Origin of the sequence: Novipirellula rosea (assembly GCF_039541335.1) — a bacterium.
Classification (GTDB): Bacteria; Planctomycetota; Planctomycetia; order Pirellulales; family Pirellulaceae; genus Novipirellula; species Novipirellula rosea.
In genome coordinates this window covers 403,701-452,015 of the sequence record NZ_BAABGA010000018.1, presented here as the reverse complement: position 1 = coordinate 452,015, position 48,315 = coordinate 403,701, and the positions used below count along the sequence as shown (strand labels likewise).

The window sequence follows — 48,315 nt, the reverse complement described above, 5'->3', positions numbered from 1 at the left end:
ATATCGACGGCAAGAATCCTCGCCAAGAGAGCCGCATGAGTGCTAGCTTGAAAGGGCTCGGCGTGAGCCACCGGTTAGTGGAGGTGGAAAAGCATAGCCCAGCGGGCGACACACTCTGCCGTCAGTGTGTCGGCCTCCGGCCTTACGGCGACAGGTCGCCCCTAAACCGTTGGCTCACGCCAACGGCAGGTCATGTTTCGGCCTCCGGCTTATGGGATTGCTACTAAATCAGCGTCCTCCGGAGTTTGGGGGGGGCGTGAAACGTGCTAAACGCCGATCTTCGAGCGACTCCGAGAACCGCACCTCCTCCAAAGAGTCGCTAGGGCCCGTTCTGTGACGAGGGGGGGGTAAGTCTATAGCTTGTTAAATGTTGTAATTTGAGGTTCGTTCAGCGGGTGTTAAGTGCCCGTTAAGTCGGTCCAGTGCGTCAGTGAGGCTCCTTCAGTGGAGGGCTGTACATCTTAAGAATTCCTTCATCGTTTCTGCGCTCAATTTCAACATGCGAACGCTTTAATCCCGCTCGTTGTTGTTGAAACATTTTGTCTCTCTCTCGATCAAGGAATTCGTGAATGCGGATTACGCATAACAAGCGTCGTACTACAGTGTCCCCTCAGCGATCAGCTTTTACCCTCGTTGAGCTATTGGTGGTGATCGCCATCATCGGAGTCCTGGTGGGGTTGTTGCTGCCCGCCGTCCAGGCGGCACGTGAAGCGGCTCGCCGGATGCAGTGCCAAAACAACATGAAGCAGTTCGGTTTGGCGATGCATAACCACATGTCGGCGTTTGGGGCGTTCCCGCCAGGGAATGTCAACTATGACGAGTCGGGTAACCGCTTCAAAACAGGCGGCTGGCAGCACGGCCAAAACGAATTGGGCTGGCACTGGTTGCCTATGTTGTTCCCCTACATGGAACAGCCCGCGATGTGGGAAATGGTCCAGCGTTGTGAGGACGACCGCGGTGATGATCATACCTCCAACCCCTGTGATCACTGCGAAGCGATTGACGCCCTGGGGAACCTCGGACGCGAGCAATTGAGTGGCTTTGACAAATGTCCTTCGGCACCCTCGGTGGGCGGTCAGTTCTCGGACGGCAGCTACGGACTCGAAGCACTCGCCAAAGGCAATAACTATGCGGCGTGTTGGGGATCGGGCGACATGTTGTCTTGGGAGCAAAAGGAGACACGTGGCGCGTTCGGTACCTACTACGTCAATCAAGACAAAATCATCACGACGGTCAACGGCACAACGACCGCAGGCGATCGTTTTCAAAATCGCAACGGCATGCAAAGCCGCGACTTTACCGATGGTTTGAGTAACACGATCGCGATGAGCGAGATCATTGCGGCCGAGTCGCAAACCGACATTCGCGGCGTTTGGATGTCACCCGCGATGGGAGCCACCATCTTCTCGGCGTTCCAAAATCCCAACTCCAGTGAAAAGGACATCTTGGCGGCCTGTGGTGAGGATATCGCCGACGTCAGCAAGCCGCGATTGGCGTGTGAAGAAGAGCGTGATACTGCGGCAATCTATGCGGCGGCTCGCAGTTACCACACCGGTGGTGTGAACGTGTTGATGGCCGATGGCGGCGTACGTTTTGTCACTGACTCGGTCGACAACCTGAATATCTGGCGACCGATGAGCACCGCTCAGAATAGCGAAGTCATCACCGAGCCATAATCGAAATCAAAACTGTTGTACCTAAGGAATAAAATCGAATGAAATTGAAGAAATTGGTTGTTGCCGCTCTGTTGCTGTCCGCCTCGACTTGGGGCGGATGTGGTTCCTCGGGCGTGGTTAAACCGACTGACGAACAGAATGCGTTTGCCAGTGTGGAAGGGCTAGGTGACCTTGCCGGTGACGATCAAATGTTCGCCAGTGCGTTTGTTGCCGGAGCGGCACCGAAAAATCGCAAAGACTATGGCGAGCGGGGTTACCAAGTCAACGGCGAGCCTGCCTTTGATGGCGATAGCGTTACCGTCCCCGTGAAAATTTTTGGTGGTGTTCACGCGACCTCCTCCGGCGATACACGTGGCGGCAAAGCGAGTTCGGTTGCCGAAACCGAACAGGTCTGGACGCTGCAACGGATCGATGGTCAGTGGAAGATCAAAGACGCTCCGCTTGGCTAAAACGCCAACAGAAAATTTCTGTCGAATTGTTGTTGAGCTTACGTAGCCTAGGCTTCCAGCCTGGGAATCACAGCAAACCCAGGCTGGAAGCCTAGGCTACGTTAAATTTAAAATGCTTCAGTAATACAGTCGACGTCCCCGCGATCTCATAACCGATTGGAGAACCCTGCGATCAATCCCCTATCCCATTCCTCGAGTCAGAATTGCGCCAAGGGCCTCGCTGTTCGCAGCTTGCTGGGATGGGCCGCGTTGACGTTTTTGATAATCGCTGCGGGCATGCTTTGGATGGTCTGGGATGCGTTTCAGGCAACTCCGATGATGGCGGATGCTGTCCCGAGGATGGCTCTTTCCGCGGCCCCTTCGGGGGCGAGTCCCGCGGATGTTTCGCGACGTTTTGCTGAGAACCTTCCGCCTCGAATCCAACAGGCCGTAGCGGGATGGAATCAGTTGATTTCCGCCAATTTCGCGGGCGACCAAGCGTGTGCCGAGTGTCATGAAAAAGAGTACGAAGCCCATCTTCGCTCGGGGCATTCCCGCACGTTGACTCGCATTGACGAATCGTCATTGGCAAACAAGCTTGCTGAGACTCGCCACTATCAAGACCCGCGGCGTGACCAGGTCTTTGAGTTCTCGCAAACCGCAGGTTCGTTGTGGGTTCGCGATGCCGCGAATGCCTCAGGCGTTGTGGTTCCTGTGACCTGGTTACTCGGTTCGGGAACGCATGCCCAAACGCCGATCGCGATCGACGAGTCGACTCAAAGCGGCGTCGAGTTGCGGTGGTCCTACTTTGCCAATCGCGATCAACTCGGTTTGACACCGGATCACGAGCGATTTGACGAATTCGCCGTCGGAACAATCGAATGTTTCGGGCGTCCGATGGACGCAGCGGACATGCGGGCCTGTTTGGGGTGTCACAGCACGCTGACGCCGCCTCCGTCGTTGCCGCTGATAAACTCATTGGTCGTCGCCAATGTCGGTTGCGAGCGTTGTCACGGTCCACGGAAAAAACATGTCGAACTCGCGCATCTCGGGCATGCCGAAGAGGCCAAGCCGATGTTGCGATATGAGACCGCCGAGACCTACATGGATGCTTGCAGCACTTGTCATCGCGATGAGTCTTCGGTCAAACCCGATGCGACGCCCAACGAATTGGTGCGTTTTCAGCCCTATGGCATCAAACGCAGTCGCTGCTATTTAGAGAGCCCCGACAAGATGACCTGTTCCACTTGTCACGACCCGCACGATACCGTTTCGCACAATCGGGCGGTGTCGATCGATCAATGCAAACAGTGTCATGGCGATGCATCGTCAAGCGAGTGCTCGCACCAGCCCACCGGCGATTGTATTGATTGCCACATGCCTGCGGTCGAGTGGACCTCGGGAATCGCGTTTCACGATCACTGGATTCGGATCCCCGACGCGTTCTCAAGCGACGACTCTGCAGCCGATTTAACCGCGAGCGATTCGCCACACAATAACGGTGGAAAGTGATTAGATGATTGTTTCCGATGCTGAGCCTCAGGCCCGTTCAGCGATACTCGTCGATGCGGATGATCGTGAACACGCCGCGGATTCGTTCGATGTGACGCAGCAGACACGTGGTCGTGAAACGTCGTCCGCGGGACCACCGCCTGCGCCGGTGAGCTCTGGATTCCTGTTCTCGCCCGCACTTGATCTGTTCTTTATTGCCAACGCGTTTTGGCCCCTGTTGTTGCTGGTGGATCGTTTGGGCGGTATTGCAACACATCAGAGTTTGCTGTTTTGGCAAATCTATTTTGTGACCGCACCGCATCGCTGGATCACGTTGATTCTCGTCACGGTCGATCACCACAAGGGCGTCGATCGACGCCGGCAATTTCTTGCGTTTGGCACCGCGATTCTGGTCGCGTGTCTTTGTTTGAAAATGGGGACCGGCTCACTGCTGTGCCTAGGCGTGATCGATTACATTTGGAACGCTTGGCATTTCGCCTCGCAGCACCACGGTGTGTTTCGCATCTATCAACGCAAAAGCAAGTCGGCGAATTCCTCCGAACCAGCCGGACAATCCCAGTCCGTTGCATCCAAGCCATGGGCCGCGTCGCTCGAAAAGGCGGTGTTTCGCTGCTTCATGCTTTATGTGATCGCTCGCGTTGCCGGTTGGGGATGGAGCGAAGGTCCCTTCGATGGTTTTGAGTGGGTTTCGTCGGTGGATTGGTTTGTAGTGTTGGTTCCTATCGCGTTTGTGGGACGCCAGTGTTTTCAGTATGCAGTGACCGGCAAGGCATCGCTGGCGAGTGTGGCTTATTTAACGAGCGTGATGACATTGTTCGCATCGCTTTTGTTGGCCTCGCACTATGAAAACAATCAATGGGTGGTCCAGTTGGCATTGGCCTCGGCGATCTTTCATTCCTTGGAATACATGTCGATTGTGACTTGGTCGATGAGCGGTTCACAGGGCTCAAGCAAATCGAATGCGTTGGCCAGACTTTCCAAAATGTGGTTGTTTTTCTTGATTGTATTCGTGGTCGTGATTGGATTAGGCAATTACCTACTTTCACGTGGCTATTTCGAGCTGTGGGTGTTCGTCAATATTGTGGTCGCGTTTTGGCATTACTGTTTTGACGGCATGATTTGGAAGTCGCGTAAACCGTCTTCGGCCGCTTCCCCAGCAACGGCAGTCGTATCATGAACTCAACTTCGTTTACGTTCCGTTGGGACTGGATCGCTTATGGGGCGATGGCGATCGGTGCGGTGGCCGTCTGCAGCATGCTGCTGTCAAACTCTGAGGGTGTGGTGCAAGTGTTTGGTCGCTGGGACGTCGTCGCCTGTGCCTTTTTAGCCGCGGTTCCGTTTGCGGTGTGGGTGGTCCAGTTGTTTTGCAAATTCGCTAGCTGGCAAAAACTTGGCATCGCGTTCGGGTGCGTTGCGGTCGCTGCCGCGATCACCGTGTTTGCAGCAGCAATCACTCAGCTTCCTGATCAAAGTGTGATCACGCTGACCGTATGTCGCAGCGTGATCGCGATGGCGACGATGATGGCTGTGACGTTTGCGGGCACCACCGTGATGCCGTCGGCACGTTTACCCACGTTTGCGGAGGACGGATGGTTGCGATTCGCGATGCTTGTCGCGCTGGCGACGCTAGTGCCGGCGGCCTATGCGGACGCGGTGGCCGACGGAATCCGTATTGATCTCGAGCGATCACTGGAAACCCGTCGCTTTGCACTGGCGAATCGACAAGCCGAGCAATTTGTCCAGTTGAATCCTGGCGGCATCGTTCATCAGAAATCGGTACGAAAAGTCCAGCAGGAACTGAAAAGCATCGTCACAGAACTGCAAGCTGAAGCCCGCCAGCCTCTCTCTGCTGATGCCTCGGTTAGCGTGCTAGGCCAGCGGATCACGGTGTTGATGCATTTGGATCGCAATGAGGAAGCGTTGCAGTTGCTCGAGCCATTGACTCGCGGTGATCGTTTTCAGCCCGTTAGCTTGGACTATAAAGGACTGTGTTTTCAGCGTTTGAATCAGATGTCGCAAAGTTTGGAGGCCTATCAGGCAGCGGTGGCATACTGGGAATCGCAACCCGCAAGCGAGTCCAAGCGATCGGGGCTAGCCAGTGCATGGAAGGGAATCGGGTTTGCCGCCCGACGACTTGACCAGCGGGCATTAGAAGAGCAAGCGTATCGTACGTTGGTGGAGATCGATCCGACCGCCGAGAGTCATTTGTTATTGGCGCAGTGTTACCGCGAACATCAAAAGACTCGTTTGGCGGCGGAGCATTCGACGATGGCGATGCAGTTGGATCCTACGATGCAGTCGCAATCCGAATCAATCCTGTCATCGATGTCGATGGACCATTTTGGTTGTCTACAAGTGCCGCGTCGCTAGCAGCGGAATGTCGTTGACTGTCACCTCTCCCGTGCTTCGCTCGGGAGAGGTGGCTTGCTGCGTGTTACCTCTCCCAAACGCAGTTAGGGAGAGGTCGAGCAGAGCCTTTTAGCGATTGCTCGGGTGAGGGCTTGTCTCTGGCTTGCTCGCACTGGACACCTCACTGGCAACCGCTTGCCGCGATTCAACTTGCTCGGTCGGCCCTCACCCGGACGAGGCCTTGAGGGCCCGTCCGACCTCTCCCGTGCTTCGCTCGGGAGAGGTGGCTTGCTGCGTGTTGCCTCTCCCAAACGCAGTTAGGGAGAGGTCGAGCAGAGCCTTCAGCGATTGCTCGGGTGAGGGCTTGTCTCCGGCTTGCTCGCACTGGACACCTCACTGGCAACCACTTACCGCGATTCTTCTTGCTCGGTCGGCCCTCACCCGGACGAGGCCTTGAGGGCCCGTCCGACCTCTCCCGTGCTGCGCTCGGGAGAGGTGGCTTGCTGCGTGTTACCTCTCCCCAACGCAGTTTGGGAGAGGTCGAGCAGAGCCTTCCGCGATGCTCGGGTGAGGGCCTGTCTCTGGCTTGCTCGCACTGGACACCTCGCTGGCAACCGTTTGCCGCGATTCAACTTGCTCGGTCGGCCCTCACCCGGACGAGGCCTTAAGGGCCCGTCCGACCTCTTCCGTGCTACGCTCGGGAGAGGTGGCTTGCTGCGTGCTGCCTCTCCCAAACGCAGTTAGGGAGAGGTCGATCAGAGCCTTTCAGCGATGCTCGGGTGAGGGTCTGTCTCCGGCTTGCTCGCACTGGGCACCTCACTGGCAACTGCTTGCCGCGATTCATCTTGCTCGGTCGACCCTCACCCGGACGAGGCCTTGAGGGCCCGTCCGACCTCTCCCGTGCTTCGCTCGGGAGAGGTGGCTTGCTGCGTGTTGCCTCTCCCAAACGCAGTTAGGGAGAGGTCGAGCAGAGCCTTCAGCGATGCTCGGGTGAGGGTCTGTCTCCGGCTTGCTCGCACTGGGCACCTCACTGGCAACTGCTTGCCGCGATTCATCTTGCTCGGTCGGCCCTCACCCGGACGAGGCCTCAAGGGCCCGTCCGACCTCTCCCGTGCTACGCTCAGGAGAGGTGGCTTGCTGCGTGTTACCTCTCCCAAACGCAGTTAGGGAGAGGTCGAGCAGAGCCTTCGGCGATTGCTCGGGTGAGGCCCTGTCTCTGGCTTGCTCGCACTGGACACCTCACTGGCAACCGCTTGCCGCGATTCAATTTGCTCGGTCGACCCTCACCCGGACGAGGCCTTAAGGGCCCGTCCGACCTCTCCCGTGCTGCGCTCGGGAGAGGTGGCTTGCTGCGTGTTACCTCTCCCAAACGCAGTTAGGGAGAGTTCGAGCAGAGCCTTTTAGCGATTGCTCGGGTGAGGGCTTGTCTCCGGCTTGCTCGCACCGGACACCTCGCTGGCAACCGCTTGCCGCGATTCATCTTGCTCGGTCGGCCCTCACCCGGACGCGGCCTTGAGGGCCCGTCCGACCTCTCCCGTGCTGCGCTCGGGAGAGGTGACTTGCTGCGTGTTACCTCTCCCAAACGTAGTTTGGGAGAGGTCGAGCAGAGCTTTCAGCGAATGCTCGGGTGAGAGCTTGTCTCTGGCTTGCTCGCACCGGACACCTCGCTGGCAACCGCTTGCCGCGATTCAACTTGCTCGGTCGACCCTCACCCGGACGAGGCCTTGAGGGCCCGTCCGACCTCTCCCGTGCTACGCTCGGGAGAGGTGGATTGCTGCGTGTCACCTCTCCCAAACTGCGTTCGGGAGAGGTCGCAAGGATACCGTAATCGATTTTCCAGCCGCAAAACCTACACATTAAAAAACGCCAGCTACTGGAAAACGTTTGCGTCAATGGACTTTCCGTCATTGCGAATTCCTAGTTGCGAATGGACCGTGGAATCGATCGAGTAGCTGATCGATTTTACCGCGCCGTCACAGAGCGTCATTTGAAACACCGCCGGATGGGCCGCGCCGAATACTGTCCCTTCTTCTTCAGGCAGGTTGGAATCAGGAAGCGGGCGGAATCGAGTGTCTCCGACCGCACCAACATAGCGAGTCAGATCGCGGTCATCACCGCTGTATGCGCTTTCGTTGTCCCCCATATCACTTCCTAGAGCGTAGCGGTTCACCGGAATCTGTTTTTCGCCTACCGCGTAGGTGTTGCTCAGCCCATCGGTGATGTCGCGAAAACGAATCCGACTGCGTTGGTAACAGATGCCTGTGTTGTCCGACATGTCCGGCCACGTGTGGCTGCGGGCGTCTTTGATCGATTCGGGGCCAGCGCCGGAGCGGATCATTTGACCTCCGCCATTGATCGCGTAGTCATTGCGGGCAACAAACACGAGCAGTGGATGGTGATGAGGGTGCCATCCTCGTTCGTTGAAGAAAAGTTCCCCGCCGCGTCGGCTGGGGCAGTGCAACATTGGAAGCGGCGTCTGCAGCCGCTGGCCGTTCGCCTCTTCGTCTTCGGCTCGGTGCCCTCCGGTTTGTTGTAATGCACTTTGTTCAATAAAGGGAAGTGACTGAAAAATCCAACCGCCTGGTTGAGCTGGTCCGTTGCCGATGGTCGGGATTCCTGCCCAATCTTTTCCCCAGCCGCCAGACGGAAACTGACGATACGTGTGCACGTGTTGCTGCAGTGCCAGTGACCATTGTTTGAGATGATTGGCACACTGTGTCCTCCGCGCCGCCTCTCGCGCAGACTGGACCGATGGCAACAACAGTGCGACGAGAATTGAGAGAACGGCCATCACCACGATCAACTCGAGCAAGGTGAACGCAGATCGCTCGGGGCGATGCGTCGAACGGTGGTGGTGACGCTCCGGTTCGTTCGACGGATTGCTTGCGATGCGAGCGTACGGCAATCGCTCGAGCGTCTTTTCCAGCAGTCGCCGGTTGTGCGAAATCAGATCCGCTAACAGGCCCGCGACCAGAGTAATCGCCGACAAAACCACCAGCACTCCGCTCAGAATCAATGATTGAATGTGCCCGCTGCCGTCATCGAAAGCGTACAAATACAAGAACCTAGCGATTGGCAGGATACCAACCAACGCCAGTACTAGGCTGATATTGACCAGCACCTCAAGCGGGTGAAACATGAAGAACACTCGCATCATCGTGATCGCCGAACGCGAAACGAACTGCGGTATCGATCGAAATAATCGCGACGGTCGGGTGGCGGGGTTGGTATCAATGGGGACAAACTCGATCGCCAGATTTTTGCAACTGGCCTGCAGTAGTGACTCGATCGTATAGGTGTACCCCGTGACGATATGCGTTCGTTCCGCTGCAGCGCGAGAAAAGGCTCGAAAGCCGCTGACCGGATCCGCCAGATCGCGGCCGGCCAACCCGCTGACCACGCGGCGTCCGCATCGCTGTAGCCACCGTTTTACGAGTGAGAACTTTGGATCCGCCCCAGGGCGTCGATCCCCTACGACCACGTCCGCTCGGCCTGCGACGATCGGTTCGACGAGTTTCGCGATCGAAGAGCTGGGGTACTGGTTGTCGCCATCGGTGTTGACAATGATATCCGCATTCAGACGCAGTGCGGTCTCCAGCCCGCTGGCAAAGGTTGCCGCCAGTCCGCGGTTGCAGAGATGTCGCTCCACATGATCGACACCCAGTCCTAGTGCAACGGCCGCCGTTCCATCACTGCTGCCATCGTCGATCACCAGTGTCTCGATTTCATCAATGCCGGAAATCTGCGAGGGGAGATCCGCGAGCACGCGGTGCAACGTTTCGGCTTCGTTAAAGCATGGGATCTGAATGATCAGTTTCATCGCACAGTCTCGTCGGAGAGGGAGTCTGTAAAGGGAGTTTTGTCAATCGATCTGTGTAGGGCGAGTTCCATCGAGCGTGATGGAGATCTCGTGTGTGTTTCCGCGTTCATCCACCGCGATCAGCACTGGTTCGGTTCCCACAAATGCCATCTCTTCGATTCGATGTTCAAGCAGTTTGGATTGTTGGACTAGGTCGCCGGTGCTTAATTCCCAAATTCGGATCGTACCCGTTGCGACGCTAGCAGCCAGCCATCGTTCGTCACTCGACAGCGACAGTTGACGTGAAGTTTCACCAACGAGGGTGAACTGTTTCTTGCCTGTTATCCCATCCCAAATGGAGAGCTCGCCAGTGTGGTTGCGTCCGATCACGCGGCCATCCTCTGTGGCAACGAGGTCGATGATCAGGTGGCGACTGTTTTCGAGGTCGCCGAGCCACTGGCCGGTCACGTCGTAGCGGCCGATCGATCCACGTCGTCCGGTCTTCCAATCTCCCGTGCCCACTAGCAATTGGTTTGATGTGACCCAACCTAACGCTGTAGTTGTCAGCTCGCAGTCGATGCTTGCGGATAATCCCGATCCATTTGTGTCCCAAATCTGAACAATGCCGTCATTGCTTGCCGATGCCACCTGAGTTCCATCGGGTGAGAATGCGACCGCCGTGATTCGCGAATCATGAGTCCCTAGCCGTATGCGAGAAGACGCCTCTCTGGCTGTTTCCGTCGTCGCCAAGAACACATCGCCGTTGGCGTACCCGCTAACGAAACGGTCTCCCGATGGTGAACTCGCCAAGGCCGCGACGGAGTGTGTCGAGGCCGGCATGAGTTTGACGCCCTGACGATTTGCCTCGCCATCGGTTGCGGATTGTCGCTGATGCATTGGTTCGGCAAGCTGGAATCGTTTGACCGAACCATCGGCACATCCCAACAAAAATGCACTCTCATTGGCTATGGCTGTCACAGTCGTTGCGTGACTGTTATCCAGTGATAAGTTGTTGTTGATTGCGATTTTTAAATCGGGGAGGTTGTCGAATCCAAGTCGCTGGCGTAACTCCGTCACATCGGTCGTACTGATTTCATACAAACGCGTCGAGTATCCGGCGGTTGCAATAGGTTGCCATCGCTGGAAGTAGCTGTAGGCATCTTTTCGAGGCATCGCCAAACCGCCATTCCCGTCTGGAGCTAGAAACGCATAGCCGCGAATGTGATTGACGCTGATCGCATAACGACCCGGCTTTGGAAGCAATCGGCTGCGGCCTCGTGCGTCCGAGGTCGCTTCGAACGGACCGCGTGGGGGCAGATCAAATTCAATCCCAGCTAACCGCGGATCAAAGCGTCCCCAATACACCATGCCGACGTCTCGCCACCCCCGCTTGTCGAGTTCGTCACGTAAATAGAAGAGATCCTGACCCCAATCGATATTGCTATTGATCAGATGCTGGTCACCACGACGCGGGCCTCCTGCGAGCTCGTTAAAGTACGACATGCTATGGGGGTAAATCCACAGACTCGATGAGACGGCCCATGCCGTGCATGCCACCATTGCCGTGTGGCCGTATTTTCTCAGCTTCGGCCTCGCTGCACCGGCCAGCCGAACAGCTTGGCTGATCCAAATGATCGCAAACGGGTACGCCGGCAAGAGGTATCGCAGGTGTTTGTTGATACCGGTTTGCGAGCTGACGGTCACGAGGATCGCGATCAGCGGAACCACGACAATCCATTCGTCTTTTGTCAAAACATTGCGGTGGTTTGGATTGGCAATCGAGATTGCCATGGTGACAATTCGAACGATCGTGACGCCGACGAGCATCAGTAGTGCACCACAGGTGGACTTTACGCCGAGTAGTACCACCAGCCTTGTGACCGCAGTTCTCCGCCCAGATAGGAGAGCGTTGTGGACTCGAAATTGGCTTTCTGGACATCGACCCCAAGGACGTATTGTTCCGGAAGCGGCACCGGGATGCCGGCCATCCACGTCCCCGCAAAACGATTGTTCTTGCTCCGAACGTCGTGAACCTCTTCGTCCTGGTCGACAGGTTCTGTCTCAGAGAACGCCTGTGACTGAAATTGATATTCACCGAGTGGTTTGAACAGTCCGTCGCCACTGTAACCGAGCACAAAGACGAACCAAGCCAATCCGAAAATGAATGCCAGTTGGGATGCCTGCCGCCAGCGTTGTTGGCAATGGATTCCGGTAAACCCGAGCCACAACGTCAACATCAAGGGAATGGCGATCACCCAGGTTGTTTTCGTCAGTTCCGCCGAACCAAGCGCTGCGCCAACGAGATACGCGTGCCTCCACAAGGGTTCCCGCAGCCACTGCCAAAACAGATAGAACGCGAGTGTTCCCATGGATGCGGCCGCGACGTCAGGGGTGATCAATTGGCCGTGTCCGATCACCATCGGGCTGAACGTCCATAACGCAACCGCCAATATCGCTGAGCCATTTCCGTAAAGTTTGCGACTCCATCGCCATACCGCCCATCCACCGATGGTGGCAAACGGGATGCACGCCCAGCGGGCAAATGTGTAAAGCCAAAACGCACGCGGGCCATTGGCGGCGATGAATTCCGCACCGACTTCGAAGTCGATTCGCTTATTGGTATCGGAGTCGATCACAGAATCAAGTCGGCTCCAATCAGTATCAGCACCCAAAAACCAAACCGGCAGCGAAGCGATCATTCGCACGAGCGGCGGGTTGACGCGATACAGATGATAATCGCCTCGTTCCCAGTGGCTCAGTCCCGCGGGCAAGTGCGCGACCTCGTCGTAGGTCGGGCTATGACGTACCGCACCCCACGCCAATAGGACGGCCTGAAGCGAAAGTAAAATTGCGGCAGCGTATTTGGTAGCCATCGGGCCCATGGGAAGTCGTCAGCGAATGTTGTTGAAATTGATTTAACGGAAGCGGAATGTCGTCCCGCTCGGTACGCCATACAGTGACCGTCAAATTGCGTTGGGAACTCGCCGCACATTCTTCGGCAGCGGTGTCGGAGTTTTCGTCTCGGGGAAACGCTGCAGTTCCCCACGTGTTTCCATTTCCAAAGTCACCGTTTCGACGAACCACGAGAGTTTCCCTATCTCCTCACGTTCGCTTGATTTGAATTGCTGCTCCGCTATGTCTCGTAGTTCTGGAAATGGCATCCCCTCTTCTCCTTCAGGCAACACCTCCAAAATGACCTCGCGGACTCGATCGTATTTCCACTGGAACATTTTCTTGTTGTCGCGTAGACCGTTGGGTGAACGGCATTCCATTTTGGGCTTGATTTCCATCGGCTGTGATGAACAACCCGTCGCAGCAATCAACATCATGAGTACTAGCGAAGCACGTTTGAGGCTTGCGAAATTAGCGATGTCGAGAAGTTTTTGTTTGGTAGGAACGGCCATTTAAAAGATCCAGGTAATTGTGTTGAAATTGGCCGAGACTGAGTCGTCATCCATCTGCGGCTTTAAGCTGTTTGTCATCTCCGCGACCAAGCAATGCATCGCAACGTGACACCAGCGATCAATGCGACGGCCACCAACAGTGAACGAACCACAAGCTGGTCGCGGGAGACCGCGGAGCCATTGACCCAGTACAGAAACGGTGTCATCGCGATGATCGTCCAACAACCGAATTCAAACCAACCAACAAGCTGATGCGGATCGGTCGTTTGTTCGTCATCATTGTTCATTGATTGATCTCGATGTGATTGGAGAGGTTGCTACTGGGGTATGGTCAGTTCATTCGCATCAAGCCACTGTCGCTGTAGCGTGGCGGCTTGCTCGATTGAAATCTCGTAGATTTGAAATCCATAGCCGGCCCATGCCGCTGGTTCGAGCTGGCGTAGATATTGGTACTCACCGCTACGACGCAGCAAAGTTTCTCGGTCGATTGCGTACCAACCGGGATAAAACTCGGGCGTTGACAATCCCGAGCGATGGTTGCGACGAGTGGGCATCGACGGGACGGCGCCATTGGTTTGGATCCCGGCGGCACTGGGGTCGACGATGTGTAGGTAGTTGGTGACCATCAGCGGCCGCTTTTCAGCATTCGCTTGCTGCCATCGACGCAAGTAGGGCAAGTCCTGGCCCCAGTCGAGATTGCTGGCGTTGAGATATTTGTCAGCTCGGTACGGACCGCCGATCGATTCGTTGAAATACGACAGACTGTGAGGATAGATCCAGAGACTGCTGGCAATTATCCACACGGTGGCCACCGCCACGGCGGGGCGCAATGTGCGATGGGGGACGTCAAAGACGCGAAACGTACGACTCGCAATGACAATCGCAAACGGCATCGCTGGCAACACGTATCGCAAATGCCGGTTTAGCCCCCTCTCGAGACTCGCGCCAATAAGGATCAACAGCATTGGTGTCCACAACAGTAACTCTTGCTGCCACGGCACTCGCCAGGATGCCCGCAAAAGAAACCCCGTTGCAGCGATTAGAAATAACAACCAAAAGCCAAGCGGCAATTTGATCGCCATCCCATACAAGTAGTAGTACCACCAGCCGTGGTTACGCCATTGACCGCGAAAGTAGGACCATCGCTCGCGATCAAAGTCCCATTTTTGCAAGTCGACGCCGATCACCAAATCTTCGGGGAATGGCACCGGAAGGCGTCCGAGCCACGTTCCGGCAAATCGATTTCCGCTGTAGGGGGCATAAGCTTGCCAATCGTCGCTGCCCGCGAGTGTCTTGCTGATAAACTGATAACTGTCCAAACGCCGAAAGCTGCCGGCGAATCCGTACATCAAGTTCACAATAAACAATGCGATTACAAGTGCGGAAGCGAGTGACACCAGTTGCCGTATGCGGCTCTGCATCGTATCAGCTTTCTGCGGACCCATATCGCGGTTACGCTTGCAGTGCTGGACCACCCCAATCACCAGACACAGCCCGGGTAACAACCCGCACAAAATCAACCAACTGCTCTTACATAACATCGTCAATCCCAAGACGAGTCCCAATTGGTAGGTCTCTACTAAACAGGGACGTTTCAGCCAGCTGCGAAACAGATAGAGTGTCAACAACCCCATGCTTGCCGCCTGTGCATCGCCGCTGATCAAACAGCCATAGCCAATGTTGTTTGGTAAAAATGCCCACAGCAGTGCGGCACCGATTCCGGCCGCGGAGCCATACAGTTCTCTCGCCCACCGAGATGCGACGTACATCCCAGTAATCGTGAATGGCAGACAGAACAACCGCGATAGAACCAACCAGCGATGAGCCGCCTCGGGATTTGATTCCAACATCGATCGTGCGAGTGTCCATTCCAGCCGATCTCGCGGGTCGATGTCTGCTGCCAATGCTGTGACCTCGGGGTCAAAAGGAAGCAGCGGTAGCGTTGCCCATAAACGCACCAGCGGTGGATTGACGCGAAACGCGTCGAAGTTGCCGACTTGCCAGTCCAAAATCCCCGCGGGCAGCAAGCCAACCTCGGTCCACGCAAATCCGTACCGGATCGCATAACCGCCAACCAGCACGACATGGATGACAATCAGCGATAGTAACAGTCTTTGGTAATTTGTGATTCGCGTAACGTGTTTCAATCTTCTACCTTAAAAACATGCATCGGCATAAATAGGCATGGCTAGTCGAAAACGACTACGCGGATCGCGTTGAGGGCTTCCTTTCGAACTTTTTAAGCAACAGAAAGCCGGCTACGAGCAGGAAGAACGAAGTGGCGATAACGACGCCGATACGGCTGCGTTCGCTGCCGGGAAGAACAGGTTCTTTGAAGCCATAGTGACTGACCATAAACCGATCCAAGTCGGCCGTCGTGTCTTGGTAGTCGTAGTGAGTCAAAACGTGCAGGTAGGGTTCTTTTTGCTGGACGGTCTTGAAGATTTTTGTCTCCGATTCCCGTGGGATCCAGAAGCTATCTTGTTGGACAAAGTCACGGTTCTGCGAGATGCTCCTTCCCTTGCCGTTTGGCCAAAATGCCTCGGCCTGCACAGGAACCCAGCCGTACTTGTTGGGCAGGAATTTTGCAGCAATTCGCTCCTTGTTGACACGCATGCCATTGCTCATCCATTGCTTGGTGTCGGGGATTTCAATCGTTAGACTGACTTCCTCGTCATCACCACCACCGGAATGAGCGACGCGAATTTTGCGTTGGTCGGGTTCAAAGTACTCATCAATTCGGAAACCATTGGCGGCCATCCATCCGTACTGAGCGCCCTTAACAAGTTGGACTTCCGTTACAAGTTCGGTGTCGTGTTCCGTTTTCGTTCGTGGCTTGAGTGACTTAAGTTGCCATGGATCGGCGGCGGTTTTTCGTTCGAGGAAGAAACTGTATTGGGGATTCGCAGCACAAATCGCGGTTGGCTTTTCATAGAGAAAGTATTCTCCGGATTCGATGTAGACGCTGTGCGTCTCCGTGCCATCAATCAGGTTGCGTGTTTGGAGCGTCGTCTCCACAGGGCTGAACGTGCTTCGTAGCTTTTCGGAATAATCCGTGACGAGCCTTTCGGTTTCCTCGTCCCCACGCGCATTTGTTATCAGCAAGGTGCTAAAGATCGCAGCGAGTAAAAGGCGTGTCATGATTAGACGCTCGTTGATGATGACTAGGTTTAACGTGGATGCAAAACAATGATTGATTGGTTCGCAAGTCGCTTTGTTTCCGTTTTTGGCGAACGTTGCTTGCTGAAGTTCAATGCTGCTGATGTTCTCTTGGCCACTCGGTGTGAAGGGTTTTGTTGGTGGACGCAGTACCCCAAGGGCACTTGTTTGCTAGGTTCGTCTGTTGCGTGGTGCAATCAGTTGCGTCGACGATTTGTGACCTTATCGGAAGGTTTCTCAGCTTGCAACGAAAAAACGCAGTCGATTGAAAAAAAGAGAAAATGCTTAAAGTTTGCAGTTTTGTAGATAAATCGAGTCGGTGAAAACATCTTCCCAATGGGAGCAGTGCAGGCTTTGTCGAAGTCTATAGCTCCTTGACCTCTGGGGTTGTGGTGGTCGGATCATGCATCAAAAAGTCCACGTTGCGGTGTTGGCGGTATTTGCTGTGGTTGGCGCAAGCAGCCTGCTACATCAGAGCTGGACGTCCGCGCCGACCTGGGACGAGAGTGCTCAATTGGCGTCTGGGATCGCGATCTTGCGCAGCGGAGATCCGGGTTTCTACCGAGTGAATCCACCGTTAGTGAAATTAAGCTCCGCCGCAATTCCTGAATTGCTGTTCCAGCCGGAACTGCCCGGGCTCTATCCCGCATCTCAGATGGCAGTTGGCGCAAGACATGAGTTCAACTTGGGGTACCGGTTTATGCAGGCCAATCACGCGGACTACCGGACTCTGTTCTATGTCGGTCGATTGCCACGTGTGCTGCTCACTTGCTTGACAGCTTGGTTGATCGTGTTTTTGCTTCCGGAGAACGTTCGCAAAATCGGTTTGATCGCAGCAATCTTGTGGTTGACCAACCCGTTGGTGTTGGGGCATGGTTGGTTGATCATGCCCGACGTGTCGTCCGCTACGATGATGGTGCTGCTGATCACGTCGACGGTCGCGTGGTGGCGACGGCCCGCTCGGTCTACTTCGACGCTGTGTGGATTAGCGTGGGGGCTAGCACTGTCAACGAAATTCACCTTTTGTGCGGTGTATCTGGCATGGCCAGTCGGAACGGTAATCTACCAAACTCGAGTGGCTAAATTGAAAGGGTCGCAGGCCACGCTAACTGCAATCCAATCGCATATCTATCAAGGTTGCATCGCCGCGATTGTTGTTGCGGTCATGTATGGGGGGCAGGATTTGGGATGGCGGCTTTCGCAGCATCATTTTCGCAGCGATCTCTTGTCGTGGCTCAATGATACGTCGTCCGGGGACGCACCAAGCAGCGCTGTGTCGAGGCTGGTCGGACAATTGCCGTCTCCGTTACCGGCACAATTTTTGATCGGGATCGATGAGCAACAGACTGCCGTGGAAAACGGCCGTGCCGCCTACGTCGATGGCCGTTGGTATCCCGAGGGTGTCTGGTGGTATTACGTCTATGGACTGTTGGCCAAGGAACAGCTCGCCGTTTGGATTGGAGCGGTCATCTTAGCGATTGTATTCGCAGTATCCTTGATCCGGCGAAAGCGGTTGCCTCCGACGGGTGAACTTCGAGATAAAGACGTTTCGGCATTGCTGATTTGCTGCTCGGTTGCCGCGACGTCGGTGCTGCTGGTCCTTTCGCTCCACTGGCAGATGGCGGTCAATCTTCGCTACGCATTGCCCGCGTTACCTGCGATCTACCTGTTGGCCGGCGTCGCATGGTGCCATTGGTCATTCCGAGCGGTGCGAGCCATGCGTTTTGCGGCGGTCGCTTTGTGTGTGGTCATGCTTTGGGAATACGCGGTCGTGTTTCCAAACTATTTCGCGTATGTCAATCCGATGTTGGGTGGCTCGTACAAGACGCCTCCGGTATTGCACCAAAGCAATTTTGATGCGGGCCAAGACTTGTGGCGTTTGGAAAAGTGGCTGTCCAGAAATCGTGAACTCGGCACTGAACGTTACTTATGCATTCATTCGCACGAGCCCGAAGCGTGTTTTCAATTCAAGCTTCGTGATCCCGATCCGCAGGTTTTGGAGCAAATGATTCAATCGCGGGAAACGCCGCAGGCGAACGCAAACACCGGTGTTATCGAGATCGTCTTGCAACGAAGATTGGGGTGGGAAAAGCCGCCAGAAACGCAAGGTCGCCGATATCGGGACCAACTGATCGTGGAGTTGTTGCACTATCCTCCCGATGAATTTGTGACGCCTACGATCGCCATTTACCGAATGAGACGTCCGAGCGGATAAATCGCGTGAGTCTTGGTTCATAGCGGGTTGTGATCAAAAAAGCCCGGCTCCACTTGGAACCGGGCTTTTCGAAAGTTTTCCGCGGTTTCAGATAGCCGATCAGAAATCGCTGTCGATCGTTTCTTTGCCGGCCCGCGTCCCCAAGGAACCCCACAGACCAAAGCTGCTTTCGCGACCCGAGTGCGCCGGGGTCGCTTGTTGGTTGCCCGACTCGATGCTCGACGTGATAAATTTCACCGCACCATCACCCATCAGCACGTGAGCGCCGCCTTGGTGACGGCTGCTCGCGGACGAAATACCTTGCGAGGCATCGCCGCCGCGATAGCAGCTCAGGCTATTTGGTGGCTTGATGGTCTGGAATGCGGTGTATTGCAACCGGCCATCGGCCCATCGACCACCACGAATCTGGTTGCCGCCGCCCACGGACGCCGTGCTCAGCCAAAATTGAGGACGTGCCGGATCCACTTGGCTATCGCAAGCTGCCGGATTCGTGGTGATCGCGTCCGGTCCGTTAAGGACGAACTCCGAGATGATCTCGCGACCACCCAAGATGGTTGCAATTTCGCCCATGGCGATGGTATTTGACAATCCATCAAGTACATCGCGGAAAGCGGTCGTGTGACGCGCCCAAAACATGCCTCGATTGCGACTCCGAGCATCCGTTGCACGGGTATTATTGTCGCTGCCGCCTCCATTTCGAATCCCAGCTTCGTCGGTATCGATCGCGGTGCTGTTGTCATAAATATTGGATTCGTTCTTTCCACCACTGTGAACCAATTCGATGACGTCACCAACGCAAACCGAGTAATTGGAGCGGCCCAACGCGGGGGCGCCTCGTCCCGGGTCACTGGGGCATCGCAAGGTAGGGATGTCTGTCATCCAAGGTTCGTAATAAGTTTGCCAAGGACCAGGACCCATTGGCGGGTTGTCGCCGGGAAAGGAGATCGATCCATCTTTGTTGCGATCGCCTGGGTTGCTGATCTGCTCCCACAGCGATTGTTGTTCCATGAACGGTGTGAGACCAACCAACGCACTTAAATAGAGACGATTGCAAACGGTTGAGTCGTTGGTCCACGTACGGGTATTCCCCGTCATATGTTGAGGCAGTTTGTCATAAGCAGAATGATAATTGTGAAGCGACAAGCCTAACTGCTTAAAATTATTGCTGCAGCTCATGCGGCGAGCGGCTTCTCGCGCGGCTTGGACCGCAGGTAACAAGAGCCCGACCAGTACCCCGATAATGGCGATCACCACCAGGAGTTCGACCAGGGTAAAGCCTGGTCTCGATGATTTGTTCATCGTTTTTCCTTTTGAAAAAATCGGAATGAAATAGACAGGAATGAACGACGTTCCCAAGGAACGATCGCGACGAGATGGAATCAAGCCGAAGGACTTGAGACGTACAGACGGTTTGTTCGCCTACTCTGATGGAGGCGGTCCGTCCATCTCTTCGACGTATGCCTGATGTTCGGCTTGTTGCTCGGGCGTGAATCCGTTGGGGTCGACCACGGTGGTGTCGCTGCTGTCCGAGCAACCGCCCAAACACAGTGCCAGAGCAAAAATAGACAAGAGTTTCTTCATCAAGGACCTCAGGAGAAAACAGGTTTATGGATGGGCGTTGCGTTCTGCGCCTACGCAGAATGAACGGCCTCACCGATCAGGATTTTTTTTAGTGTATAGAGGCTGAGGTGCCGTTGGAAGGCTTTTGCGGGTGTTTTCGCCCCCGCGATCCCCGATTCAGGAATGGTGACGGCCTTGCCAACGTCACCTGTTGTGTTGCCGGGCAGGGATGAGGTGAAGGGCACGGGGCCTATGGAGTAGGTTGCACACCCCTCGTGTTTCGCTGTTGGCTTGGGCAACGGTGCCGGGGCGTGACAAGTTTGGGATAACACGCACTCGATAGCTTGTCGTCGTCCTTCGGCTATGCCGTGACCCTATCGACCTGCGGGACTGCAGAATTTGGCAGGGTCTGCAGATGTTTGCTTCACCTCGGTGCGAAAAAACGCTAAAGACGCGTCCAGCGTTGGGTTTTAGAGGGTGCGGCGATTTGGCACACCGCGTGCATCCTTTCCGGTTCGTCGAGTTCTTGGACGAACTCGCTTGCCTCACACTCCACTTTGAAAAAAGGAAACCGCTATCATGTTCCGCTCTTCACTCGCACTATCGCTTCTGACTGCAATGTTTGCTGCGGATGCTTCACCCACATCCGCGGCCCCTCAAACCCACTCGGGCTCGACTCCGTCTCAAGCCCTGAATGTGCCAGCTGAAGAGCCGAGTGAAGATCAAAAGATCGTCAATGAAGCTCGGCGAAGCCTAGGTCGCGAACTACGCAACTTGTAATCGGGTCAGGCAAGATTCACAGGCTGAAGTTCCGTTAGCCGTTTTGGTGATGGCTTGACGCCATCACGATCACGGTGGGAAACCGCCTGGAAATGATCAATCTGTTTGCTCGGTTCGGACCGAGATCCATGTCCAGTGTAACGGATCGTTTCGTTTACCGAGCGAGTATTGCACATGAAGCGATGCACACACGACGGCAATGAACATGGTGGGACGCCACGATGGCCGACTGGCCAATTCGGGTGTCGGTTTGCCCTGGTTGAACTGTGTCATTGCAATCGGGATCACGGCGTCATCAGTGACTGCGGATTGCTGCTCGTCCGATGAAGTGTCGCTGGGCTGATTCAGCTCGATCACCTCGGCCGTGCTGTTTAGCACCATTTGCCCCGCAAACATGACGGAATGCAAAAGAGTCACCACCGGCAACGATCCGAGTCGCACGTGAGTCACCGCATGCGGCTGAGTTATGTCGTCCGTGTTGTGATGCGAAACCTGTTCCTCCGCTACCCGCGTAGTACTTGCGACAATGGTCGGGTTGGAATCCGAACTGCGGGGTGAGGTTGCGATTGTGGCCGAGGCTCGGACGCGGTTATCGATCCCGCTTGGCTTTAGCATTGACATCGCCATGAAGGTGTCGCGAGCGGCATGGTTCGCCAACGGCTCTGACGTAAGCGACGCCGTGGGCGTTTCGGTGCGGAATGTCGACGTCTCGAAATAGTGGAAACCATCGGCGTAGGTCACCGGGGCATTCAGCGACGAAACGGTCAACGGATTAGAAACGAGCGGCCTTGATGATTGAGGTGGGCTCACCAACGTGATCATCGCGGTCGCGGACGTGTCGGTTTTGGCCCGGTCGGAACTTGGGTTCGCTAATACGGGCGTCGGTACGTTTTTCGGAGACGTATAGCTGGTTTCGTCCGTCACGGTTACTCCCGTGCCGTCCAATTCGTCGGGGGACACGGCGGGAGGTTCGTTCTCACTCGTTTCGCTGTCTTCGGTTTCGGTGGGACGAGGCGACTCTTGATCCCATTCCTCAAAGGCCTGGTCATGTTTCAAAAAATCCGTGTTGATTTCACTCGCGGACGTATCGGGGTTTGTCGGTCCGTTAGAGCCATCCTGTGCGTTTTGCAGTGGCTGATTCGGCTGGGGGCTGACAATCGACAATTGACGCACGTAGGCGGGGGCAGCTATCTGCAGCGGATCGTGTAGTGGCATCGGTGGCTTTGAATCCGATTCACCGGCACCGATCAATTCGGCGCCCGCTAACAGCGTACGAGCTTCCAATCGCTCGATTCCGCCAAGAAACGAGCGTGGGCGTTTTACGGTCACTCCTCTCTGCAAATTATGCCGGACCATTGAATATCCCTTCCTTTTCGCTGGCCGAATCTTCCTGATCGCGAGGACGTGTAGGCGGATGGTTAGGACGCTGCGTCGGCTGCGATACTCTTGATTCGGATTTTAAACTCGTTGTTCCGGATTGATCCTGGATCTGATGCAGGATTTGGTCCAATTGTTCGCGGTGATTTTCCAAGCACTCGCGGTATGCTGCATTGTAGGGAGCCTTTCGCACGGCGAGCGATTGGAACTCCATTGCCTCGGTCAAATGTTGAACCGCTTTCTCCATTTCGCCTTGATGTTGATCGATGACACTGCGGTTGTGCAGTACGCCCGCCAACCGACTAAGTGTATCGGCGGGGGCGGTCTCGGATGCCAAATCTCGCCTCAGGATTGCTTCGGCCGTAACAAATTGCTGCGTCGCCAATTCGTTGGGTTGGCGATTCCAAAGCAATTGTCCCAGATTGTTATGGGCAACGGCTAATTGTTGTTGGACGGCGGCGGCGTCGCCGAACTGGGCAGCTTCGTGTTCCAGCGTGGTGATCGAAGCACGTACCAGTTCAATCGCTTGCGTCACGTCACCTCGTTGGCCCCACAATGTTGCCAAGTTATTACGTGCGATCGCTAACTGGCACTGCGGTGAGGGTTGCCCAGCGGCCAGTCGATCGTCCGATAGGGACGCTTCGCCATCGCTAGCAGGCAAGTTCCACGATTCAAGTTCGCTGATATTCGCTTGTAGTAATGTTTCGGCTTGATCCGGATCGCTGTCCAGCAGCATCGCTACACGAGCATTCCGGCATTCAAATAACTGCTGGCGGACACCGCGATCCTGGCCGTGACGAAGTGAGACATTCTCGAGTTGCTGTTGCAGATCGATCAGCAATCGGTCGGCTTGTTCCGCTTCACCGCAGATCCACAGCAATGCGCCTAAGTTGGTTTGCGTGGTCGCCCACTGGCGAAACACGCGAGCGGGGGGCTTGTCGTCGGCGAGTTGTGTCTCGAGTAGCTTTGCTGCCTTTTGATAGCCCACTAAGGCATCGCTGTAGCGTCCTTGGTCCTTTCGCAGCGCCGCTAGGTTATGGAAGCAGAGTGCCAAATCGGCTTGGTCCAGCTCGTTGCTCTGTCCCTTGTTTGCCAGTCCCTTGCTGTTTGCCAGTCCCTTGTTTGTCAGAGTGGTAAAGTCCGTGATCGCTTGCTGGTAGTGTTGTTCCGCATCCGCGAATTTACCCAGTCGAGTCTGGAGTGCCCCGAGTCGATATCGAACCCTCGCCAATTCGGATTGCATGTGCCTGTTTTGTTTGGCGTAACGCAGGAAGTCGAGATAGTACCGTTCGGCTTCGTGCAGCACATCGGCTTGCAACTGATCGGTGCCGGGGATCTTGGCGAGTCGCTGTAAGAACTTGCCGCTAAAGCGATCGACTGCATGATGCGCTTGGTCCAGATGCATCTGAGCTCTTACGGTGGCTTCGTCCTTCAGCTTGCTTTGCCGCGATACAAGCAGCATTCCCACTGACATCGCAATCGCGAGCGTCAGCGAAATCGCCAACGCAGAACAAACCAGTCCTTGTCGACGCATTGCCCATTTGAATGCTCGATCGACCAGCGTGGGACGCCTCGCCAAGGTCGGGCGACCGTCGAGGAATCGCCGTAAATCCTCGGCCAATTCACCCGCGGTGGCATAGCGTTCGTCTTTCGATTTCGCGATCGCTTTACACACAATCGTTTCTAAATCCACCGAAATGGCCGGGTTTAGGCGGCGAAGTGATGGAGGATCGTGTGACTCGATTGCACCGAGCAGTTGTTCGCGGTTGGATGCCGCAAACGCCGGCTGCAGCGTCAATAATTCATACAACGTAATGCCAAGCGAGTAGATGTCGGTGCGGTGATCGACTTCCTGAGACCGGCCGGCGACCTGCTCGGGACTCATGTAACGTGCGGTGCCGATGATGTTGCCGTGGGCGGTCAGATTGTTGACGCCGCGACAACGAGCCAAGCCAAAGTCGGCGACCCATACCTTGCCAGCCGCGTCGACCAGCAGGTTTGATGGTTTGATGTCGCGATGCACCACGCCTTGTTGATGCGCGTAATCGAGTGCCTCGGCGACATCAATGATGATCTGGACCGTCGAACGCACAAAGTCGCGATTGCGGACGGTTTCCGCTGTGTTGATTGCCGTGCTGGCGAAGGGGCTTCGCGATGGTTGAGCGAGTGCTTGCGAGGTTCCGTTTGAATGTGCTCGGGACAACGCTTTACTGCCGGAGCCGTTAGGGGCGTCGGAGGTCACACCGATGGTCGTGTCAAAGGCCACGTCACTCAGATCGTCGGCCGCAAAAGCGTCCTCGGCATGATGAAGTTGCGAGAGCGGGCGGGATTTTTGTTGATTCCGCATCTCCTTGATGGCCTGCTCGAGCGTCTGTCCATCGATCAGCTGCATGCTGTAATAATGCACGCCACGCTCGCAGCCAACAGCAAACACGGGCACGATGTTCGGGTGATGCAGCGAGGCGGCCGCCTGAGCTTCGTTGCGAAATCGAGTGACTTGCTGTTGATCCAAGACCGCGGCAAAGGGCAGCACTTTCAAAGCAACACTGCGCCGCAGCGAAAGTTGCGTCGCCGCATAGACCACCCCCATTCCGCCACGGCCAATTTCACGCTCGATGCGATAGTCGCCGAGCTGCGATTGAGGGCCATTGCCGGTGGGGCCAATTTCGGGGAGTTGTTTTGCGAAGTCGATTCGATCGGGGGTCTCTGGCGTTTGTTGAGGCGGACGACAAAGCAGTCTCAGGCTTTCGAGGTGCCCGTGCAGATGTTCGCTGAGTTCGGGGTGCTGCTGCAGCAATCGTTCCGCCGAAGCCTCGTCACCCGCCTCGAGTGAACATGCGTATTGATCCAACAGTTCGGGCAAGCGTGTTTGCAGGCCGGTCGGTAGATGTTGCCAGGAGGGCAGGGCAGGGGGAGTTGCAACGTGCATGTTTGGTTCACTCGATCAACGTTGGTTCATGGTCTCGCGGAGACGTTCGATGGCTCGCATCCAAAGCATGCGGGCCGCTCCTGGGGTTCGCTTCATTCGCTCGGCAACACGGTTAAACGGCAGCCCCTCGATGTGCCTGAGCACAATCACTTCTCGATATTCGGCGGGTAGGTTGGCGATTGCATTGGCCATTTGCACTAAGGCTTCCTGATGATCCGCTTCGGATGCAGGCGATCGTGCATGATCCGAAAGCATCGATTCGATTCGTAGGTGGGACCGGTTCAAGGCGTCATCGGCGTCCTGGAGTGATCGTTCCTGGCGAACGTCCCGTTTCGCCGCCATCAGGTGAGTTTCCACCGTACGGGCAAGATTATTGATCAGTATCTTTCGTAACCAGCCGGTGAATTCGGCCATCGTACTACCGGAAAATTTCTCAAAATCACGGTGCGCCTCCAGCATGGTTTCTTGCACGACGTCGGACGAACTGACCCGTCGCCGGACCCGCGCATCAAGCTGGGCCTGAGTAATCACCTCCATGTAATTGCCATATTTTGATAGCAGCGCTCCCACACTCGCAGCATCTCCTGCCCGAGCGAGTTGCAGTAGTTCGGACGAGGAGAGTTCCGTGGGGTTGATGGCGGTGTGTCCTCTAGATGTCCTGGCCGGTTCGGCAGCAGGTTGTCACGCGAAAACCTATAAATATTATTGGGGGGGAGGGTGGTTTCAGGCAAGACACCGCAAACCGAACGTGTGTTCGCGCGTTTGCGAACGCGGCAAATGAGCTCGGGCGAGAGAGAAAATGCCCGAAAAAGAAGAGCGGCCGCCGGACAAGGCTGGCGTGACACAATGCGTGCTCTGGTAGCCACCTTCACCCGAAGGTGGTGGCTCGTATCTGTGCGGCACCCATCCACGCTGTGCCGGTGGCGTGAGTCACCGGATAGTGGTGGAGGTGGGAAAATATAGCCCAGCGGGCGACACGCTCTGCCGTCAGTGTGTCGGCCTCCGGCCTTACGGCGACAGGTCGCCCCTAAACCGTTGGCTCACGCCAACGGCAAGTCATGTTCCGGCCTCCCGCCTACTCGCGTGCTACTAAATCAGCATTACTAAATCAGCAGTCTGCCTTCTCGGTGGAGAGGTAACTGCAGCACAGGCCGGAAGAAAAATTACACCCGGGCTTACAGCCGGATCACTTCTTGTTCGTGAACCGTTTCCGACTTTTGCTCGCAGCAGGCGGCCAGCTCGAACTCGACGCTCCAACGACCGTTTTCGTCGCCGGTGACAATCCAGTGAGGTTGCACACAAACGCTTTGGTGGACAAGTTCGAACCCCGATTCGCTTTGGCTAACCGTTTGGATCGGGAACGCCCAAATACCGCTTGGTCGATTGATCTCGAGGGCCACGTCGATGCCGAGCCAGCGGTCCGATAGACTTAGCCCAAGCACATTTTCGAGGTCCAGTTCTTCACCGAGTTGGCCTAGGCGATGACCATTGACGTCGGAGAAGTAACGGTCGTCCGCACCCGATGGCAGGCCTGCGAAATTCATCTCGATGGCGAAATGCAGCGGTTGGTTCTGCGGTACGTTTTCGAGCAAGTAAGCAACCGTCAAACGATCGCTACCGGCGTGCATCGTTACGGCCTTGGTCAACGAGATCGGAATCCCCCAAGCGTTGCCATCGCGACGCATTTGGACTTGCACACGATCGGCACCGCGACGCAGTTTGGTTTCGAACGCCAATTCGACAAAGTCGCCGCGTTCGGTGGCTTCGCCACGAGCCACGTTTTGCAAGGTCGCATCGTTGTCGTAGAAGTGATCCATCAAACTCTTGCGAGCAAACCGGTCGTATTGAAGACGCTGATCCAGATCTTCTTGCTTGAACACAACACGGTCATGGATGCTCGCGACTTCGTCACCGCCGGCGTTTGGGCCCGCCAACACTTTGCGGTGATAGCTTTCGGGGCGACGTTGAAGTGTCGCTAGCAGGTTGTGCTGGATTTCACGAACGTCCAATTCATACATGCGGCCGCCACGTCCCGGTGCGAACCAAGCACACAGACGATTGTTGCTGAGCCGGACTTCCTGGTATCCATCGAAGTCGTAATCCGATGCAGTGGCTTGAACGCTGTGTTCATTGACACCGCTGAGTCGTTCCAGTTCGTTGTCGGCGGCAATCAAGTGTTGGAAGATTGCGTTGCGGAGGTGCGGCAGATAGATGCCACCGAACGCGCCGTGCCAATAGGGACAATTGCACTGGCCGCGGTACAAGTCGTCGCGGATTTGCGAAATCTCGCTGGCACCGATTCCCGTAGCTTCGATTTCGGCCAACTGGCGGCTGACGTGCATCATCCGCGCGTACATTTCGTTCGTTTCGTCGTACTTGGTTTTGAAGTTACGCCAGTAGCCGCCACGTACGAAGTTCTTCAAGTCGGTCCACTGTGGTTCGTCTTCCATCGCGTGGCTGACGTCGTCGAACGTTTCTTGTGCGGCGACCGGAAGCGACCATTCGGTCATTTCACGATAACTGCAATCGGGCAAGTAGACTTTGCCGACCGGAGCGGTATGGGTGATCGCGTCTTCGAGCGTGACGGTTTTGAGCCAGTCGGCGTTGGCGGTCAGCGACTGAAACAGCGAGCGTAGCCAGCCTTTTTCGTAGACGTGCACCTTGGTGTCAGGCCAAGTGCCGAATTTTTCGCCGTCATCACCAAACGTCAATACGACGCCGGGCGACCGATGTGCCAGATCGCGACAATGATCGATTGTGGCGTTGACGCTTTGGAATGGGATCGTGTAGCGAAGGTGCTCTGATCCGGGGAACACACGCAGCACGCGGCCGTCATCTTCGGTCAAGTAATAACCGGTCAGCTGAGGATCGCGAAGTCCGGCGGCTCGGAAATGGAAGTCGTCCAGGACGGTGTACTCGATGCCGGCATCGACGACATCACTTGTCAACGATGATTCCCAAACGCGTTCGGGAGTCCACATCCCGCGAGGACGGACGCCCAAGGTGCGATGCAACCAGTTGCCGTAGGCTTGGATTTGGCCGATCCGGTCACGTCGTGGCAGCATCGCCAAGATTGGTTCGTATTGAGGTCCACCAATGATTTCGACGCGGCCCGCTTCGACCAGCATCCGCAGACGATCAACGTACTCGGGGTGCCGATCGGCCAACCACATCATCAGCGGACCCGAGGTGTGCAGCGAGATTCGCAACGCTTCAAAAGGCTCGAATACCTCTAAAAACGGCAGATAGCTGTCCTGATACGCTTGTTCAAAGACTCCATCAAAGTTGCCGATTGGTTGATGGTTGTGCAGAACCAAACAGAGATAAGCGTGCGGCGTCATATATGTGATGATGGGGTTGAAAGGGACAGATTCGGTCGATCACAAACCCAGTGCTGTGGACTCAGCCGCAAGCGATCACGCTGGGAATCGACCCAGGGACGCAGTATTCCGCAGTTGACCATGACACTGTTAGAGCTTGTATCGGCCAGAATGATCCGAATCATTTACCCAAACTGCAGTTTCGTTTTGGGGCCGCGATGTGTCGGCATTTTTGCCGCATTTTCAAGAGATTTTGCGTGCGAATTGGCACGGCGGCGAGCTGTCGAGAGAGGCACTGCCCGCATTTGTGAATGACGAGCCCCAATGATTCACGCTCGAATTTTTGGAAGGGCGGTTAAAGAGCGATACACAGTGGCGGAAGCCGTCAACGGCTTTCGTGGTAGTTGCCGAGCCAGTCGGTACTCTCACGCGAGTTTCGCTGCCCTAGGATTTACCGTTGACGAAGCACTCGCATTGCCGCCCGCGTTTAGCGGGCTATAGAACGAGCCGTGGGTTCTCGGCTGCGGCACATTTGCGGTATTTTTCGGTGGCCAGTTCGGGCAGCACCGTATTGATCATGCACTGGCTGCTCCACTCGAATCCGGCAACACGCGTGATCCGGGGAAAGAATTCAAGCGACCAGTGGAATGCCTCGGCGTTGCCGTGAGCGCCCGGCGGACGTGTATGCAGCAACATGTTGTACGAGGCGTTGGGGACCAGCGTTTCGAGCCAGCCTGTCATCCGTTTGATCATCCGCGCCAAGTCGTCAAGGACGTCGAACGAAAGTTGATCGAAATGGTCAACGTGGTCTTTGGTGGTCACACGCAGTAGCATCGGCAACCGGCTGGCGTACGGACAGTAGGCAACAAGTGAATTGGTTTGCGCCACGATCCGTTTCTTCTGTTTCAATTCGGCGCGAATGATATCGCACTGCAGACAGCATCCCGTTCGGGCTTGATGCGACCGCATTCGTTCGTTGATGTTTTCAACCGAATTGGGCATCTGGTCACTCGCCAACAATTGGCTGTGACTGTGTTGCAGCGAAGCTCCCGCATCGCCGCCAACATTTTTGAACAAACTGATGTACTGAATGCCTGGTTGCTTTCGCCAATGGCTCAGCCGGTGTTGGTATGCAACCAACATCAGTTTGATTTCCGTCAGATCCAATTCACTGATCGATTGAACGTGATTGGGGGATTCAATGATGACCTCATGACCCCCGATGACCTTGCTGCTTTGAAACAGCGGACTGGATCGTTTAGGTAGATCGTTCTGAGCGGGGGTGGAATCGGATTGCGTCACCGCAGGAAATTTGTTGGGGACGACTCGGACCGACCAATCTCGCAGTGCGGCCGGCGATACAGCGGAACCGTTGCTGGGCGGATACAGCACTTGAAAGCTGTCGTCCGGGGTGATCTTGGCAACCCAGGTTGGCGGCGGGGTCGTGTGTTCTTCGCCAGCGCAGAACGGACACTCCAGCGCGGTCGTGGTCGGAACCCGTTGCTCGGTTCCAAATTGATCGGGACGTGCTTCGCGATGAGGCGCAAAGATCGTCCAGTCACCCGTGATCGGATTGAGTCGTGATTCGGCACAACCGCTCGGTTCGGGCAATTGCGTCGCAGCCTCGGGGGCGGCTGGCTTTGCAGAGGCCCCGCCGCGTCTTTGTAGACGCACCAGTTTTTTGTTTCGATCCGCGACTCGCGAGGGGGCGTTTTCGATCAAGGTACTACTTCACGAACAGGTTTATTTTAGTGCACCAATTCCTGTGGGGGTGCAGGGACCATACGAGATCCTAACGGATGTTCGTAGGGTTTGGCGAGACAAAATTAGCGAAAAGTTGCTGATTCATCTCGGCGTTTGATGATCGTTTTTGCCTGTGAATTTTTAAGGGCAATGGTTTTTGCATAAAGCTCGATGTACTGGTTGGCGCTATGCCGCCACGAGAAGTCTTGCGACATTCCGGTCTCAATAATTTGTTGCCATTTTTCTTTTTCGTGATATCTCAGGTGCAATGCTCGGCCAATCGTTTGATCGAGGGCTTCGGCATTCGCTGCGGGGATGAAAAAGCCCGTCGCAGTGCCGTTTTCGAGCGTTTCTGCTGTACAATCGACCACAGTGTTCGCCAGGCCACCAGTCTCTGTCACGATCGGCACCGTTCCATAGCGAAGGCTATACAATTGGTTCAGTCCGCACGGTTCGTATAGACTTGGCATCACAAAGACGTCTGAGCCAGCTTCGATTAAGTGTGCCATTTCGTCACTAAATCCAAGATACAAGGCAAAGCGTTTGGGATAAGCTTGCGCTAGTTTGCGAAGCGGTTCCTCGTAACGTGCCTCGCCGCTACCAAGAACGACCCACTGGGCGGGACGATCCTCGGATAGATGAGATTGCAATACGGGCAGAATCATGTCCCACCCTTTCTGGCTCGCCAATCGCCCGACGAGTCCAATCATCGGCAGTGATTCGTTAGGCTCCAGTCCAAACCGCTGTTGGATCTCACGCTTGTTCGCCAGTTTTCCCTGCTTGTAAAAACGAGCGTCATAGGTCGCCGAGAGCTTGGGGTCGGTTTCGGGATTCCAAACCGTTTGGTCAATCCCGTTTATGATTCCCGAAAGCCGGTCGTGTCGACCGCGCAGCACGTTATCGAGTCCGCAGCCTTGTTCAGGGGTACAGATTTCCTCGGCGTACTTGGGGCTGACCGTGGTGATCATATCGGCAGCGACGATCCCGGTTTTCAGAAAGTTCAGATGGTTGTAGTACTCGAACTGGTTGGAATTGAAATGTTTCCAATCGAGACCGGTCCAGCGGAACGCGTCGCGTTCGAAATGGCCTTGGTAGGCCAAGTTATGGATGGTGAAGATGGACGAGGCTTTTTTGATCCAGGGATAGGCGTCCGGTTCGGCGGCCATGATTGCGGGGACGAGCCCGGATTGCCAGTCATTGCAGTGGACGATATCGACGGGCCCATCGAGTCGCGAGATCGCATGCATTGCGGCTCGACAAAAGAAGGCGAATCGTTCGGCATTGTCGGGGTAATCGCCTGTCGAGGTGCCATACAGCGATTCGCGATCAAAGTATTGAGGTTGGTCGATGAACCAGACCGGGACATCTCCGTCGGGCAGTTTGGATTTCAGAATACGTGCCCCGATCAGCTTCTGAGGGCTCATCGGGATCGCGAAACTGGTGTCGGTCGACTCGATCGGCAATCCCGCACTGCGAATGCTTCGGAATGCCGGCATGATCAACGTGGCTCGATGCCCCAATGCGGCAACCTTCGAGGGGAGAGTGCCGCATACGTCAGCAAGTCCACCCGTTTTGGCAAACGGGACGGCTTCAGTCGATAGGAAGACAATATTCAATGGAAACTCAAGTGATGCATGTTCGTGATGGAATGTCGGTCGTAGGGCTCGTTACCTAAAAGTCTAGCTCGATTCGCAACAAAGCTCTACGTTGTGCGAAAACTAACGGCAAAAGTGACCCAAAATCGGTTCCTTCGATCGATTGCGGTGAAGCAAGGACGCTCCTGCTATTTCGGATTGCGTAAACACCAGGCCGCTTGATTTAGCGCTGCCTGATGTCAGGGAACGAGTCCCCTAAAGCCGTGGTCGGCTGAAATCGGTCGATCTATTAGACTATTCATCGGCGAAAGTGTTTTTCCCACACAAGCGTTTCCTTCTCGACATCGAAATGTTGTTTATTCATGACGGTCGCACTAAGCGAATTCTGGGCAAGATTGGTTCGTAACGGTGTCACCGATGCGGCTGGATGTAAGCGTTATGCGGTAGGTTATGCCGAGAAAGCAGGGGGATTGCCGCCCGAAGATGCTGTCGCGCTGGCCAAGTACCTGGTCAAGTCGGGGGTGCTGACCCCGTACCAAGCTAAATCGCTTCTGGTTTCCGAATCTGTGAGCCTGCGTCATGGCGGATTTTTGCAAACCGATGCGACCGCGGCAGCCCCGCTGAGCCGCTGGGTACCTGTGGTTCGGCCAGCAAACGTGCAGGGGCCGGCGAGCGAAGGGGGTTCAGGGGTACTGTTTCGTCCCACTGCCGAACAGCTCAGTGGGGGGCGGGACCAATGGATTGCGGCCCACGCTGGGGTGACTCAAGCGGCACTTCAGTCGATCGAATTGGATCGCGTCGACGACAACATTGTGATTTTCTCGCCATTACCGAGCGGCGAGGTGTTGTCGGAAGTTTTGAAAAAGCGGCCGCGATTGAAAGCCAAACAGGCTTGTGAGATTGGGATTGCGATCAGTGATGCGTTGGCGGCGTTGCACGCTAGTTCATTGTGGCACGGCGACGTGCGGGCCGATCGAGTGTGGATGGGCAAAGACGGTTCAATACGGTTGTTGCGAGATCCGTCGGGGCCCGCCGTCTCGGCGATGCTCACCAATCCTTACTCTTGGCTCGATGTGCTCGAGTCGCCGCATGCCTACGCGGCTCCGGAGTTAGCGGATGCTTCGACTCCGTGTAGCGCCGCAACCGACATTTATTCGCTGGGCTGTTTGATTTGCCGAATGGTGATTGGCAAGATGCCGTTCCAGGCTGATTCGGCCGCTGAGATGATGGCGCTGCATGCTTCGCAAATTCCCTCGTCGATCTCCAAAGCAGTTGCCGCTGGCGAGGCGGGGGATCCGTTGTTGCGAGTGGTGGCGTTTGCGCTCGCAAAAAATCCGCAGTCACGCTTTGCCACGATCGCTCAGTTTGCCGATGCACTGCGTGCGACCGCTGCGATGATCGATCCGGCCGCCAGCACCGCCCCTGCGGTTCCAGCGTCTGCGGCACCTCCGATCGAAACCGATGATTCAGCACCCGCGTCCGAATCGGTTCACGCTAGCGAATCCGATCACACGAGTGGCTCGGATCACACCAGTGGCTCGGATCACACAAGCGACGACGTGGTGTCGATCGTGACGAAACCCACCCCCACCAAGTCGAAAGCAAGCAAGCGAGCTCCGGCAACGCCGGTGCCGCCGGTCGAGACCAACCCGCCGTCATCGGTCCCAGCCGAAAGTGTTGCAGGCGAAAAGGTTGCAGGCGAAAAGGTTGTAGCCGAGCCTGTCGCAGCAAAGTCGGTCGCAGCAAAGATGGATGCAGCACAGACGGATGCAGCACAGACGGATGCAGCGGTTGCGGTCATCTCGGCTGCGGTGCCGGCGGCGAAAGCGGAAGAAATTGCCGCGCCGCCAATCGCGCCACCCGAACCCGAATCGTCTCCGCCGGCGAGACGTCGCCGCCGGAAAAAGAAGTCCAACAAGGCGCCGCTCGTGTTGGGCGGTTTGTCCGTCATGGTGGTGATGCTGGTGATCATGTTGATCGTCGGTGGGCCTGGCGAATCGAAACGAGTGGTCCAGAAGCGACAGCGTCCACCGATCCCCGCCCGCATTCCTTCGGTCGGCGGTGGTGGTCGTGATTCGCAGCCCCAACCAGTTGAACGCGAGACAACGCCGGTGGACACACCGGGGTATCAAGTCGTTGATGATGATCGCTTGTTGTGGTTGCCTCCCTTTGCCGCCGAGTCCCCGGCGCCGCTTGAGATGCTTCCGCCGGGACCTTCGTTCATCGTGACGGTGAATTTGGCCGAGCTGCGTGCCAAGAGTAGCGGAAGCCACTTTCTTGATTCGCTTGCACCAGATTTAAAGCAATTACTCGATCAAGCGTCGGCGCGGGCAAAAATCGCTGTCGAAAAAATGGACCGACTCTCGATCGCGATGCACAAAGGCAAAGACGGGTGGCCCGAAGTATCGCTTGCGGTCACGCTGCATGATCCTGTCTCGCTCGATACGCTGACCCAAGCGTGGGACGTGTCAGCATCACGCACGCCCGACGGAGCCACGTTGTATGCGGGCGATGAACTCGATTCGGATGCTTACTTCGTCGCTGACAGCGAGCCTAACGAGAACCAGGTGACGCGGTTTTCGGTTTCGTCGATCGCGAGGGCCAAAGAGATTGCCGAGAATGGCGGTGCGAGCATCCTGTTGCCCCGCAGCATGCAGTCGTTGTGGAATGCGACGAGCAGCAAAAACGAGTTGGCTCTGATCGTGACGCCGAACTTTCTGTTTGCCGATGGACGGAAATTAATCGAAATCGGTGCACCGCGTTTGGAAGCTCGCTTGAAACGATTTTTGATTCCTGATGTGGCCGCCGCGATGGCGTTGGCTCACTTTGACGAGGACCGGTTGTATACCGAGGTGCGATTGTCTCCGAGTGGCGGCATCGGCGAAGCGACGTTGATGCAAAATCTGAAACAAGCGGTCGAGTCGACTCCGCAATGGGCAAAGGACTTTGTGCTTGATGCGGTGCCTGATCCGTCGTGGCGTTTGTTGGCGAACCAGTTGCCTGCGATGATGGATTTTCTGAGCAGCTATTCTCGCTATGGTGTCGCCGACCAGTCGGCGATCAGCAACGCCTATCTGCCCGCCGATGCGGCGTCGCAGATCACGCTGGCCACCTTGTTCGCGGTCAATACCACTGGCAGTGCGGGGGCTACGGTCGCTGCGGCGACGCCCAAGAAAACATTCACTTTGGATGAACTGCTTTCCGAAAAGATGTCGGTGACCTTTGACCAAGAGTCGCTCGAGTTTGGCGTCAATATTATTGCCGAGCAATTTGCCGCGTCGCTGCCCGAAGGGACCGAGGTTCCGCCGATGCGAATCATCGGCGGCGATTTGCAGAAAATGGGGATCACTCAGAATCAGCAGATACGCGGGTTTGCGAAAAAGGAGATGCCGTTTCGCCAAGTGCTGACAGATTTGCTTTTGGGAGCCAATCCCGACAAAACGGCGACCGGGTCGCATGACGTCAAGCAGGCGCTGATCTGGGTGGTCGCGGATGATCCCACGCGTCCGGGCAAGAAAGAGTTACTAATTACGACACGCCAAGCTGCCGAAGGTAAGTACGAATTGCCCGCCGAGTTTGTGGTGACCCCCTAGTGTTTAGCGGTCTTGTGTTTTGTGGTGACTTCGTTTTTGGCAGCTCACGAGACGTCCGGTTATAGGCTTTACGCGGGTGATGAATTGATGAATGTCTTTGTTCCCACCACGCTCTAATCTGGTCGGGATCTCATTCGCAACTACAATCTCAGCAAGATATTGCCACGACAGCATCGTGCGACGACACGGTTTCGATTTTCGCGACAGGAACAGAGAATCTCATGAGAGTAATGGTAACAGGTTCAAGCGGCTTGATCGGTTCTGCGGCCGTCCGCCATTGGGACGCAGCAGGCGACCAAGTGATCGGAATCGACAATGACATGCGGGCGACCTTTTTTGGTCCCGATGGCAGCACCCGCTGGAATCAGAGTCAGCTGGAGTCGGAAACCAAGAACTTTCGCACCGTCTCGATCGATATTCGCGACCGCGATGCGATTCTGGATCTATTTAAAAACGAGCCCCCCGATCTTGTCGTTCACTGCGCTGCACAACCTTCGCACGACAAAGCGGCGGCGATCCCGTTTCTGGACTTCGAGGTCAACGCGGTCGGCACCCTGAACCTGCTTGAAGCAACCCGTCAATTCGCTCCGGACGCCGTGTTTTGCCACATGAGCACGAACAAGGTGTACGGTGACGCGCCGAATGAATTACCGCTCAAAGAACTCGAGACGCGTTGGGAATACGCCAACCCCGAAGACTATGACGGGATCGACGAATCGTGCCGGATTGATCAAACCATGCACTCGTTGTTTGGTGCTTCCAAGACGGCGGCGGACGTGTTGGCACAAGAGTACGGCAAGTACTTTGGGCTGAAAACTGGCGTGTTCCGGGGCGGCTGTTTGACGGGCGCCAGCCATAGTGGGGTCGAGCTACACGGCTTTCTCAGCTACCTCGTCCACGTCGCCGTGGTGGGCAAACCCTACACCATCTTTGGTTACAAGGGAAAACAAGTCCGTGATCAAATTGAATGCAGTGACGTGGTCAAAGCATTCGAAGCGTTCGCCAAGAATCCGCGTCCGGGCGAGGTCTACAATATCGGTGGCGGCCGCGAGAATGCTGCCAGCGTGCTGGAGTGCATCGCGTTAATTGAAGAGATTGGGGGATATAAGTTGGACTTTTCGCTTGCCGAAGACAATCGAAAAGGAGATCACATCTGTTACATCAGTGATTTGTCCAAGTTGAGAGCCCATTATCCCGATTGGGATATTAGGGTTTCATTGAAAGAAATCCTTCGACAAATGATTGCATCCGCAGAACAAAAAGTCTCTTGAGATCACTTTGATTGCACCTGTTTCCACTCGGGAAGCGGTGCAACGTGAAGGTCTCTGTTCCCAATACGAGTGTGGTAGGGGTTACGCCGATTAGAGACGGCAGACACCGCTCGCTCAGTGAAGAAAAGTGAATTTTCAGAGGGGATACTTCCAGCGGGGTGCGAACGTACGTCCTAGGTTTTTAGGCAATGACCTGACGTAAGGTTATTGAAATGAACCTTTAGGTGCGTTCCGAATGCTCGCTTTGGACTTTCTACCGATTAGCGTTGCCACCTTGCTACCAGCAAGTGCGGTTGGGCTCGATCTGTTTCAGCGTGAACAGGATTCGGGTCGATTCGTTCTTTATCGCGGCGCTACCTATCCGCTGACGCTGGATGATCTCGATCGTCTCCGCGATCGCGGGAATCACTTGCTGTATATCGAAAAAGATTCAGGGCCTCGCTATCAATCGTATCTGCGTCGTTTGTTGGATGCGGATTTGGTATCGAGCAACATCACACCGCAGTTGCAGGTTGGTGCCTTGAACGAGGTCGTGCTCGATTCGCTCCGCTCGGCATTCGGCAATCGCGATGTTAATGAGGCAGTCGCAACGGTCAGCCAACTTGGTGCCTTGACCGCCGAAATCATTACGCGAGACGAATTTGCCGCCAGCGACATGTTCCGCGTACTGCATCACGATTACGCAACCTTTACCCACTCAACAAATGTCGCGTTCTATTCGGCAATGTTGGCCGCCGGGCTGGGGTACTCGGCCGAAGAGGTCGAACAGATCACGACCGGCGGTCTGCTTCATGATCTTGGCAAACTTGATATCGATGATCGAATCTTGTCCAAGCCCGGCAAGCTAGATGACTGGGAATTTCGCCAAGTGAAGCGTCATCCCGGTTTAGGCTTTCGCAAGTTAGCGAAACGGACCGATTTGAACGAAGGCCAATTGTTGATGGTCTACCAGCACCATGAACGGATGGATGGGCACGGATATCCGGTGGGATGTGTGGGCTCTGAAATTCATCCTTGGGCCAAAATCTGTGCGGTGGTGGACGTGTTCGAAGCACTGACCAGCCAGCGTCCTTACCGTAAACCCCTCACACGACACAAAGCACTCGAGATACTCGAGCGTGAGGGTTCCGCGTCATTCGATCCAGAGGTGTTGGAATGTTGGAAGTCGATTATCCTCAGCGCCTAAGCGGACTGATCGAACAAGTGTGCTGGGATATTCAGCTGCCTGTGGAATTGTCGGAATACTTCGCCAGCAATGGTGAGGCATCGAATTCATTTCCCACCGACGAGCGGAGCAACCAACGCATTAGCATTCGCACCCGCGCTCTGCTGTGGTCGGAAGTCACGCTTCCGTTTTGTCCGCGTCCGAGTCATCCGGTTGGAATTTATACCCGTGACTTTTCACGCACCGGCGCCGGATTTTTGAGTTCCGTTCAGTTTTTTCCTGAGGAAGAACTGCGTATTGTATTGCCCACTTTCTGGGTCCGCGTGCGAGTCACCCGAGTCCGCCGACTTGGTGAATCTTGCTTCGAAATTGGCACGATCCTGCTGCATAAGTACTCGCCCAGCGCGGATGCGTTTGAGCCATCGGCCTCAATGCAAATGGAATTCACGCTCTAATCGAGTGATCCTCACCGCCAAGCGGCTCTGGAACATCCGCACTATGCGCAGAAACATCGCTGCGTGGCGATTAAAGCATATCTTTCATTGGGATGATTGCTAGGATCAATTATTCGTTACTGCATTCCCATCTCCTAGCGACCAGAGGCTCGTTTTGCGTCGATACGATAGGGGCGTCGGGTCTGCATCTGTCTTGTTTGATCGATTGATCAAGGATCTTTGCGATGCGTAACGATACGCGAGACTGAAATCCACCCCGATGAATGAGTGACGCAGAGCCGATGAGCAAGAAGCATCGCATTGCAATCCTGATCGAGGTCGAGACTCCGCTTCGTCGGCATCTCGATGTGTTGGCCGGCATTCAACAAGTAGCCTCCACAGCCAACTGGGATACGACGCTAATCCCAGTGACGGATTTTGATTTTTTGGATGACCCCGGCCAGGCGTTCGACGGTTTCGTTGGACGCATTGGGCGGTCCCTGGCGATCAAAGCGAAAGAGCACAAGATTCCGGCAGTGAATGTTTGGTTGAATACGGATGCGGAAAACCTGCCGGGAGTCTTTCCCGATTGGCGCCAAGCCGGGAAAATCGCGACGCAGCATCTCTTGTCGCTCGGGTTTCGGAAGCTTGCCTATGTAGGATTTACTGACCAACGTGGTGTGCAGTTGCAGATCGCTGGCTACAACGCATCGGCCCGCGAGATCGCGTTCCAGCACACCGTTGACCTGTTTGACCACTCCTATGCTCGATCTGCGGCGGCTTGGCAATCCTTTTCCGATCAGCTTGATGCGTTAGTGGCCACATGGGAACCACGGACTGGCGTCTGCGTGTCGGATGATTCGCTCGGTCGATTCATCATTCAGCGATGCGAACAGCATGGACTGCGAGTGCCGCGAGAGATCGCCATCGTTTCGATGGAAAACGAGCCTCTGGTCTGTGAGTACACAAGCCCTCAGCTTTCCAGCATTGATGTGGGTTACCAACAAGTTGGGGTGCAAGCCGCATCGTTGCTCGAGCAACTAATCGCTGGCTGCAAGCCACCTGAAAGTCCGACCCGGCTGCCGCCTCGCGGGATCGTCAAACGAAGTTCGTCCGACGCCTATGGAGTGGCGGATCCCGATATCGTCAAGTGCCTCCACTTTATCGCCACCCATGCTCACGAGCACATCACTGTGGACGACGTAGCAACCCACGCATGCTTGTCGCGAAGAACGCTCGAACGGCGGTTTAAGCACGAAGTGCTGTGCACGGTGGGTGAAGAAATCACTCGTGCACGGTTGGAGATGGCGAAAACACAACTCTTCGAATCCGGGCTTTCGATCAAGATGGTTGCCCGCCGAAGTGGATTTCGTGACTCGAGCCAGCTATGCGCCGTTTTTCAGCGTGAACTAGGACTCAGCCCCGGACAGTTCAGGAAAACGCATGTGATCTCATCAACAGCTTGATGGCAATATTCCAAGTGGTCACGGAATGGGTTCGTCGAGGACAAGTGCGCGAACAAACTGAGGTGGCGGAGAACCAAACGATACAACTTTGTCGTGATAGACTTTTAGATTAAACCGGTCGCCCCACATCTGCTCGGCCTCACGACGCAGCGCCACGTGTTCCAGATACCCGACGAAGTAGGTGGGTAGCTGGGCAGACGTGATTTGGGCGCGAGTCCATTTTCCCGCCGCTTCCCGCTCCTCCTGAAACGCATCCTCTACCAACATTCGCATACCTTCGCTGCGAGAGCCGCCGTCCACATGGACCGCAAGATCAAGCAACGCGTTGGTCACATCACGCAGATACCATTTCAGTGTGATCAGCTTCAAAAGCGGGTCGTGGTCGCGAAACCCTTCTTCGCACATCATCCATTCCGAGTAGACGGCCCAGCCTTCGACAAAGACGCCAGACTGAAACAGATGACGCAGCTTGCCTTGGTAGCGGTTGGCATGTGCTAGTTGCAGAAAGTGTCCAGGCATCGCTTCGTGGATCGTCAGCACGTCGATTGATCGGGTGTTGTATTCGCGCAAATGCGAAAGCACTTGTTTTTCGGTCCAGTCTGCAGGCGGTGGCGAGACGGCATAAAACGTGGGCTGATCGGTTTCCAACGCCCCGGGCGAGTCGCAGTAGGCCAGCGAGACGCCGCGACGAAACTCGGGCATCACGATGATCTCAAGCGGATCGGGGAAGAGTGTGATCACATCGTTTTGGCGAAGGAATTCGGTTGCTGCGGCAACCGATTGTCGTGCGGTTTGGACGATCTCGTCTGCCTGTGGCGCATTTGCATATGCCTTTTCCAGTCCAAACCGAATCACGGCACGTCGAAATGGATCGGATGGTTTCTCGGGGAACTGCGTCAGCGGGTATTGATCCTGGTACATCGGCTTTGCGATGGCGTACATCTGGTTGTGAAGCTCTTCGATCCGCCGCTCGCCAAGATCACGAATCTCCTGAGGCCGCAAGGGAGAGTGCAATGCGAAGGCGAGCTTTTGTTGATAGCGCTCGATCCCCAGCCGGTAGTCACCTTTCGCACCAGGAAGCAGCTCGGATTCCAGCCATTGTTGCTGCTTTTGAACCGCCGATTCAGCAGTTCGGATAGCACTTGCAACTCTTTCACGATCCGGTTGTGGCAACTCATCGAGGAACGGCCGAACATAGTTGTCGATCGACTTCAAGATGCCTAGATTCTGGGCCACCGCAGTTTTTGCGTGCACCTGCGGCACTCGCGGAACATCCAAGATCGCTCGGACCTGCGCAAAGAATCGCGGGAACTGCTCCAAGCGGCTGGCGACGTTCAATAGACGGTCACGACGCGGCGCGAAATCTCTGGCCATCAAACTGTAGACCGAATCTCCGCTGATCCCGGTATAGATCAGTGGATTCCATTTCCACTCTTGCAGTTCCGCGGTTTGCCATTGTTTGTACTCGATTGAATGTTTTAATAACGCGAGGTCGACTTGATTGCCGCGGGAGAGTCGTTTCGAATCGATGCCATCAAGTCGTTTGGCGAAGTCAGAGAGCCACGCGAGCTTTCGATCTCTGGCCGCCTGACTTACATCGTCAAGCTTCCCATCAAACCGATGGTCGCCCAAGGAAGTCGCTTGGACGGGCGAGAATTCTGCGAACTGGTCAATGTATTGTTCGCCGAGTCGTTCAAACTCCGCATCGGCCTGTGAGTCGTCCGCCAAAAGTGCGGAAGCCATCAGTAGCGATACGAGTAACACCGAGCCAATTTTCGTCATGTCGATTCCACTTCGTCGTTCAAACGGACACCCATTTCGATGGACACTACGTTGGGATAGAGGCATCATACGCATCACTCGTTGGTGATTTGCGACAATCCGTTCGGCAAATGCGCAGGACTGTTGCACGAAACAGCGTTCCCACAACAATTGGACGCTTCCAAACGGATCGCCATTCGTCATGACATCGCCATCCGTCATGACGAGCAAGATGACAATTCGTCCCGAACCTATTTGGGATCGGTTGTATCTACTGTTCGTTCTCACTGTGCAGACGTGTTCCTACAGTGTACTCGGTTCATCGAAGGGCGAGTTCGCGGCACGAGCTTCGACAAAGAGACGTTTACAGACCATTTTCCTAACGCACACGCGAATCGCCAATCGTCATGCAAGTCTCCACCACAACAAAATCCGATACCGAGACGAAGGCAGAGGACTCCTCTGCGGACACCTCCAGTTGCGTCGAGTTTGACTACCAACTTGAAACCCTTGATTGCCACGACATCCCCGGATTCGCCGGCCACGAGCTTGTGATTTCCTGTACGGACGCCAAGGCCGGGCTACGTGCCTTTATCGCGATTCACGACACGTCGCTTGGGCCAGCACTGGGCGGATGCCGGATGTGGCGGTACGCAAGCGACGAGGAAGCGTTGACTGACGCGCTGCGATTGAGTCAAGGGATGAGCTACAAGCATGCGGTGGCGGATACCCAGCAAGGTGGAGGCAAAGCGGTCATCGTTGGCGATCCACGCCGCGACAAATCGGATGCCTTATTCCAAGCCTTCGGACGCTTCGTCGATTCTTTGGGCGGTCAATACGTTACCGCCGAGGATGTCGGAGTGTCGGTCGATAATATGGTCTCCGTGCGTCAGCAAACCAAGCACGTCGTTGGTTTGCCGACCTCCATGGGCAGCAGTGGTGATCCATCCCCCATCACGGCATATGGTGTTTACTGTGGAATCCAGGCTGCTGTCGCATTGAAGCAGCGCCGAGCCTACGACGTGCGGGCTCGACTCGACGATGTCACGGTGGCCGTCCAAGGAGTAGGGAACGTTGGCTACGCGCTGTGTCGCCATTTGTATAACGCTGGCGCCAAACTAGTCGTGACCGATGTTCATCAATCGAATGTTACGCGAGCGTGCACCGATTTTTCCGCGACTTCGGTTGCTCCGGAAGCAATCTACGATGTTACGGCCGACGTATTTGCCCCATGTGCGCTCGGTGGCACCGTTAATTCCCAAACCGCCCTACGGTTAAAATCGGCGATCGTTGCGGGGGCTGCGAATAATCAACTCGCCGAACCTGCGGTGGCCAAGACGTTGACGGATCGCAATATCCTTTATGCCCCTGACTACGTGATCAACGCGGGGGGAATCATCAACATTTCCTATGAGAAGCAAGGTTACAATCTAGATAAGGCAATGCGTCACACCGAGCGGATTGGCGAAACATTGACGGAAATCTTCCAGCGTGCAAAGACGGAAGAAATTTCAACCGCCGAAGTGGCTGACCGCATTGCACAAGAACGGCTCGGCGCATCCACTTCTCGGCAGTGAATTTCGGATTCAGCGGTCTAAATGAAAGGCCTTTAAGCCAGCGGATTCGGCATAGCATGCAGGCGACAACCTGGGGAGCAAGATCTAGTCCTCTCTATCAAAGGCCAACGATTGATCACAATCCACTTGAACAGCTCGTTGTTCTGAAGTGAGATAGGCTTCCAGGCTGGCGACACTGGAATGACCGGCCGGAAGCCTATCCCACTGATTTTACGTTCGTTGCTTACTAGGCCCAATCCTCCATCTCAGCCAAGGCACCAAGTCAACATGAAGAATCACATCAATAGTCTCCTTCGCCGGCTGCCACTTCTTTTCGTGGTTGCAACCGCGACAACCGGCAACGCCAAACCGCCGAACATTGTTTTGATCCTCTCCGACGACCAGGGGTACACCGACTATGGTTTCATGGGGCACGAGGAAATCGAAACGCCGAATCTTGACCAGCTCGCCAAGGAGAGCACGTTATTTCGGCGTGGCTATGTTCCAACCGCATTGTGTCGCCCCGCGCTATCGACACTGATCACGGGACTCTATTCGCATCAGAACAAGACGACCGGAAACGACCCCGCCCGCACACCCGCAAACCAAGCTCACGCCGAAAAGGCGGGTAAAGACGCTCGCGAGCTGCTGCTCACCCATATTGACCGCACCGGTGCCTTGCCTCAGTGGCTGGCCAAAAAGGGTTACGTCAGTTTCCAGAGCGGAAAATGGTGGGAAGGTTCATTTGAGCGCGGTGGTTTCACCGAAGGAATGACCAAGGGGTATCCAAATCCGGGCGGACGACATGGTGATGCGGGGCTGGCGATTGGGCGCGAAACCATGAAGCCGGTCACTGAATTTATCGATCGCAGCGTGGAAGCGGAAAAGCCATTCTTTCTTTGGTACGCACCGGTGATGCCACACACACCCCACAATCCGCCGGCTCGGCTTCTTGACAAGTACTTGAAAAAGGGAGTGCAGGAACGAATCGCTCAGTATTACGCGATGTGCGAATGGTTCGACGAAACCTGCGGTACGCTGCTGGACCACATCGACGACGCGGGAATTGCCGACGATACGCTTGTCATCTACGTCACGGACAACGGCTGGATCCAGAAGGAAGTCGGTGGCTACGGACCGCGATCCAAGCGGAGTCCCTACGAGCTCGGCACGCGAACGCCGATCATGTTCCGCTGGCCTGGAAAAATTCCTCCTGCGGATCGTCCCGAACTTTGTTCGTCGATTGATTTTGTGCCGACCGTTTTAGCGGCCGCCGAAGCAGAAGGTCCGCACGATTTCCCCGGATTGAATCTGTTGCCGCAATTGAAGTCGGGCGAGGCCATCGAACGCGACACGATTTTCGGCGAATCGTTTGCCCACGACATCGCCGACATCGAAAACCCCCAAGCATCGCTGCTGTATCGCTGGGTGATCCAAGGCCATGACAAGCTCTTGCTGACTTACGACGGAGCGACCGGGTCGATGAGGTATCCGCCTGAAAACGCCGAGCCTCAGCTTTACAACCTGAAAGACGATCCGAAAGAAACGGTGAATCTTGCGGAGGCGAATCCAGCAAAAGTCCAGCAGCTCAGTGCGCTGCTGGACGAGTGGTATGTTCCCAACCAGCGTCAAGCTGGCAAGTTGGCCCCCACTGCTCGCTAGAGAGGGCCAAGGCCGTCAACCTCGCAGCAATCGATTCGGGCAACGCGGTGAAGTCGGGCAACGCGATGAAGCATTTTTTCCCACGACAAGCGAAGCTGTTTGTCGTTAGCGGAACGGCGGAACGGCTTGTTGATTTAATCCAAATGCTAATCGCGATGGTGAGCCGTGGGCCGTGAGCCGTGGGCCGTATGGCACCGGGTCGTGCGTGGGACCCGGCCGCTGACGCGCGAGCGGCTCAATAAAACAACAAGCCGCTTTCCGGGGGGGGAAAGCGGCATCTTGCCTCGCTGGAGAAAGCCCCACTGAGTCCACCCTGGTGGACCAAGCAAGCAGGGCATCACCTCGCGAGATGTCGCCCCTTAACCTGCTTGGAAAACAGCTGAATCACACGCGATGGTCATCAGTTGTCGTTGCGGGCGACCGTGACGTTGTCAATGAAAATTTCCGCGTTGGTCGCGTTGCCAAACAGTCCAGGACTGCCGTGATGATTCGGGGCTTCATCGGTCGCCGTCAGCGTCCACTCGCTTGGTTCGGCTTGATCACGCGGCCACACTTTGCCATGGATGATCGCTTCGCCATTTTCGACTTTGGCTTGCACTTTCAGCGTGTACCAAGTGTCCGCTTGCCATTGCAATGGGACGCTCTTGGCCATCCGCAACTGAGCGGTCCAGGTGCGGATTTGCAGCTGTTGTGACTCGCCCATCAAATCAAGCGTGTAGCGTCCGTTGATCAGCCCGATATCGGGAAGTTTTGATGCTCCTGCGGCCGCTTTGACGTCGGCGGTGACGGTGTAGTCGCTCAAGTCGGTCGGTCCCATCCAGGTTTGGCTGCGGGTTCCTTTAGGAATCGTGGTGATTTTGACCATCATTGGATTTCCGTCGATCGTCCTGGCTTCGTGACGATAACGAGCTCCGATCCAAGTGACGGGAACTTCGCCCGAGGAAAAGTCGAACGCCCATGGCAGTTCGGGGATGACTCGCAAGCGAGCCTGGTGCGAAATCGAGCCACTGCGTACGGTGACGACGGCGGCTTGATGAGCGTTCTGGCCGGACGTGTGGAATACGCCGTCGGAATCGACCGTGCCGCCATCGCCAGTGACTTCGAACGTCAAGTCGGTGGGCAACGAATCAAGGCGTTGACCGAGCGAATTAAACGCGACCACTTGCAGCGGTAGCGTGCTGCCTTGTTCGACAATCGCTTCGGCGGGAATCAATTGCAGTTGAGCGAGTTGAGGATTTTCGCCGAGCGGACGTTCCGCTGCCGCGGGCTCCACCGGCCCCATGCTTGGTTGCACCTCTTCGTCGCCGAGACAGAATAGCCCTGCGGTGGTCGGCAGATAGATTCGGCCATGCGAAACGATCGGTGATCCGCCCACGTCATGTCCGCTGGGTAGCCGAACTTTGAACAGTGTCTCGACTCCGTCTTCGCTCGGTTTGAGCACATAGAAATAGCCCGTCGCGGTGCACGCATAAATTTTTCCATCGGCGTACAGCAGACTGCCTCGCATCGCGGTGCCAAGTTTGAGCGGCTTGCCAATCGCTTCACCCGTTTCGCTATCCAAAACATGCAGTCGCGAAGAATCCTCGACCACGTAAATCCGATCGTTGACCTTCAGCGGTGAGCTCTTTCCGACGGTTAGTTCTTCGGTTCGCCACTGCTCGGCCGAGGCCGAATCGAGCGATGCAAATTCGCCATCAATGCGGACGACCGCGCCCATCGCGGTCCCTTCGGGATTTTCTTCGCCATGACTGGCGTACACCTTGCCTTCGTTGTCGACCGTGACGCTGGTGTTAATACCGCGGCGCGATAGTGGTTCTTGCCAAAGCACCTTGCCGGTGCGTGGCTGGATTGCATGAATCGTGCCGTCGCCCGACCCGGTCACCAAAACCTGTTGGCCGTTGATCACCGCGATTGTCGGCGTGCTGTAGGTGGTGTCTTCGGGCAATGGCCGTGTGCTGGTGATCCACACCAAGTCGCCTTTGTTTTTGTCAAACGCCAAAAAGCGGTGAGCCGGGCGGGCGGTTTCGTCCCATCCGGTGGTCACACCGCTAATGATGACGAGGTTTTCAAACAGCACCGGCGAATTCGTGCGGCCGCCATACGTGCTAAGCATTCCGTACTCTTCGCTCAGCGAGCGTTCCCAGAGCGTTTTTCCGCTTTCGCCGTCGATGCACTGCAGCAAGCAACACGCACCGAGCGCATAGACTTGATTCGTCTCGGGGTCACCACACACGTTGGACCATCCAACGCGTTCGGCGGGAACGTCCGAGAGAAACACGTTGTAAATGTTCTCCCAAATCAGCTCGCCGCTGACGGCATCGAGACAGATCACCTTTTCGGCGTCTTTGCGGGTGCCTGGTGAATCACGCACGATCGTGTAGAGTCGTCCGTGCATCACGATCGGCGTGGAAATGCCTGCCGCGATTTCACTTTTCCACAAAACGTTGCTGCCCTTGCCGCCTTTGGGGTTAAACTTTTCGATCAGCCCGGTTTCGTACGAGCAGCTGTTTTGTTGAGGACCACGCCAATTGGGCCAATCCATCGGATCGATGTCCGCTGCGGATGCCAGCGGGGCAGCCAGCGTCATCGCAAGCAAGGTGATGGAAAGGGCGAGGCAGGTGGGGAACGATCGCAAGCGGACGAGGTTGCGTCGTGACGCAAACGTGTCCAGGAGATGCCAGTGAGCCACAGCAATGGGTATCCGACAACATGGTGAGTGACGCGACTGGAATCAGTTGCAGCCGCCACGCGAGCGCCGCGTGGACAAACAGGGGCCGCTTTGGGAAAGCGTTTTGCAAGCCCAGTCATCTTCGTCATAGAACGATTGATAATTGATGCGAGCCGCGATGGTGTCAAGGGAGCAAGTCAAGAAACAAGGAAACTCAATTGCAAAAACAGTTTGACGTGATCGGAATCGGGGTCTCGGTGCTCGACGCCGTGATGGTGGTCGACGGTTTCCCAGCCGAGGAAACGGTGGTGCGAGCCCAACAGCGAGCGGTCGGGATCGGTGGCGGAATCGCGGTGGCTACGGCGACCGCGGCCGCTCTTGGTGGGCGTGCCGCGTTTGCCGATTTACTGGGGTTTGATCCGATGTCCGAGTCGATTTTAGCGGCGCTCCGTGCCGCGTCGGTCGATGTCAGTTGTGTCCGTCAATGCGAGGATCAAACCGCTTCGGTGGCGACGATTTGGGTCAACGCCGCGTCAGCATCACGGACGATCGTGTTTTCGCCTGCCAGCGACCTTGAGCTGGCATGGAGCGACGAGCTGGCACGCGGCGTGGCAGCAGCAAAAATTCTTCATCTCAATGGGCGACACTTGCGAACTTGTTTGCAAGCGATCGAAATTGCCAAGCAGCACGGCACATTGGTTTCGTTTGATGGCGGAGCTCACCGCTACCGCAGCGAGGTGCTGCCCCTTGTGCGGGCGAGTGACATATTGGTCGTGTCCGAACATTTTGCACAGGAACATTTCAAGTCGCAGACAAAATCGAATGCCGGGGTTTCACCAAGCGAACTTGTCTCGTTTCTGCAACGTGAGTTCGGCTCGCGTTGCGTCGGCGTG

At 55.7% G+C, this 48,315-nt stretch carries 32 protein-coding genes (1 of these 32 cut by a window edge); 15 read left to right on the top strand and 17 right to left on the bottom strand.

All coding sequences use genetic code 11. From position 1 onward, the window contains the following. Window positions 1-569 precede the first annotated feature (569 nt). The 5 genes from ABD971_RS08230 (at window position 570) to ABD971_RS08210 (ending at window position 5,986) form a co-directional block, all read left to right on the top strand. Window positions 570-1,676, top strand: coding sequence for a DUF1559 domain-containing protein (locus tag ABD971_RS08230; protein ID WP_339938352.1), 1,107 nt, complete (start codon window positions 570-572; stop codon window positions 1,674-1,676). A gap of 38 nt (window positions 1,677-1,714) precedes the next feature. Continuing rightward, a complete protein-coding gene (locus tag ABD971_RS08225) occupies window positions 1,715-2,125 on the top strand; it encodes a hypothetical protein (RefSeq protein ID WP_339938354.1) in 411 nt (136 codons plus the stop codon). A 249-nt stretch (window positions 2,126-2,374) separates the two neighbouring features. Further along, entirely contained in the window at window positions 2,375-3,616 is a 1,242-nt protein-coding gene (locus tag ABD971_RS08220) for a multiheme c-type cytochrome (protein WP_345321046.1), read from the top strand. Window positions 3,617-3,620: 4 nt separating this feature from the next. Next, window positions 3,621-4,793: a hypothetical protein gene (locus tag ABD971_RS08215; protein WP_345321044.1), complete on the top strand. Its 1,173-nt coding sequence runs from the start codon at window positions 3,621-3,623 to the stop codon at window positions 4,791-4,793. Next, window positions 4,790-5,986 (top strand): tetratricopeptide repeat protein, encoded by a 1,197-nt coding sequence (locus ABD971_RS08210; RefSeq protein WP_345321042.1) that lies wholly within the window; start codon window positions 4,790-4,792, stop codon window positions 5,984-5,986. The genes ABD971_RS08215 and ABD971_RS08210 overlap by 4 nt, the downstream gene beginning before the upstream one ends. A gap of 1,849 nt (window positions 5,987-7,835) precedes the next feature. Here the strand turns inward: ABD971_RS08210 and ABD971_RS08205 are convergent. The 7 genes from ABD971_RS08205 to ABD971_RS08175 form a co-directional block, all read right to left on the bottom strand. Continuing rightward, entirely contained in the window at window positions 7,836-9,785 is a 1,950-nt protein-coding gene (locus ABD971_RS08205; RefSeq protein ID WP_345321040.1) for a DUF1559 family PulG-like putative transporter, read from the bottom strand. 42 nt (window positions 9,786-9,827) lie between these two features. Further along, window positions 9,828-11,555, bottom strand: coding sequence for a WD40 repeat domain-containing protein (locus tag ABD971_RS08200; RefSeq protein ID WP_345321038.1), 1,728 nt, complete (start codon window positions 11,553-11,555; stop codon window positions 9,828-9,830). 59 nt (window positions 11,556-11,614) lie between these two features. Beyond that, window positions 11,615-12,637 (bottom strand): ArnT family glycosyltransferase, encoded by a 1,023-nt coding sequence (locus ABD971_RS08195; RefSeq protein ID WP_345321036.1) that lies wholly within the window; start codon window positions 12,635-12,637, stop codon window positions 11,615-11,617. A 90-nt stretch (window positions 12,638-12,727) separates the two neighbouring features. Further along, window positions 12,728-13,168, bottom strand: a complete 441-nt coding sequence (locus tag ABD971_RS08190) for a DUF6958 family protein (protein WP_345321034.1) — start codon at window positions 13,166-13,168, stop codon at window positions 12,728-12,730. Window positions 13,169-13,242: 74 nt separating this feature from the next. Then, on the bottom strand, window positions 13,243-13,455 hold the full coding sequence (locus ABD971_RS08185) for a hypothetical protein (RefSeq protein ID WP_345321032.1): 213 nt from the start codon (window positions 13,453-13,455) through the stop codon (window positions 13,243-13,245). A 30-nt stretch (window positions 13,456-13,485) separates the two neighbouring features. After that, the gene (locus tag ABD971_RS08180) at window positions 13,486-15,315 is read right to left on the bottom strand and encodes a hypothetical protein (RefSeq protein WP_345321030.1); all 1,830 of its coding nucleotides are present in this window, start codon (window positions 15,313-15,315) and stop codon (window positions 13,486-13,488) included. 55 nt (window positions 15,316-15,370) lie between these two features. Then, window positions 15,371-16,309 carry a hypothetical protein gene (locus tag ABD971_RS08175; protein WP_345321028.1) on the bottom strand — a complete coding sequence of 313 codons (939 nt, stop codon included), beginning with the start codon at window positions 16,307-16,309 and terminating at the stop codon, window positions 15,371-15,373. Between the two features lie 421 nt (window positions 16,310-16,730). Here ABD971_RS08175 and ABD971_RS08170 point away from each other — a divergent pair, with 421 nt between their 5' ends. After that, entirely contained in the window at window positions 16,731-18,542 is a 1,812-nt protein-coding gene (locus tag ABD971_RS08170) for a hypothetical protein (protein ID WP_345321026.1), read from the top strand. Window positions 18,543-18,641: 99 nt separating this feature from the next. On the opposite strand, the gene ABD971_RS08165 is transcribed toward ABD971_RS08170, so the two are convergent. Then, complete coding sequence (locus ABD971_RS08165; RefSeq protein WP_339938374.1) at window positions 18,642-19,841, bottom strand: DUF1559 family PulG-like putative transporter; 1,200 nt, start codon at window positions 19,839-19,841, stop codon at window positions 18,642-18,644. 120 nt (window positions 19,842-19,961) lie between these two features. Continuing rightward, window positions 19,962-20,123, bottom strand: coding sequence for an META domain-containing protein (locus tag ABD971_RS08160; protein ID WP_339938376.1), 162 nt, complete (start codon window positions 20,121-20,123; stop codon window positions 19,962-19,964). Between the two features lie 558 nt (window positions 20,124-20,681). On the opposite strand from ABD971_RS08160, the gene ABD971_RS08155 reads away from it, so the two are divergent. Next, a complete protein-coding gene (locus tag ABD971_RS08155) occupies window positions 20,682-20,882 on the top strand; it encodes a hypothetical protein (protein ID WP_345321023.1) in 201 nt (66 codons plus the stop codon). Window positions 20,883-20,978: 96 nt separating this feature from the next. Here ABD971_RS08155 and ABD971_RS08150 read toward each other — a convergent pair whose 3' ends face one another. The 6 genes from ABD971_RS08150 to glgA all read right to left on the bottom strand — a co-directional run bounded on the left by ABD971_RS08150 (window position 20,979) and on the right by glgA (window position 31,867). After that, window positions 20,979-22,238, bottom strand: coding sequence for a hypothetical protein (locus tag ABD971_RS08150; RefSeq protein WP_345321021.1), 1,260 nt, complete (start codon window positions 22,236-22,238; stop codon window positions 20,979-20,981). Then, window positions 22,225-25,188, bottom strand: a complete 2,964-nt coding sequence (locus ABD971_RS08145) for a protein kinase domain-containing protein (protein WP_345321019.1) — start codon at window positions 25,186-25,188, stop codon at window positions 22,225-22,227. Before ABD971_RS08145 ends, ABD971_RS08150 begins: the two co-directional genes overlap by 14 nt. Before the next feature lie 15 nt (window positions 25,189-25,203). Beyond that, entirely contained in the window at window positions 25,204-25,791 is a 588-nt protein-coding gene (locus tag ABD971_RS08140; protein WP_345321075.1) for a sigma-70 family RNA polymerase sigma factor, read from the bottom strand. Window positions 25,792-26,363: 572 nt separating this feature from the next. Next, on the bottom strand, window positions 26,364-28,529 hold the full coding sequence (locus tag ABD971_RS08135; RefSeq protein WP_345321017.1) for an alpha-amylase/4-alpha-glucanotransferase domain-containing protein: 2,166 nt from the start codon (window positions 28,527-28,529) through the stop codon (window positions 26,364-26,366). Window positions 28,530-29,003: 474 nt separating this feature from the next. Further along, entirely contained in the window at window positions 29,004-30,182 is a 1,179-nt protein-coding gene (gene galT / locus ABD971_RS08130; RefSeq protein ID WP_345321015.1) for a galactose-1-phosphate uridylyltransferase, read from the bottom strand. 152 nt (window positions 30,183-30,334) lie between these two features. Beyond that, window positions 30,335-31,867, bottom strand: coding sequence for a glycogen synthase GlgA (gene glgA, locus ABD971_RS08125; protein WP_345321013.1), 1,533 nt, complete (start codon window positions 31,865-31,867; stop codon window positions 30,335-30,337). Between the two features lie 341 nt (window positions 31,868-32,208). Between glgA and ABD971_RS08120 the strand changes: the two genes are divergently transcribed. The 5 genes from ABD971_RS08120 (at window position 32,209) to ABD971_RS08100 (ending at window position 39,775) form a co-directional block, all read left to right on the top strand. Continuing rightward, a complete protein-coding gene (locus ABD971_RS08120) occupies window positions 32,209-35,439 on the top strand; it encodes a protein kinase domain-containing protein (protein ID WP_345321011.1) in 3,231 nt (1,076 codons plus the stop codon). Window positions 35,440-35,660: 221 nt separating this feature from the next. Then, window positions 35,661-36,710, top strand: a complete 1,050-nt coding sequence (locus tag ABD971_RS08115; protein WP_339938392.1) for an NAD-dependent epimerase/dehydratase family protein — start codon at window positions 35,661-35,663, stop codon at window positions 36,708-36,710. 235 nt (window positions 36,711-36,945) lie between these two features. Next, a complete protein-coding gene (locus ABD971_RS08110; RefSeq protein ID WP_339938394.1) occupies window positions 36,946-37,896 on the top strand; it encodes an HD-GYP domain-containing protein in 951 nt (316 codons plus the stop codon). Further along, window positions 37,866-38,330 carry a hypothetical protein gene (locus ABD971_RS08105; RefSeq protein ID WP_339938395.1) on the top strand — a complete coding sequence of 155 codons (465 nt, stop codon included), beginning with the start codon at window positions 37,866-37,868 and terminating at the stop codon, window positions 38,328-38,330. The genes ABD971_RS08110 and ABD971_RS08105 overlap by 31 nt, the downstream gene beginning before the upstream one ends. A gap of 263 nt (window positions 38,331-38,593) precedes the next feature. Beyond that, window positions 38,594-39,775: a substrate-binding domain-containing protein gene (locus ABD971_RS08100; RefSeq protein ID WP_345321007.1), complete on the top strand. Its 1,182-nt coding sequence runs from the start codon at window positions 38,594-38,596 to the stop codon at window positions 39,773-39,775. 18 nt (window positions 39,776-39,793) lie between these two features. On the opposite strand, the gene ABD971_RS08095 is transcribed toward ABD971_RS08100, so the two are convergent. After that, complete coding sequence (locus ABD971_RS08095) at window positions 39,794-41,557, bottom strand: DUF885 domain-containing protein (RefSeq protein WP_345321005.1); 1,764 nt, start codon at window positions 41,555-41,557, stop codon at window positions 39,794-39,796. Window positions 41,558-41,943: 386 nt separating this feature from the next. Here ABD971_RS08095 and ABD971_RS08090 point away from each other — a divergent pair, with 386 nt between their 5' ends. Together ABD971_RS08090 and ABD971_RS08085 are read left to right on the top strand one after the other, a co-directional pair. Then, a complete protein-coding gene (locus ABD971_RS08090; protein ID WP_345321002.1) occupies window positions 41,944-43,113 on the top strand; it encodes a Leu/Phe/Val dehydrogenase in 1,170 nt (389 codons plus the stop codon). Between the two features lie 267 nt (window positions 43,114-43,380). Further along, on the top strand, window positions 43,381-44,754 hold the full coding sequence (locus ABD971_RS08085) for a sulfatase family protein (RefSeq protein WP_345321000.1): 1,374 nt from the start codon (window positions 43,381-43,383) through the stop codon (window positions 44,752-44,754). Window positions 44,755-45,154: 400 nt separating this feature from the next. Here the strand turns inward: ABD971_RS08085 and ABD971_RS08080 are convergent, their stop codons facing one another. Then, a complete protein-coding gene (locus ABD971_RS08080) occupies window positions 45,155-47,341 on the bottom strand; it encodes an outer membrane protein assembly factor BamB family protein (protein WP_345321073.1) in 2,187 nt (728 codons plus the stop codon). 299 nt (window positions 47,342-47,640) lie between these two features. On the opposite strand from ABD971_RS08080, the gene ABD971_RS08075 reads away from it, so the two are divergent. Next, on the top strand, window positions 47,641-48,315 hold the 5' portion of the coding sequence (locus tag ABD971_RS08075) for a carbohydrate kinase family protein (RefSeq protein ID WP_345320998.1). The gene runs 255 nt beyond the window's last position; the window shows 675 of its 930 coding nt (coding positions 1-675); it begins with the start codon at window positions 47,641-47,643; its stop codon lies beyond the right edge, outside the window.

Coding starts and splice junctions, on each gene's coding strand:
- ABD971_RS08230 (WP_339938352.1), top strand. CDS start 570: ATGCGGATTACGCATAACAAGCGTCGTACTACAGTGTCCCCTCAGCGA.
- ABD971_RS08225 (WP_339938354.1), top strand. CDS start 1,715: ATGAAATTGAAGAAATTGGTTGTTGCCGCTCTGTTGCTGTCCGCCTCG.
- ABD971_RS08215 (WP_345321044.1), top strand. CDS start 3,621: ATGATTGTTTCCGATGCTGAGCCTCAGGCCCGTTCAGCGATACTCGTC.
- ABD971_RS08210 (WP_345321042.1), top strand. CDS start 4,790: ATGAACTCAACTTCGTTTACGTTCCGTTGGGACTGGATCGCTTATGGG.
- ABD971_RS08205 (WP_345321040.1), bottom strand. CDS start 9,785: ATGAAACTGATCATTCAGATCCCATGCTTTAACGAAGCCGAAACGTTG.
- ABD971_RS08200 (WP_345321038.1), bottom strand. CDS start 11,555: ATGGCAATCTCGATTGCCAATCCAAACCACCGCAATGTTTTGACAAAA.
- ABD971_RS08195 (WP_345321036.1), bottom strand. CDS start 12,637: ATGGCTACCAAATACGCTGCCGCAATTTTACTTTCGCTTCAGGCCGTC.
- ABD971_RS08190 (WP_345321034.1), bottom strand. CDS start 13,168: ATGGCCGTTCCTACCAAACAAAAACTTCTCGACATCGCTAATTTCGCA.
- ABD971_RS08185 (WP_345321032.1), bottom strand. CDS start 13,455: ATGAACAATGATGACGAACAAACGACCGATCCGCATCAGCTTGTTGGT.
- ABD971_RS08175 (WP_345321028.1), bottom strand. CDS start 16,309: ATGACACGCCTTTTACTCGCTGCGATCTTTAGCACCTTGCTGATAACA.
- ABD971_RS08170 (WP_345321026.1), top strand. CDS start 16,731: ATGCATCAAAAAGTCCACGTTGCGGTGTTGGCGGTATTTGCTGTGGTT.
- ABD971_RS08165 (WP_339938374.1), bottom strand. CDS start 19,841: ATGAACAAATCATCGAGACCAGGCTTTACCCTGGTCGAACTCCTGGTG.
- ABD971_RS08160 (WP_339938376.1), bottom strand. CDS start 20,123: ATGAAGAAACTCTTGTCTATTTTTGCTCTGGCACTGTGTTTGGGCGGT.
- ABD971_RS08155 (WP_345321023.1), top strand. CDS start 20,682: ATGTTCCGCTCTTCACTCGCACTATCGCTTCTGACTGCAATGTTTGCT.
- ABD971_RS08150 (WP_345321021.1), bottom strand. CDS start 22,238: ATGGTCCGGCATAATTTGCAGAGAGGAGTGACCGTAAAACGCCCACGC.
- ABD971_RS08145 (WP_345321019.1), bottom strand. CDS start 25,188: ATGCACGTTGCAACTCCCCCTGCCCTGCCCTCCTGGCAACATCTACCG.
- ABD971_RS08135 (WP_345321017.1), bottom strand. CDS start 28,529: ATGACGCCGCACGCTTATCTCTGTTTGGTTCTGCACAACCATCAACCA.
- ABD971_RS08120 (WP_345321011.1), top strand. CDS start 32,209: ATGACGGTCGCACTAAGCGAATTCTGGGCAAGATTGGTTCGTAACGGT.
- ABD971_RS08115 (WP_339938392.1), top strand. CDS start 35,661: ATGAGAGTAATGGTAACAGGTTCAAGCGGCTTGATCGGTTCTGCGGCC.
- ABD971_RS08110 (WP_339938394.1), top strand. CDS start 36,946: ATGCTCGCTTTGGACTTTCTACCGATTAGCGTTGCCACCTTGCTACCA.
- ABD971_RS08105 (WP_339938395.1), top strand. CDS start 37,866: ATGTTGGAAGTCGATTATCCTCAGCGCCTAAGCGGACTGATCGAACAA.
- ABD971_RS08100 (WP_345321007.1), top strand. CDS start 38,594: ATGAGTGACGCAGAGCCGATGAGCAAGAAGCATCGCATTGCAATCCTG.
- ABD971_RS08095 (WP_345321005.1), bottom strand. CDS start 41,557: ATGACGAAAATTGGCTCGGTGTTACTCGTATCGCTACTGATGGCTTCC.
- ABD971_RS08090 (WP_345321002.1), top strand. CDS start 41,944: ATGCAAGTCTCCACCACAACAAAATCCGATACCGAGACGAAGGCAGAG.
- ABD971_RS08085 (WP_345321000.1), top strand. CDS start 43,381: ATGAAGAATCACATCAATAGTCTCCTTCGCCGGCTGCCACTTCTTTTC.
- ABD971_RS08080 (WP_345321073.1), bottom strand. CDS start 47,341: ATGACGCTGGCTGCCCCGCTGGCATCCGCAGCGGACATCGATCCGATG.